40 protein-coding genes (1 of these 40 running past the window's edge) are annotated in these 57671 nt (G+C 69.9%); 16 read left to right on the forward strand and 24 right to left on the reverse strand.

Annotation, left to right across the window (positions count from 1 at the left end):
* The coding region (locus VFZ09_RS43695; protein WP_329733762.1) for a transposase at window positions 1-246 on the forward strand (246 nt) is incomplete at its 5' end.
* Window positions 247-320: 74 nt separating this feature from the next.
* On the forward strand, window positions 321-1430 hold the full coding sequence (locus VFZ09_RS43700; RefSeq protein WP_329733763.1) for a threonine synthase: 1110 nt from the start codon (window positions 321-323) through the stop codon (window positions 1428-1430).
* Window positions 1431-1580: 150 nt separating this feature from the next.
* Here VFZ09_RS43700 and VFZ09_RS43705 read toward each other — a convergent pair whose 3' ends face one another.
* The 6 genes from VFZ09_RS43705 to VFZ09_RS43730 form a co-directional block, all read right to left on the reverse strand.
* Window positions 1581-1946 carry a hypothetical protein gene (locus VFZ09_RS43705; RefSeq protein ID WP_329733764.1) on the reverse strand — a complete coding sequence of 122 codons (366 nt, stop codon included), beginning with the start codon at window positions 1944-1946 and terminating at the stop codon, window positions 1581-1583.
* Between the two features lie 318 nt (window positions 1947-2264).
* Window positions 2265-4712, reverse strand: a complete 2448-nt coding sequence (locus VFZ09_RS43710) for an FAD-dependent oxidoreductase (RefSeq protein WP_329733765.1) — start codon at window positions 4710-4712, stop codon at window positions 2265-2267.
* Between the two features lie 61 nt (window positions 4713-4773).
* Window positions 4774-5412: a D-alanyl-D-alanine dipeptidase gene (ddpX, locus tag VFZ09_RS43715; RefSeq protein ID WP_329733766.1), complete on the reverse strand. Its 639-nt coding sequence runs from the start codon at window positions 5410-5412 to the stop codon at window positions 4774-4776.
* A 1-nt stretch (window position 5413) separates the two neighbouring features.
* Complete coding sequence (gene queC / locus VFZ09_RS43720) at window positions 5414-6118, reverse strand: 7-cyano-7-deazaguanine synthase QueC (RefSeq protein WP_329733767.1); 705 nt, start codon at window positions 6116-6118, stop codon at window positions 5414-5416.
* Window positions 6105-6722: a hypothetical protein gene (locus VFZ09_RS43725; protein ID WP_329733768.1), complete on the reverse strand. Its 618-nt coding sequence runs from the start codon at window positions 6720-6722 to the stop codon at window positions 6105-6107. Before VFZ09_RS43725 ends, queC begins: the two co-directional genes overlap by 14 nt.
* A 16-nt stretch (window positions 6723-6738) precedes the next feature.
* Entirely contained in the window at window positions 6739-16290 is a 9552-nt protein-coding gene (locus tag VFZ09_RS43730) for a flagellar hook-length control protein FliK (RefSeq protein WP_329733769.1), read from the reverse strand.
* Window positions 16291-16437: 147 nt separating this feature from the next.
* Here VFZ09_RS43730 and VFZ09_RS43735 point away from each other — a divergent pair, with 147 nt between their 5' ends.
* From VFZ09_RS43735 to VFZ09_RS43750, 4 genes are all read left to right on the forward strand, one after another.
* The gene (locus VFZ09_RS43735; protein WP_329733770.1) at window positions 16438-17259 is read left to right on the forward strand and encodes a hypothetical protein; all 822 of its coding nucleotides are present in this window, start codon (window positions 16438-16440) and stop codon (window positions 17257-17259) included.
* Window positions 17260-17287: 28 nt separating this feature from the next.
* The gene (locus VFZ09_RS43740; protein WP_329733771.1) at window positions 17288-17692 is read left to right on the forward strand and encodes a VOC family protein; all 405 of its coding nucleotides are present in this window, start codon (window positions 17288-17290) and stop codon (window positions 17690-17692) included.
* 115 nt (window positions 17693-17807) lie between these two features.
* The gene (locus VFZ09_RS43745; RefSeq protein WP_329733772.1) at window positions 17808-18395 is read left to right on the forward strand and encodes a hypothetical protein; all 588 of its coding nucleotides are present in this window, start codon (window positions 17808-17810) and stop codon (window positions 18393-18395) included.
* 137 nt (window positions 18396-18532) lie between these two features.
* A complete protein-coding gene (locus VFZ09_RS43750; protein WP_329733773.1) occupies window positions 18533-21175 on the forward strand; it encodes a protein kinase domain-containing protein in 2643 nt (880 codons plus the stop codon).
* A gap of 17 nt (window positions 21176-21192) precedes the next feature.
* On the opposite strand, the gene VFZ09_RS43755 is transcribed toward VFZ09_RS43750, so the two are convergent.
* Both VFZ09_RS43755 and VFZ09_RS43760 read right to left on the reverse strand, forming a co-directional pair.
* Window positions 21193-21993, reverse strand: a complete 801-nt coding sequence (locus VFZ09_RS43755; RefSeq protein ID WP_329733774.1) for a CHAP domain-containing protein — start codon at window positions 21991-21993, stop codon at window positions 21193-21195.
* Window positions 21994-22091: 98 nt separating this feature from the next.
* Window positions 22092-23690: a PAS domain-containing sensor histidine kinase gene (locus VFZ09_RS43760; protein WP_329733775.1), complete on the reverse strand. Its 1599-nt coding sequence runs from the start codon at window positions 23688-23690 to the stop codon at window positions 22092-22094.
* Window positions 23691-23868: 178 nt separating this feature from the next.
* Between VFZ09_RS43760 and VFZ09_RS43765 the strand changes: the two genes are divergently transcribed.
* A complete protein-coding gene (locus VFZ09_RS43765) occupies window positions 23869-25161 on the forward strand; it encodes a sensor histidine kinase (protein WP_329733776.1) in 1293 nt (430 codons plus the stop codon).
* 3 nt (window positions 25162-25164) lie between these two features.
* Here the strand turns inward: VFZ09_RS43765 and VFZ09_RS43770 are convergent, their stop codons facing one another.
* The 8 genes from VFZ09_RS43770 to VFZ09_RS43805 form a co-directional block, all read right to left on the reverse strand.
* On the reverse strand, window positions 25165-26370 hold the full coding sequence (locus tag VFZ09_RS43770; protein WP_329733777.1) for an SGNH/GDSL hydrolase family protein: 1206 nt from the start codon (window positions 26368-26370) through the stop codon (window positions 25165-25167).
* 144 nt (window positions 26371-26514) lie between these two features.
* Window positions 26515-27249 (reverse strand): immunity 52 family protein, encoded by a 735-nt coding sequence (locus tag VFZ09_RS43775; protein ID WP_329733778.1) that lies wholly within the window; start codon window positions 27247-27249, stop codon window positions 26515-26517.
* Between the two features lie 11 nt (window positions 27250-27260).
* Window positions 27261-29087, reverse strand: coding sequence for a Tox-REase-5 domain-containing protein (locus VFZ09_RS43780; RefSeq protein ID WP_329733779.1), 1827 nt, complete (start codon window positions 29085-29087; stop codon window positions 27261-27263).
* Window positions 29088-29194: 107 nt separating this feature from the next.
* A complete protein-coding gene (locus VFZ09_RS43785) occupies window positions 29195-29728 on the reverse strand; it encodes a hypothetical protein (RefSeq protein WP_329733780.1) in 534 nt (177 codons plus the stop codon).
* Window positions 29698-30417 (reverse strand): N,N-dimethylformamidase beta subunit family domain-containing protein, encoded by a 720-nt coding sequence (locus VFZ09_RS43790; protein WP_329733781.1) that lies wholly within the window; start codon window positions 30415-30417, stop codon window positions 29698-29700. The genes VFZ09_RS43785 and VFZ09_RS43790 overlap by 31 nt, the downstream gene beginning before the upstream one ends.
* Window positions 30327-30809, reverse strand: coding sequence for a hypothetical protein (locus VFZ09_RS43795; RefSeq protein WP_329733782.1), 483 nt, complete (start codon window positions 30807-30809; stop codon window positions 30327-30329). Before VFZ09_RS43795 ends, VFZ09_RS43790 begins: the two co-directional genes overlap by 91 nt.
* 181 nt (window positions 30810-30990) lie before the next feature.
* Window positions 30991-32469: a right-handed parallel beta-helix repeat-containing protein gene (locus VFZ09_RS43800; RefSeq protein WP_329733783.1), complete on the reverse strand. Its 1479-nt coding sequence runs from the start codon at window positions 32467-32469 to the stop codon at window positions 30991-30993.
* A 183-nt stretch (window positions 32470-32652) separates the two neighbouring features.
* The gene (locus tag VFZ09_RS43805; protein ID WP_329733784.1) at window positions 32653-33837 is read right to left on the reverse strand and encodes a glycosyltransferase family 4 protein; all 1185 of its coding nucleotides are present in this window, start codon (window positions 33835-33837) and stop codon (window positions 32653-32655) included.
* 345 nt (window positions 33838-34182) lie between these two features.
* Between VFZ09_RS43805 and VFZ09_RS43810 the strand changes: the two genes are divergently transcribed.
* Entirely contained in the window at window positions 34183-35505 is a 1323-nt protein-coding gene (locus VFZ09_RS43810) for an O-antigen ligase family protein (RefSeq protein ID WP_329733785.1), read from the forward strand.
* A gap of 47 nt (window positions 35506-35552) precedes the next feature.
* Window positions 35553-36968, forward strand: a complete 1416-nt coding sequence (locus tag VFZ09_RS43815) for a cytochrome P450 (RefSeq protein ID WP_329733786.1) — start codon at window positions 35553-35555, stop codon at window positions 36966-36968.
* 10 nt (window positions 36969-36978) lie between these two features.
* On the opposite strand, the gene VFZ09_RS43820 is transcribed toward VFZ09_RS43815, so the two are convergent.
* Entirely contained in the window at window positions 36979-42219 is a 5241-nt protein-coding gene (locus VFZ09_RS43820) for a hypothetical protein (protein ID WP_414640801.1), read from the reverse strand.
* Window positions 42220-42280: 61 nt separating this feature from the next.
* Entirely contained in the window at window positions 42281-43036 is a 756-nt protein-coding gene (locus VFZ09_RS51830) for a methionyl-tRNA formyltransferase (protein WP_414640802.1), read from the reverse strand.
* Window positions 43037-43179: 143 nt separating this feature from the next.
* On the opposite strand from VFZ09_RS51830, the gene VFZ09_RS43830 reads away from it, so the two are divergent.
* From VFZ09_RS43830 to VFZ09_RS43845, 4 genes are all read left to right on the forward strand, one after another.
* Window positions 43180-44052, forward strand: a complete 873-nt coding sequence (locus VFZ09_RS43830; protein ID WP_329733788.1) for a DUF2381 family protein — start codon at window positions 43180-43182, stop codon at window positions 44050-44052.
* Complete coding sequence (locus tag VFZ09_RS43835) at window positions 44049-45926, forward strand: serine/threonine protein kinase (protein ID WP_329733789.1); 1878 nt, start codon at window positions 44049-44051, stop codon at window positions 45924-45926. Before VFZ09_RS43830 ends, VFZ09_RS43835 begins: the two co-directional genes overlap by 4 nt.
* Before the next feature lie 131 nt (window positions 45927-46057).
* The gene (locus tag VFZ09_RS43840; RefSeq protein WP_329733790.1) at window positions 46058-48685 is read left to right on the forward strand and encodes an AAA family ATPase; all 2628 of its coding nucleotides are present in this window, start codon (window positions 46058-46060) and stop codon (window positions 48683-48685) included.
* Window positions 48682-49473, forward strand: a complete 792-nt coding sequence (locus tag VFZ09_RS43845) for a hypothetical protein (RefSeq protein WP_329733791.1) — start codon at window positions 48682-48684, stop codon at window positions 49471-49473. The genes VFZ09_RS43840 and VFZ09_RS43845 overlap by 4 nt, the downstream gene beginning before the upstream one ends.
* 64 nt (window positions 49474-49537) lie before the next feature.
* Here VFZ09_RS43845 and argB read toward each other — a convergent pair whose 3' ends face one another.
* A complete protein-coding gene (argB, locus tag VFZ09_RS43850) occupies window positions 49538-50386 on the reverse strand; it encodes an acetylglutamate kinase (RefSeq protein WP_329733792.1) in 849 nt (282 codons plus the stop codon).
* Window positions 50383-51447 (reverse strand): N-acetyl-gamma-glutamyl-phosphate reductase, encoded by a 1065-nt coding sequence (gene argC / locus VFZ09_RS43855; protein ID WP_329733793.1) that lies wholly within the window; start codon window positions 51445-51447, stop codon window positions 50383-50385. Before argC ends, argB begins: the two co-directional genes overlap by 4 nt.
* A gap of 210 nt (window positions 51448-51657) precedes the next feature.
* On the opposite strand from argC, the gene VFZ09_RS43860 reads away from it, so the two are divergent.
* A complete protein-coding gene (locus tag VFZ09_RS43860; protein WP_329733794.1) occupies window positions 51658-52152 on the forward strand; it encodes a GNAT family N-acetyltransferase in 495 nt (164 codons plus the stop codon).
* Window positions 52153-52158: 6 nt separating this feature from the next.
* Here the strand turns inward: VFZ09_RS43860 and VFZ09_RS43865 are convergent, their stop codons facing one another.
* Together VFZ09_RS43865 and VFZ09_RS43870 are read right to left on the reverse strand one after the other, a co-directional pair.
* Window positions 52159-52734, reverse strand: a complete 576-nt coding sequence (locus VFZ09_RS43865; RefSeq protein ID WP_329733795.1) for a hypothetical protein — start codon at window positions 52732-52734, stop codon at window positions 52159-52161.
* 107 nt (window positions 52735-52841) lie between these two features.
* Window positions 52842-53810, reverse strand: a complete 969-nt coding sequence (locus VFZ09_RS43870; RefSeq protein WP_329733796.1) for an aldo/keto reductase — start codon at window positions 53808-53810, stop codon at window positions 52842-52844.
* A gap of 171 nt (window positions 53811-53981) precedes the next feature.
* Between VFZ09_RS43870 and VFZ09_RS43875 the strand changes: the two genes are divergently transcribed.
* Both VFZ09_RS43875 and VFZ09_RS43880 read left to right on the forward strand, forming a co-directional pair.
* Window positions 53982-55283 (forward strand): porin, encoded by a 1302-nt coding sequence (locus tag VFZ09_RS43875; protein ID WP_329733797.1) that lies wholly within the window; start codon window positions 53982-53984, stop codon window positions 55281-55283.
* A gap of 98 nt (window positions 55284-55381) precedes the next feature.
* Complete coding sequence (locus tag VFZ09_RS43880; protein ID WP_329733798.1) at window positions 55382-55618, forward strand: hypothetical protein; 237 nt, start codon at window positions 55382-55384, stop codon at window positions 55616-55618.
* Between the two features lie 248 nt (window positions 55619-55866).
* Here VFZ09_RS43880 and VFZ09_RS43885 read toward each other — a convergent pair whose 3' ends face one another.
* Complete coding sequence (locus tag VFZ09_RS43885; RefSeq protein ID WP_329733799.1) at window positions 55867-57048, reverse strand: phospholipase D-like domain-containing protein; 1182 nt, start codon at window positions 57046-57048, stop codon at window positions 55867-55869.
* A gap of 165 nt (window positions 57049-57213) precedes the next feature.
* A protein-coding gene (locus VFZ09_RS43890) for a hypothetical protein (RefSeq protein ID WP_329733800.1) crosses the window boundary here: on the reverse strand, window positions 57214-57671 show its 3' portion. 172 nt of this gene lie beyond the right edge of the window; the window shows 458 of its 630 coding nt (coding positions 173-630); its start codon lies beyond the right edge, outside the window; its stop codon occupies window positions 57214-57216.

Raw genomic sequence — 57671 nt, forward strand, 5'->3', positions numbered from 1 at the left:
GTGCACGGGCACCAGGAGGGCAGCGCGTACAACAGGCACTATGGAGTGCGCATGTACCATCCGCTGGTGGCCAGCATCGCGGAGACGGGGGACTTGCTGGACGTGAGGCTGCGCGAGGGCAACGTGCACAGCGCCAGTGGAGCGGTGGAGTTCATCTCCCAGTTGCTCGAGCGGGTGGAGAAGGAGGTATGCGAGGTGGCGGCGGTGCGCATGGACGCGGGCTTCCCCGAGGAGAAGCTGCTTTAGATGCTGGAGGAGCGAGGCACGCCCTACGTGGCGCGGGTGCGCAACACGGCGCCACTCAAGCAGGAGGCGGCCTTGTGGCGCTTCATCCACTCGGGCGTCCCCCAGGGCCAGCCGGGTACCTTCTCGCCGGCCGCGTCTCCTCGCTGTGGCGCTACCGCGAGGTCCTCCCCGTCCGCGATGACAAGAACATCGTCACGCTCGGAGAGGGAATGACGCCGCTGTTTCCCCTGCCGCGGCTCGGCGCGGAGATTGGCCTGCCCGACCTGTGGTTGAAGGACGAGGGGCTGAATCCCACCGCCTCGTTCAAGGCCCGCGGCGCCGCCACGGGTGTGAGCCGCGCCCTCGAGCTGGGCATCAAGGCGCTCGCCATGCCCACCAATGGCAATGCTGGCGGCGCATGGGCCAGCTACGGCGCTCGCGCCGGCATGTCCGTGACGCTCGTCATGCCCACCGATGCTCCCGCCATGAGTGTGTTGGAGGCCACCGCCGTCGGCGCCAATGCGTACATGGTGCGGTGGCAGATTACCGATGCTGGCGCCATCGTCGGCCGCTCGGCCAAGGCCCATGGCTGGTTCGAGGCCGCCACCCTCAAGGAGCCGTACCGCATCGAGGGCAAGAAGACGATGGGGTACGAGATCGCCGAGCAGCTCGGCTGGACCCTGCCCGACGTCATCCTGTACCCCACCGGCGGCGGCGTGGGCATCATCGGCATCTACAAGGCCCTGCTGGAGATGCGCGAGATGGGCTGGCTCCCCGAGAACGTCCGCTTCCCCAAGCTCGTCGCCGTCCAGGCCGAGGGCTGCCAGCCCATCGTGAAGGACTTCCGCGAGGGCAAGGACGTCTCCGAGAAGTGGGAGAACGCGTCGACCGTGGCTCAGGGGATTCGCGTGCCCAAGGCCCTCGGCGACTTCCTCGTGCTCCAGGCCGTTCGCGAGACCGGGGGCACCTGCGTCGCCGTGCCGGATGCGGACACGATGTGGGGACTGGAGCGCATCAGCCGCATGGAGGGGGCGTTCATCTGCCCTGAAGGTGCGGCGCTCGTCGGGGCCGCTCGGATGCTGCTGCGCGATGGGTGGCTGAATGCCGGTCAGCGCGTGCTGCTGCTCAATACGGGCGCCGGCATCAAGTACCCGGATGTCATGAGCCCCAAGCTGCCCGTGCTCGAGCTGAACGCCACGCTATAAAACCTCGGGAACTTGTATTTCGTACGGCGCGGTGCGACCGAAGTAGCGCTGGGGGTTTCACAGTGAAGCCGATGGCGATTGCGAGAGCATGCAAAGCAGGCATCTCCTCGCCATCGGCTCCTGATGAAACGATGCAGAATTCCCGCTGAGCTACAGTCGCCGGGAGATCTGCAGCCGCAGCACACTTGTCGAATCACTAGCGGAAATGGGGATTTCCACTGCGGGCTTATCAAAATCCTCTGCCTTGAACGTATACGGCCCAGAGAAGATCTCGTCATCGAAGAAGGCATCCACATCAATGACATAGATATTCATCGGAGACTTCATCAACTCCTCGGCTGTCGCTTCACAAGCCCCAGTGGTCCATGTGGGCGTATAGCTCGACACTTCCGGTGTGCTCACAAAAACCGTAGACCCATTTTTTGGACAGCTCAACGTGACGACGACATCAGGCGCTGAGCCATCAACATCCCAATCGGCACCATCATTCGGGTCCGACGACGGAATCGACGCCATCAGGGGCTGAATAGAATACTTCGCAGGGCGGCAATCCCAGTCTTGCGACTGAGTCTCGTACTGACAGCTCTTGAGGCCCTGACACACAGCACACGTCGCCCCAAAGCTTCCGCAAGCAGCGTTGCTTTGCAACTCACGGCACACATCGCCTGAGCAACATCCCCCACAAGTCCGCGGGGTGCACTTGGGCTCCGGTGGAGTCACAACACCTGGTTGCGTGGGATCCGTCCCTTCACCGCAACCACCATCCGCCCCCATCAGGGGCAGCATGAGGAAGCAAATCACTACCAACTTCAAACCACCCATCTGGATTTTCATTTACATCTCCGTAGAGCCACCCACTTCAAGGCTTAGCGAGCGTTGGCCCTGTTCGCTCTTCACATGTGCCGAGCGAATTCTGTCGAACGGAATACTGACAAGAACCTGGCTGCGTCCATACGGACGAGGAAACAAGAACACAGGGGTTGACCTGCCCGTTCCAAGCGCACGGGACTCGACATCCCAAACATATCCAACAAGATGAAACCGACCATCAGAAAGCCTGTGTACTTCGACATTGTCGGATGATTGGACTCGAGCGGTCGGCGCTTGAAGCGAGAGAAATTGAGCGGCAGGGTCAACAAAGGCGAATACTCCGGGCGGCAACGCGGCCAGCGTTTGCGACTGTTCGCCCGATTGAAGAGAACGAACCCGATGAAGCTGCCGAAGCTTCGCAGAGGAGTTGCCCTCACTACTGGCCCCTCCAGGGGATTTGGAACTGGGAGGAGGAGTGTTCACGACGCCAGTGCGTCGCCTGTCCGATTCGTTGGTGTCCGATGCAGCGACCTGCTGCCGGTCCTTCAACAACAAGAACCCGACAGCCGCCCCTATCAGCAGCACAGCACCAGCAGACATTGACTTCCCACCACTCTTCGGAGCCGCTGGGCTGTCTTTTGAATCCTGCCCTGCCGGTCGCTGCTCGGTTGCGACCACCGGTTCCTGAGCCGGTTGCGAGGCACCGGGAGATGCAGACCGTTCTCGCGGCAAAGAGGCACCAACCGCATCTACCGCAGGGCTGCCCGTCATCAACGGCTCCGGTCCTGAGCGCTCGCGCTTGGTGCCCTCGGCCTTATTATTGGATGGCTCGCTTCGCGAATCTGACGAAACTGCGGCCCTGCGCGACACCGGTTCAGGCTTGGCTGGGGTGGCCGTTAGCGCATCCTGAAATCGGAGGGTCACGTGGGTTTTGCTTGAGCCTTTTAACAGCACATCCGAGTCCGGGCGCTCGCGCCTGGTATCCACGGCCTTATCGCGAGATGGCTCGCTCCGCGGCTCCAACGAAACCACAGCCCTCTGTGACACTGGTTCAGGTCTACCAGGCTGCTGAACGGCTACAGCACCTGCCGAGCCTCCATGCGACTCTCCCCCTGGGTTGGGAGAATGAACTGGTTGGCTTGAGCTGCTTGGACGCCTCTCGTTGGGTTCGTCTTCGGGCCCGAAGAACCCCCTCGGCCATAGAGGCCAGCGCGTCTGGTCGAGCACATTGCGCGCCCTCACGAGCTCACACTTACTCCAGATGCTCTGGAACTCCTCCTCGAGCGCACTGGGGTGAGGACCATGGCGGCAGATGATGTGATTGAATATCTCTGGCTTGCCCGTATCGAAACGAACCTCGTACTGCTCCCCTTGCTTCTGGGATTTGAAACGCCCCGGCCGATAGTGAACCCCGAAGCGGAAAAGAAGACGGGAAACCAGGAGCCGATTCAGGATACTGGACTGAAGCGTCAGTGGCCTTGTACCGAGCCCGTTGAGCACCGCAGTCGTGTCGCCACGGAGCCTGGATCCAATCTTCTCATCAAGCTCGTCGAGGTACGGGAGTTCTTTGTATTGCTTGACGATGTGAGCACTTGAGGCCGCCTCATCGTCCAACTGCCTGGCCTGCTCTTCGATCTCAAGCAGCCTGGTTTTCAACGGTCCCAATGAGGACGCGCTCAGGAACTCCTTGAGAACACGCTCATGGCGGAATTCGTCCAGGCGGATCCGAAGCAGGTCCACGAGCCCGCCGTCACCGCAACCAGAAATCAGATAGCGCTCGCTGCTACTTCCGCGAACAGGTTGATTCAGGCGGTCATTGTCCCAATAGGAACTCCACTGAATCCCGTCAACCTTCCTCTCCAGACCGAACCCCACGGTCAAGAGCACCACATCGAAGGAGTCCTCTTCGTGGGAAGAAGTGGTGGAGGAAGAGATGTTCCACGTAATGAGGCGCTGCCCCGCGCGGTTCCCTTCCATCTCGATATGGATGGATTCGACATTGAAGATGGCGGCGATTTTCGAGCGCTCAGGAAGCGCAGCCCAGGCGTTCTCGAGCTGCTTTACCACACCACTCGCGAGGCCTGCCTTCCACGAGAGCAATGGCAGTGCCGCATCCTCTCGTTCCGCTCCTTCCAGGGGCCAGTCATAGACATGCGGATGAATCAAACGGGTAGTATTTCCCCGGAGGATGTAGAGCAGCGCGTTCTTCTTCTCCAGGAGCGTCACGTCGCAACCGAGGCGAGCCGCTGCCGCGGCCGCTGTCATACCGGCAACGCCTCCTCCGATAACCGCGACCTTGCTTCCAGCCTTCAATCGCTTGTTCTGGTGGAGAGCGAAAACGATGTTGAGCGCCCGCACCTGCTGAGACAGCAGGGTCACTCGTTTTTCGAAGCAGCCGACGACGAAGAGGCCTCGTTCACCCGGCACTTCCATGTGCTGGATCACGTTCTCGGGAGAAATGCTGTGCGTCATCGATACCCTTCCCGACTCACCGACAGAGGCCACGGAATCCGCCGCAGCAACTCGCCTCAGGTCACTTCTGGCCTTCGCCGTTGGAGTTCACCGCGGAAGACTCCCCCGGCTTCGTGAACGGCACGTCCAGCACCGGCAGCTTCGTCGCTCCCGGCAGGTCGTAGTGCCACCACTCCATCGGGTTCTTCTTGAAGCCCGCTCCCTCCATCGCCTTCCGGAGGATCTCCCGGTGCTTCCGCGACGTCTCCGTCCCTCCCTGGTAGCCGTGGTGCGCCTTCGGCTCGAACGAGTCGAACTCCGTCGGCATCTCCACTTCCTGACCGTCCATCGTCGTCAGCGTCAGGTCCACCGCCGCCCCACGGTTGTGGTTGCCCCCCTTCTTCGGGTTCGCCACGTAGCCGGGCTTCGGGAGGATCTTCCACATCTGCCACTGCACCGCGATCGGCCGGTAGCAGTCGTACACCTTCAGCCGGTAGCCCTGCGCCCGCAGCGTCTCCGCCGCCTTCGCCAGCCGCTCGGCCGCATCCGTCCGCAACATGCACCGCGCCCCGTCCGGGTACACCTTCTGCTTCAGGAAGTTGTCCGGCGTGGCGTACTTCATGTCCACCACCAGGTCCTTCACCACCTCGGTGGCGTCCACCACCGGCGCGCTCCCCGCCGCCAGCCACAGCCCCATCGCCACGCTTGCCACTCCCGCCATCTCAGGCTCCCTTCACGTAGGGCGTCGGGTCCGCGACCCCCGCCTGCTCGAATCCCCTGCGCCTCAACACGCAGCTGTCGCACCGCCCACACGCCCTCCCCTCCGCATCCGGGTCGTAGCACGAGTGCGTCATCGAATAGTCCACCCCCAGCTTCACCCCCGCCCGGATGATGTCCGCCTTCGTCATCCCCGACAGCGGCGCCCTCACCTCGAAGCGCGTCCCCTCCACCCCCGCCTTCGTCGCCAGCGTCGCCATCTGCTCGAACGCCCGGATGAACTCGGGCCGGCAGTCTGGATACCCGCTGTAGTCCACCGCGTTCACGCCGATGTAGATGACGTTCGCCTCCACCACCTCCGCCAGCCCCAACGCCAGCGACAGGAACAGCGCGTTGCGCGCCGGCACGTAGGTGATGGGAATGCCGTGCGACAGCTCGCTCTCGGGCCGGTCCTTCGGCACGTCGATGTCCGCCGTCAGCGCCGAGCCGCCCACCTGCCGCAAGTCCACCGTCACCACCCGGAAGTCCTTCACCCCCATGGCCTGCGTCACCCGGCGCGCCCGATCCAGCTCCACCGAGTGCCGCTGCCCGTAGGACACCGCCAGGCACACCGGCTCGAAGCCGTCCGCCTTCGCCATCGCCAGCACCGTCGTCGAGTCCAGCCCGCCCGACAGCAGCACCACTGCCTTCTTCTTGCTATTGCCCGCCATTGAAGCGCCGCTTCCCTTCCAGGCCATACACCGCCGTGCATGACACCGTGCACTTGCACTGCGTGCTCTTACCGGGGAGGAAGGTCACCTTCAACTCACCACAGGCCCGCTCCGCGTCATAGCCGTTCGCCGTGGGGCCCGGCACCGAGCCGTCCGGCACTCCCGCATCCGGCATGTTGCCGCACCGGCTGCCAATCGCCCGGTCCTGGCTGTCGCTCAGCACCACCACCGACATCGTCTCGTCCAGCTGCGCGCCTTCACAGCCCTCGCCACAGCTCGCGAGCTGCGCCGCCGCCCGGTGGATCGTCGTGTAGCGCTGCGCCGGCGCATCGAACGTGGCCGTGCGCGAGAAGCCCTCGATGGTGAACCACACCCCACCATCCGTGCTGTCCCGCGAGAAGGTGCCCGAGAAGTCGAAGCCGCCGTCCACCAACCGGTTGAAGTCGCCTCCGTCCGCCTTGCAGTCCGTCCGCGCCCAGTTGGCCTGGGCATGGAAGTCGAACGTACCGATGGTCAGGTCTCCTGGGAACACCGTCTCGGACACGCACGCGGCAACCAGGGCGGCAACGGGGAGCGACACGAGCAGCAGTCGTCTTGCGAGCATATAGGGTCTCGGAAGGTTACACGGTCTCCAGGGCCGCGAGGGCCACCGCGCGGAATGCCGTGCTGGTCCGCAGCACCGTGCCCACGTCCACCTGGGACGGGTCGGAGCCACGCACCTCGGGCGACAGGTGCGCCAACACGCGCGACGCCGCCAGCGACGTGGGCACCGCGCGGAACGCCGCCACCGCCGCCTCGTCGAAGCCCTCCACCTCACCGGGCCGGCTCAGCGCCTCGCCCTTCTCGCCCAGGCACAGCGCCAGCGCGCACAGGTAGCCCAGCTCCACCGGGCCGAAGCACGCCAGCGTCCCCGCTCCCAGTACCAGCTCCTCCGGCGAGGCGAGGTACGCCTCCACGCCACCCGCCGGATTCAGGAAGACGCGCAGCGCCTTCGCTCCCAGCTCCTTCAGCGTGGGCCGCAGCGCCGCGTGCAGGCGGGGCATGCTCTCGGGCGTCACCGGCACCGCGTCCGGCGGCAGTGCGTGGCGGAAGCCCTCGGACGGGGCCACCGGGGAGATCGTCGCCGCCGAGGCACTCGCCGTGCTGGAGACGAGCGCCGCGCCGAAGCCGTCCACGCGCGCCACTTCCATCGCCACGTCGTCACAGGCCGCCAGCGCCTCGGCGTACAGCGTCCACCCGTCCGCGTCCACCGGCTGCTGCCGCAGCAGCTCGGGCCAGAGGTGGATGGCCAGCGCCGAGCCCTCGTACGTGGGCGACAGCCGCTCCGCCACCAGGCGCTTCGCCGGCATCGACAGCTGCCCGGCCTGGAAGAGCCGCTCGGCCAGGCGCACCGCGAACACCACCAGCTGCCCGTCCAGGTACTCGCGGAGGATGTCCTCCAGCTGCGCCGGCTCGTCCGTGAGGCGCTCGCGCAACTGCAGCGCCTCGCCCGTGAGGCCCTGCGCCTCGGCGATCCGCGCGCGCCGCTCCAGCCGCTCCGGCGTCTCCGGCAACAGCTTGAGCTGCTCGGACGCCTCGGACAGCCGGCCCAGCGCCTCGTACGCCTCCGCGAGCCGCTCGCGCCACAGCCCCATCGCCGCCGGGCCCGCGAGGATCGCCGCCAGCTGCTCCGCCACCACCACGAAGCGCGCGTGGTTCTTCGTCTCGTCGTAGATGGGGAGCAGGAACTCCAGCGCGCGCACCGTGCCCGGCGCGTCCTCGAGCGCCTTCTCGAAGGCCTCCAGCGCCCGCGGCTTGTCGCCCGCCCACATCAGCATGTCGCCATGCTCCACGTGGAGGCTGGCGCGCTGCTTGGGGTCCGTCTCCAGCAGGATGAGCAGGCCCAGCGTGTCCGCCGCGTCCGCCATGAGGCCCGCGTCGCGCTGCAGCCGGAAGCGCTCGCGCAGCAGCTTGCCCCGCCGCTCCGCCCAGTTGTCCGCCGCCTCCTCCAGCGCCGCGATGCGCTCCTCCAGCGGCAGCGCCCGGATGTGCGCGAGCACCGCCTCGGACAGCGCCTCGGGGTAGCTCCCCAGGCCCGACAGCAGGCCCTTCAGGCGCTCGGTGAAGCCCGGCGCCGTCGCGAGCCACTCCATGGCGCGCAGGCGGGCCTCGGCCGAGGCCCCGTCCGCGCGCAGCACCTCGCCCCGCAGCTCCGTGGCCAGCGCCACGTCCCACTGCGTGAGCAGCTCCGCCAGCCGCAGCAGCCCGTCCCAGTCGCCCTCGGCACGCAGGCCCGTGGCCAGGTCCGTGACGTGCGAGGCATCCGCGTCCGGCTTCGACACCAGCGCCCAGAGCGCCTCGCGGACACGGGCCGCGTCTCCGGCGCGCTCGGCCAGCGCCAGGGCCCCCGTGAGGTCCCCCGACTCCAGCGCGGGCCCGAAGCCCACCTCGACGGCGCGCGCGGGCGCTCCCAGCCGCTGGAAGCGCTCGGCCAGCTCCGCCGGGCTCAGCGTGTCCGGGGCCTCCGAGGCCACCCGCTCGATGACCTCGAGGGCCTCGGCGTTCTCACCCGCGGACTCCCACAGGTCCGCTGCCTCCAGCAACAGCGCCGGACGCTGCACGGAGTACGCCAGACGGGCCGCCTGCAACAGCGCCTGCGCCGCGCGTCCGGGCTCTTCCGCCACCCGGTGCAGGGCCGCCACCCACTTCAGCGACTCCACGTCGGGCTCGATGGAAACGGCTTCCCGCGCCGAGCGCAGTGCATCCGCGACGCGGCCCGCGGCCTCGAACTCGCGCGACGCGGCCAGCAACAGCTCCCGGCGCTCCGCGTTGGACAGGAGCTCCGCCCGGGCCAGACGCACCTCGGCCAGCCGGCCCGGCTCCGTGGTGAGCAGCGGCTCCAGTGCCTCCAGCGCCTCGGCGTAGCCCGCGCCGGACGTGCCCCGGGCCACCACCGCCTCCAGCATCTCGCGGGCCAGCGGCTCGCGGCCGGCCGCACCCGCCAGGGACGCCAGCTCCAGTCTCAGCAGGGCGGCCTCGTCCTCGTCCTCCGTGACGGGCACCAGCCGCTCCAGCGCCTCCAGCAGCGCGGCCGAATCGCCCCGCTTGCGCAGGCCCTCCACCCGGGCCTTCAGCGCGGCCACGTTGCTCGGGTCCGCCTCGGCGGCGCGCTCCCGGAGGGCCTCGGCGCGCTGTGGGTCGTCGAGCTGGCTCGCGGCGACGTCGGCGGCGGCCAGCAACAGCTCCGCGGCGCGCGAGCCTCCGGAGGCATGGGCCCCCGCCTCGTAGACGGCGAGCAGGTCCGCGGGACGGCGCAGGGCACGCAGGCCCACCACCGCCCGGTCGATGATGCTCGCATCCGCGGGACGCAGGCGCGCCAGGTGCAGCAGCGCGTCGATGGAGTCCTTCGGGTCCTCGAAGAGGTCCGCCGCACGGCGGTACAGCACCTCGGCGGTGGCCGCGTCCGCCTTGCGCGCGAGCTTCAGGGACGCACGGTACAGGCCCTTGGAGTCCCCCGTCTTGCCGTACACCTCGGCGAGGAGCGACAGGGCCTCCTGGCCCCGCGTCCCCTCGGGCTCGAGCGCCACCACGGCCTCGAAGGACTCCGCGGCATCCCGGTACGCGCCAGAGGCCAGCGAGGCATGGCCGAGCCGCAGGTGCGTGCGCACGCGCACCGGCACGGGCAGCGACTCACCTCCCGCGGCGAGCAGGCGCCGGTCATAGGGCTGGGCCGCGCCCGGGCCTCCCCCCTCGGCGGCCAGCTCCGCGCGCGTGGCGAGCGCGTCCACGTCGTTGCCCGCCTTGGCCAGGTAGTCGTCGAAGGCCTGGGCGGCGAGCAGCACCTCTCCTGCCTTCAGCAGGCTGTCCGCGCGCTCGCGCAGCAGCGGCAGGGCCTGCTCGGGCGGCACGGCGGCGGCACGCAGGGACAGCAGCTCCGCCAGCCGGCGCACATCCCCGGCCGCGCGGGCGCGCAGCACGTGGAAGGCCTCGGCGCTGGAGGGAGCCAGCTCGAAGGCCTGGTCCTCGCACAGCAGCGCGCGCTCCAGCGCACCGGCCTCGCGGAAGGCCTTGGCGGCGGCGAGGTAGCTCTCCGCGGCCTGCGCGGGCGGCTGCTTCTGGGCCCGGCGCAACAGCAGCGCGGCGAGCGCCTGCGTGTCGCCCGTCTCCGTCAGCCACGCCCGGTGGCGCGAGTACAGCGGCTCCTGGAAGGGGTCCGACTCCAGCAGCAGGGCGTCGAACTCGGCGGCATCCGCCTCGCGCCCCATCTCGTGGAGCAGGTCCGCCGCCTGGCGCGTGATGCCCAGGTCATCCGGCACCGCGGCGCGCGCGGCGAGCAGCGCGACGATGGCGGCCTCCGGACGTCCCGCGCGCTCCCGGTACAGGGTGGCGGCGCGAAGCAGCAGCAGCGCACGGCGGCCGGCGTCCTGCTCGAAGGAGGCGGACTCCTCGAACCACGCGGCCAGCTCGGCCACGCGGCCCTCGCGCTCCAGCAGCTCGAACAGGAGCGCCTCGGCCTCCTGGAGCGAGCGGTCCAGCTGGAGCGCCTCGCGCAGGAAGCCCTCGGCCTTCCCGGAGTCACCCAGGACGCCGAGGTACAGCTTCGCCAGCCGCAGCAGCCACGGGGCCTTCTCGCCCTTCTCGCGCGTGCCGGACAGCAGCGGCAGGGCGCGCTCCAGCCAGCGGGCCTCGGCGGCGGTGTCGTCCCGGCGCACGGCCAGCTCGATGCCCATGCGTGCCGTGTCGAGCTGCTCGGACAGCGTGAAGGCCCGCTCCAGCGCCATCTCGGCGGCGGGCAGGTCCAGCTTCGCGTCGCGCAGCATCTCCGCGCGGTGACGCTCGCAGTCGGCGGCCTCGTCCCTCCGGTCCGCCTTCTCCAGGAGGAAGCGCAGCGCTTCCAGCGAGCGCAGGGACTCGTCCACCCGGCCCGCCTCCTCGGCCAGGAGCGCGTGCTCCGAGCAGGCCGAGATGGCGCCGTCCAGGTCTCCCGCCTCCTGGCTGAGCGAGGCCACCCGCTGGAGCTGGGCCATCAGCTCGGGGACGCGGCCCGCGTTGCGGTAGAGCGTGGCGAGCGACTCGTGCAGCGGCAGCGGCTCCTCCGCCATCTCCGCCGCGCGCACCAGCAGCGACGCGGCGAGCGTGGAGTCGGCCAGCGAGTCCCGGGCGCGCTCGGACAGCGACACGAGGCGCTGCGCGGTCTTCTCCGAGGGAGGCAGGGCGCGCGCGTGGGCGACGAGCACGTCGAAGGAGGCGCGGGGCTCGTCCTTCTCCAGCAGCGCGGCGAGCCGGTGCACCGCCACTTCATTCAGCGGGCTCTCGGCGAGCAGGCGCTTGTACGCGGACACCGCGCGGCGCGAGTCCCCGAGCTTCTCGGCCAGGGCCCCCAGGCGCAGCCAGGCCTTCTCGGCGCGATCGGGGTCGGAGGAGAAGTCCGCGGCGGCGGCGAGCTGCTCCTGCAGGGGCAGCGCTTCCTTCACGTCACCTTGCAGGAAGAGGAGCTCGGCCAGCTCGGCGAGCTGCGCGTCGCGCGCGGGCACGAGGGCATGGGCGCGGCGGGCGAAGTCCAGGGCCCGGGCCATGTCCCCCGCGGCGCGCGCGTGCCCGGCGCCCTCGCGCAGGAGCGTGGCGGCCTCGGCCGGAGGCAGGTGGCTGGTGCCGACGTCGAGCAGCTTCGCGGCCTCGGCGGAGTCCCCCCGGCCGGCGACGAGGGCCACCAGGCGGCGGCGCACGTCGATGTTCTCGGGAGCCAGGCGCACCGCCTGCCGCAGCGCGGCCTCGGCGGCCTCGGGCTGCTCCAGGCGCTCCAGGTGGAGGGTGCCCAGCTCGGCGTAGAGGGCGGCGGCCTCGGGAGGCGGCGCGTGCGAGGCCTCGGCGGCGAGCAGGCCCGCGAGGCGCGTCCAGTCCTCCTGCTCCCGCAGCACGCGCTGGAGCGCGGCGGTGGCCCCGGCATGGCGCGGAGCGAGGGAGAGCGCCGCCTCCAGGCTGTCCGCGGCCTCGGAGAGCTTGCCCGCCTTCTCGAGCAGGTTCGCGCGAGCGAGCTGCGCCTCCACACGGCGAGGCAGGGGGCCCTGGCGCGCGGCCTCGGCGAGCGCCTCCGCCTCGGCATCCACCAGCCCATCGCGGCGCGCGAGCGTGGCGAGGGCGAAGAAGGCATCACTGCGCTCGGCCGGGGAGAGCGGCAGCGCCACGGCGGCGAGCAGGGCCTCGCGGGCCGGGGCACGCGCGTCCTTCTCCACCAGCACGGAGGCGATGGAGAGCAGCCGCGTGCGGGCGCGCTCGGCGAGCTCCGGCTCGGAGGCCACCACCTGGCGCCAGGCCTCCAGCTCGTCCACGTCGTCACCGGCCTCGCGGGCGAGCGCGGCGATGGCGAGCCACAGGGGCGCGGGCCGGTGGGAGAGCTTCGTGGCGGCGAGGAAGTCGTCGCGCGCGGACTGGGAGCGGCCGGCGTTGCGGTGGAGCGCGGCGCGGCGGGAGAGCAGCTCGGCGCGGGAGTCCCCCGAGGCGGAAGTAATGAGGGTACCCAGCAGGGCGAGGCGCTCGGCCTCCTCCTGGGCGGTGCCGGCGCCCGGCGGGGGCAGCAGCTCCAGCAGGCCCTGCGTGGCCCAGGTGTCGTGGGGCTCCTCGGCGAGGATGCTGCGCAGGGCGTCGGCGGCCTCGGCGGGGCGGCCCAGGGCGAGGCACAACTCGGCCAGCTCGCGGCGGGCGGAGCGGCGGGCGTCTCCCGAGAGGCGCGGCCACAGCGTGGCGAGCAGGTCCGCCAGCGCCTCGCGCGCCCCGGCCTTGCGGTGGAGGCCGGCCAGTTCCACGTGGGCCTCGAGGTCCTCGGGGGCCAGGGTGCAGTACTGCGCGAGCAGTCGGCGGGCGGAGTCCGGGCGGCCGGCGCGCACGGCGGCGGCGGAGGCGCGACGGGTGAGCTCCAGCAGCTCGTCCTCGCGGGGCGCGTCCGGGTCCACCGCGGGCAGGGCCAGCACCGCCTCGAAGTCCTCGAGGGCGGCGCGGGGGTCCGCCTGCATGCGCAGCTCGCCCCGGCGCATGCGCGCGGGAGCGAAGGAGGCCTCGCGCTCCAGGGCCTCGGCGAGGAAGGCCTCCTCGCGGCTGGTGCCCATGGCGAGCACGGAGGCGCGGTAGAGGAGCTTCGCGCCCGCGCGGGCATCCGTCACGAGCGCGGCCTTGCGCGCGAAGAGGCGGGCGGCCTCCAGCTTCTCGCCGCGCTCCAGCTCCAGCTCGGCGAGGGTGTCCAGGGCCTCGGCGGCCAGGGGGCCGGAGGGGCTCGCGTCGAGAGCGGCGGACAGGCGCTGGAGGGCGGGGCCCTTCTCCCCGCGCTCCAGGAGGACACGGGCGCTCCGCAGGAAGAGCGGAGCGGCCTCGGCGGCGCGCTCGGCGGCGACGAGGGCCTGGGCACGCGTGGCCCACAGCTCGGCCAGCTCGCGCGTCTCACCCGCCTCCGTGTAGAGGGCCTCCAGCCGGAAGGCGAGCGCGTCATCCAGGCGGCGCAGCGGGAAGGCCTGGGCGTAGGCGGCGATGGCGGCCTCGCGGTCTCCCATCAGCTCGCACGCGCGGCCCAGGCGCGCGCGGACGTCCGCGAGGCGCTCGGGGGCGGTGGTGCGCGGCAGCGTGGACAGCAACGACTCCAACGCGCGCCGGGCATGCTCGGGGCGCTCGCAGCGCAGCGAGAGCTCCGCCAGCTCCAGCAGCACGGCCTGCTCCGGAGACAGGCGCGCGGCCTTCTCCAGGGCCACCAGTGCTTCACCGAGCCGGCCCAGCCGGGCCTCCAGCACGTTGGCCAGCTCGCGCAGTGCCGCCGCGGCGAGCCGCTTGTCGCCCTGCGCCTCGGCCACGCGTGCCCGCTCTTCCAGGGCAGTGGCCAGGCCCGCCATGTCCGAGCGCTTGCGCTGGAGGGCGCACAGCTCGCCCAGGGTGGGCAGGTCATCCGGCTCCGCCTTCAGCACCTCCTGGAGGGCGATGGCGGCGAGGTCCAGGTCGAAGGCCAGATCGCGCGCGGCGACGGAGAGGCGGCGGTACTTCTGCGCGCGCTCCTTGGGCTCGGGGGTGAGGCGCGCGAGGGCGGAGAGGCAGCGGGTGAGCAGCCCGCCATCGCGGCGCGCCTCGGCGAGCGCCAGCATGGACTCGAGCGCGGGCTTGTGATCGGGGTCGGCCTCCAGCGCGGAGGTGAGGAGGCGCTCGGCCTTCTCGGGCTGCTGCAGACGGCCGCGGAACAGCTCTCCGGCCTCGGCCCAGAGGGCGGCGCGGCGGCCGGGCTCCTCGTGGACGGCGGCGGCCTTCTCCAGCGCCTCGGCGAGCTCCTGGGTGCGGCCGGTGGCGCGGAAGTACGGAATCAGCTCGTCGAGCGCGGCGGTGTCGCGCGGGTCCAACGCGAGCGCGGCCTCCAGGTGCTCGCGGGCGCGGGCGGGGTCGCCGAGCTTCGTGCGGTACAGGCGCGCCAGGGCGTGGTGGCTCTGGTGCGCGGCCTCGCGGATGGACTCGGAGCGCGGCGCGGGGCCGGCCAGCTCCAGGGCCTGCTGGTAGCCGGCGAGCGCCTCCTGCAACTTGCCCAGCTTCTCGGCCACGCGGGCGGTGGAGAAGAGGGGCTCGGGCTCGCCGGGCAGCAGCGACGTGGCCTCGCGGAAGCGCAGCAGCGCGTTGTCCGGCTGCTGGAGGCCCTCTTCCCAGATGCGGCCGGCGAGGAGGTTGGCGCGGCCCACGCGGTCCAGCTCGTGGCGGGCCATGGCCACCTCGCGCAGGCGGTCCAGGGCCTTGAGGGCGCGCAGGTGCTCGCCGCCGCGGTGGCACAGCTCCCCCAGCAGCAGCAGGGCATCCGGCTGGTCCGGCGCGAGGCGCAGCGCGGCCTCGCAGTGCAGACGGGCACCGGCGACGTCGTCCTCCGTCTGGGCGCACAGCCGCGCGAGGTGCACGTGGGCATCCGCGGCCTCGGCGGGGTCTCTCGCGAGCGCGGCGATGCGGCGGTAGGCGCGCACGGCCCCGGCGCGGTCCCGGCTCTGGTCCGAAGCGCGCGCGAGGGCCTTGAGGGAAGGCAGGTGGTCCGGCTTGAGGCCGAGCACCTCGTGCAGGGCCTTCACCGCCACCTGGGGCGCGTGGTCGCGGGCGGCGCGGGCGGCGGCCTCGGCGGAGAAGAAGGCGGCGGCCTCCTCGGAGGCGCGGCGCGCGAGGCTGCACAGGGCGAGGTAGCGCTCGGCGGCGCGGGCGTGCTCGTTGCGGCGCTCGCGCACCACGGCCTCGCCCCAGAGGGCGGCGGGGCTCTTCTCGCGGCGGCGCAGCAGCGTGGCGGCCACGTCCAGGGCCAGGTCGTGCGCCTGCGGGTCCGCCACGAGGAGCGACAGCAGCCGCTCGGCGGCGAAGGGGTGCGCGTCCTGCGCGTCACCGGCCTGCAGGTACGCGTCACGGGCCTCGGCGAGCTTGCCCTGGGCGAGCAGGGCCTCGGCGTCGGCGAAGGCGCGGGCTCCCTCGAGGGCCAGCAGCAGCTCCTCGTCGGGAGGGGCCGGAGGCGGCAGGCCCCCGGAGGAGAAGCGCAACCGCAGGCCCGCGCTGCTCACCTCGGCGGAGGACAAGCGCGCGGTGTCCAGCACGGGCATCTTGAAGCCCCGGCTGACGGCGGCCTTCTGGCAGAGCGCGGGCAGCACGCGCGTGGAGAAGCCGGTGGCGCCGCGCACCTCCACCTCGGGCAGCAGGCCCAGCTCGGTGACGGTGGCGGCGATCAGGCCGGGCACCTGCACCGACGGCGTGGACGCGAAGCCGTACAGGCGCACGTCATAGAGGTAGAGGGCGAGCCGCTCGCCATCCGCGTCGAAGGCCACCTTGAAGGTGAGCGGGGTGCGCTCCGGGGCCTGGAGGAAGGCCTGGCCCTCGAGGTAGCCGGGGCGGAAGTGCAGCTTGAGGCCCTCGAGGCCGGCCACGCGTCCGGCCAGCTCCGTCACCTTGCGCGCCACCAGCTCCGCGTCGACGTGCAGCTCCAGGAAGCCGAAGAGGAGCTTCTTGCGCTGGTAGCGCGAGGGGCCCGCGCTGACGTTGAAGGGGAAGGTGACGTCGGGAATCTGCAGCGCGAAGTCCGCGATGGACAGGCCGGGCGCCAGCTCCAGGGGCGGAAACCCCACGAAGGCGCGCCTGTCCAACAGGCGCAGCTCGGGGGCGGCGGCTTGCGCTTCGGACGCGGGCTTGGGGGAGTCGCTCTCGGTGGCCATCGGGGGGGCTGCTGTCGAGCACGGGAAGGTACCACGTGGTCCAACCCCCCGGAATTTTTGCTGTTCCCCCGGCCGGAGGGCAGGCGGCGGGCCCTCACGTCCGCTCGCGAGCTGTGCCAGAGTCCGGCCTCCTCTGGAGGTCGTTCCATGGAGTCGCTGTCCCCCGCCCCACCGCCCGAAGCCACCGAGGCGCGCTGCCCCGCCCATCCCCAGAAGCCCGTGCTCGGCGCCTGTGCCCGCTGCGGCACCTTCTTCTGCGAGTACGACCGGGAGACCGTCGACGGCAAGGACTACTGCGACACCTGCGCCGAGCACCCCGACGTGGACTACCTGGAGGCCTTCCGCCTCAAGTACTGGGGCAAGCGCGACGCGTGGGCGTGGCTGGTGGGCTTCGGCGCCCTCTTCAACTTCTTCGCCGGGGCCATCATCCTGGCCAATGAGGTGGTGAACAAGGACACGGGCAACGCCGGGTTGCTGCTCGGGTTGCTCGCCCTCGTGGGCGGCTGCGTGGGCGCGTGCTTCTGGATGGGAATGCCGTTCGCCCGTCTGGCGCTGTGCTTCGTGCCCATCGCCTCCCTGTTCGTCTCGGGCTTCACCGCGGGGGCGGAGGCCGTGGGCCGTGGCATCTGGCCCGTCATCATCACCCTCGTCATGTACAACAACACGCGCAACAAGCTCTTCTTCAAGGAGGAGGTGTCGCGCGAGGCGCTCCAGAAGGCGTGGCACCTCTACTCCAACAACACGGTGGCGCGCGCCGGCTTCATGCTCAGCTTCATCGGGCTGCTCTTCGCCCCGTTGGCGCTCATCTCCCTGCTGTGCTCCATCATCGGCCTGCGGAACGTGAACCCCGCGGCGACCCCGCCCGTCGGGCGCAAGGGGCAGGCCATCGCGGGCATCGTGCTCAGCGCGGTGAGCATCGTGGGGTGGGGCATCTTCTGGACGTTCAAGTTCGCCCACCTCGCGAAGTAACCCTCACCCCCCAGGAGTCTCCGCACCGATGAGCTCGACGATCGCGACGTTCCTGATGTTCGAAGGCAAGAAGGCCGAGGAGGCGATGACGTTCTACGTGTCGCTCTTCAAGGACGCGAGCATCACCCACATCCAGCGCTACGGCCCGGGCGAGCCCGGCACCGAGGGCTCGGTGATGCAGGCGTCCTTCACGCTCAACGGCCAGCGCTTCATGTGCATCGACAGCAGCATGAAGCACGGGTTCACCTTCACGCCCGCCACGTCCATCTTCGTCACCACGGATTCGGAGGCGGAGCTCGACACGCTGGCCGCGAAGCTGGGCGAGGGCGGGCAGGTGATGATGCCGCTGGGCGAGTACCCCTTCAGCCGGAAGTTCACCTGGCTCGCCGACCGGTACGGCGTGTCCTGGCAGCTCAGCCTCAAGACGGCCTGAGCGTCTTCCCCCCATTCCAGGTTTCACACAAAGTCCCTGGAAAAATATGATATGGGTGATGCCGAGCCTCCGGTCCTCGCCGAGGCCCCCCATCCGCTTTCCCTGGAGCACCCCCATGCCGCGTCATCTCTCTTCACTCTGTGTGCTGCTGTCCGGTCTGCTGCTGACGGCCTGCGGCGGTGTCGTCGACCTCCCCGAGGAGGGGGAGCCACTGGGCACCGCCGAGCTGGCCATGTGCTCCAGCTCGGCCGTCACCCAGCTGACCATCAGCGGCGTCAGCACGTACCAGGGCGAGATGGCGGGCAGCGGAACCTGGACGGTGTCCTACCCGGCCAACGCGGTGCGTCTGGAGTTCCGCATCAACAACGTCCTGCAATCCACCTCCGAGCTCCCCGGCACCTCGGGCACCTGGTACTTCAGCAGCTCGGGCCTCTCCTGTGGCTCGTACCTCTTCAACGTGAAGGCCGTGCCCATGGTCATCGACAGCGGCGGCGGACGCACCACCTGCTGGGCCAACACCTCCAAGTCCGTCTCGCGCTACGCCGACGACCCCTGTCCGACCTTCTGCGGTGACGGCGATTGCTCGTTCGACGAGGACGCCTTCAGCTGCGCCATCGATTGCTGCCAGGGCCGTTGCAACAATGGCGCGTGCTGCTCCGCGTCCAACTACTGCACGGACGGCAGCTACTGCCTCCTCTATTGAGCGGCTCCACTTCACGGCCAGAGGATGTGGTTGAATAACCCACATTCCGCCGGGCCCGGTGGGCGGGCAGCCGAGCCGCCTCGCGTCATGAGAGGCCCCTGCCCGCGGCACCCGTTTCCGGCGAAGATGCGGCGCCCGTGATCGATACCGGTACCCTTGTCCTCGATGGCCGCTTCCGTGTGCTCCAGCTCCTCGGTGCAGGCGGCATGGGCGAGGTGTATCTCGGTGAGCAGGTGTCGCTGGGGCGCCGCGTGGCCATCAAGGTCCTGCACGCGGACCTGATGGTGCACCCGAGCATGATCGAGCGCTTCAAGCGCGAGGCGCGCCTGCTGTCCGCGGTGGAGCACCCCGCCGTGGTGCACGTCATCGACTACGGCCAGGCGGAAGTGGGCGCGTGCCTGGTGATGGAGTACGTGGAGGGCGAGAACCTCTATGACGTGCTGCAGCTGGGGGCCATGGCGCCGTCGCGCGCGCTGCCCCTGATGTACCAGCTCGCCGAGGGCCTGGCGGCCATCCACGACAAGGGCATCATCCACCGCGACCTCAAGCCGGAGAACGTGCTGCTCACCAAGGGGCTGCGCGGGGAGCAGGCGCGGCTGCTGGACTTCGGCATCGCCCGGCTGGTGGAGCCGGACGCCTCCAGCAGCAACCTCAGCCAGGTGGGGCTGGTGGTGGGCACGCCGGAGTACCTCTCGCCGGAGCAGGCCGTGGGCGCGCCGGTGGATCCGCGCAGCGACCTCTACTCCTTCGGGGTGCTCGCCTACCGCATGTTGTCGGGCCAGCTGCCCTTCCCCGGGCCCGGGCCCACGCAGTACGTCGCCCAGCACGCCGCCGCCCCGCCCATGCCCCTCATCGAGGCGGCGCCCACGCTCGCCGGCCACCCCGCGCTCGTCGCGCTGGTGATGCAGCTGCTGCAGAAGACGCCCGCCCACCGCATGCCGAGCGCCCATGCGCTGGTGGATGCGCTCGGCGCGCTGGCGGCCGCCGGAGCCCAGGCCGCGGTGGGCATGCCCCTGGCCATGGCCGCGGGCACGGCCTCGCCGAGCATCTCCGCCTTCCTCGTCCCCGACGCCCCCGCCCAGGGCAGCGGAACGGCCGCCTTCGCCTCGCCCCAGGCCGCGCCGTCCCCCGTGCCCCCGGAGAAGCCCGCCGGGTCCCCGGCCTCGGGCACCGCCGCCTTCGGCGCGCCCGTTCCGGTGGCGACTCCCGCGAGCAGCGGCCGCTCCCCCTCCCAGGCACCCACCCGCGCCGCTCGGAGCATGCCGCTGCCCGAGGGGGCCTCCTCGCCCTCGCGCGCGCCCACCCGTCCCTCCCAGTCCGCCCTGGCGGCCGTGGTGTACGAGAAGCACGTGGTGCGCGCCGGCACCGTCGTCCCCGCCCCGAAGCCCGCGGGCACGGTGGCCCCCATGGGCAGTGGGACGCTCTCGGGCGGCAAGCCGCAGAACCTCACGGTGATGCTCACCGACCTGGAGGGCTACACCGAGCGCACCTCGCGGCAGACGCACGAGCAGAACGCGCGGATGCTGGAGACGCACGACGGGCTGCTGCTGCCCCTGGTGCGCCAGTACGGCGGGCGCCTGGTGCAGAAGCGGGGTGACTCGCTGCTCGTCACCTTCGCCTCGCCCACCCACGCGGTGCTGTGCGGCATGGCCATGCAGGACCGGCTGTGGCGGCACAACCAGACGTGCGGCCCGGACGAGCACCTGCCCGTGCGCATCTGCCTCCACACGGGCGAGGTGCTCGTCACGCGCGACGCGGTGCTCGGCGAGCCGGTGGAGGTGGTGAAGGCCGTGGAGCAGGTGGCCCAGCCCGGCGAGGTCATCTTCACCGAGTCGGTGAACCTGGCGCGCAACCGCGTGGAGGGAGACGCCGAGCCCTGTGGCAGCGTCCCCATGCCCGGCAATGGCGAGCCGCTGCGCATCCACCGTTGCCGCCGCGCCCCCGAGGGCCTGCCCTTCGGTGGCCAGGACGAGGTGTCCCTCTCTCCGCCCATCGAGGAGCAGCTGGGCCCGGTGATGAAGCCGGTGCGGGCGGCGCTGGAGCTGGCGCGCACGGGTGCCGAGCGCGCGGTGGCCTTCGTGAAGGCGTGGCCGCGCCAGACGGCGGTGGTGGGCCTGGGGCTGGTGATGGGCATGAGCCTGGGCGCGTACGAGGTGTCGCGCCGCAATGACCCGGTGTACCAGGCCCGGGAGCTGATGGAGGCGGGCCAGCTGAAGGACGCGCTCGAGCGCCTGTCGGACCTGCCGGCGGAGGCGAAGAAGGACGCGGGCGTGCTCCAGCTGCGCGCGCGGGTGCTGCACGGCCTGGAGCGGCACGAGGAGGAGCACACGGTGCTCGCCGGGCTGGACGCTCCGGCGCGCGAGGCCCTCGAGACGCAGGTGCTGGACGGGCTGGCCGAGGACTTCGGCGAGGACGAGTCCGACAGGGGCCTGCGCAAGCTGATGGGCATGCTCTCCGAGGAGCAGGTGAAGAAGCACTTCGAGGAGCTGGCGGACGAGGAGCCCACCACGCCGAGGCAGTGGGGCGCGCTGCGCTACCTGGAGGCGGAGCACTCCACCGCCGAGTTGGACCTGGTGAAGCTGTACATGCGCGCGCTCGAGTCGAAGAACTGCGGCGTGCGCGCGCGCTCGGCGCGGCGGCTGGCGGGCCTGGGAGACCCGAAGGCCGTGCCCGCCCTGGAGCAGCTGAGCAAGCTGCCCAGGGACAAGACCACCCCCGGCTCGAAGAACTGCGGTCAGGACGAGGCGAAGGACGCCCTCGCGACGCTGTCGAAGAAGTGAGCGTCCCCCGTCCCGGCCTACAGCGTGGGGGAGGCGAAGCCGACGAAGAGCTCGCCGGTGAGCCAGGCGCGCTGGCCCTTGGCCGCGGCGCGCAGGAAGTCATTGAGGACGGGCCCGCTCTGGCCCGCGCGGTGGGTGCGCGGGAAGAGCAGGTTCATGCGCGAGCGGGCGATGCCCTTGCTGCCCCGGTGGATGAAGGTGATGGTGCCGTCCAGCTCGACGGTCTCCACGACGGCGATGTGGGTCATCCCATCGTTGCGCTTGCCGTCGCGGTTTCTGTCGTACGTCTCCTGGAAGAAGACGAGGTCCCCGGGACGGGGACGGTGCTGGTGGAGGGCGCCCCGGTCCTTCGCGCGGCGGTAGATGGCGGTGACGGCGTTCTCGCCGTTGAGGAAGCCATGGTTGACCAGGTCGATGCCGGCCCCGAGGTAGGCGAGCCGCACCAGGCCGGAGCAGTCATCCGGGACGCTGCGGTCCACGCGGCCGAGCTGCTTCACCCCCACGAGCCGTACCGCCCGCTCGACGATGAGGGCCGCGGCGCGCGAGGGCGCCCCCGGGAACCCCAGGTGCGAGGCACGCAGGCTGGAGGCCCCGGACACACGCCGCGCGACCTCCACCGTGGTGCTCAGCGCCCGCGCCACCTCGTCCGCCGGCGCGGCCCCGGACTCCTCCACTTCGGCCCGGGGAACCTGCTCGGAGACCGCCGGAGCGGCCGGAGCCGGAGCCGATTCCGGAACCGGGGCGGCCGGACGGAGCGCGGACACGGAGCCGGCGCAGGCGACGAGGAGACACACCGGAACGAGGAGCACACAGCGCATACGCAGTTCCCTGGCTGACGAAGGGGGGGCGACATTATCCACCTCCGCCCCCGCCTGCACCCTCTCCGTCCAGGCATGTGTGTCTGATCGGCCGGCCCTCAGCCCGCCTGGAGCCGCGAAGGCAGCCGGAAGGTGAAGGCACTTCCCTTCCCCAGCTCGCTCTCCACGGAGAGATCGCCTCCGGCCTCCTGGAGGATGGTGCGCACCACCGGCAGGCCCAGGCCCGTCCCCCGGCCCGGGGGCTTGGTGGTGAACCACGGCTCGAAGATGGCGGAGAGCTTCTCCTGGGGGATGCCCACCCCGGTGTCCTCCACCCGGCAGCAGATGAAGCCCGACGCACGGTCCTCGAAGAGCCGCACCCGCACCTCCGCGGGCCGGTCACGCACCACCTCCACCGCGTCGGCCGCGTTGCTCACCAGGTTGAGCAGCACCTGCTCCACCCGCGTCCGGCTCGCGTCGATCCACAGGGGGGACTCGGGCACCGAGGCCGACACCTTCACGTGCTTGATGATGCCCGCCGTGCGCAACATGGCCAGCGCGCCCGCCACCAGCTCCCGCAGGTCCATCCGCTCCACCGTCGAGCGCCCCGGACGGCCCAGGTCCATCAGGTGCCGGCCATGCGTGGCCACGTGCTCGCACGCCCAGCCCAGCTCCTCGAGCTCCTCGGCGTCGGGCGGCACGCCCCGCTCGGCACAGTCGCGGAAGGAGCTCCTCAGGCTGTTGAGCACGGTGGAGATGTTGCGCAGCTCGTGCCCCACTCCAGCCGCCAGCGTGCCCAGCGTCGCCAGCCGCTCCACCTGCAGCAACTGGTTGCGCGTGCGCTCCAGCTCCGCCTCCAGCATCTCGTGGTAGCGCACGCGCTCGGTGACATCCAACGCGAGCCCGGTGATGCCCGTGAGCGTGCCGGCCCCGTCGAACATCGGCGTGTAGCGCGTCTCGTAGTGGATGCCCTCGAACGTGATGTAGCCGGTGAAGGACTCACCGGCCAGCGCCCGCCGGGCCTGCGCGAGGATGTCCGGATGGCCGGCGTAGATGTCGAAGATGGAGTGGCCCACCACCCACCCCGGCTCGAGGCCCAACGATGCCAGCGCGCCCCCATCCGCGAAGGTGAAGAGGCCCCGCGCATCCAACCCCCAGAGCGTCATCTGCGCGCCGCGCACGGCCGTGCGCAGCCGCATCTCGCTGAGCGCCAGGGCCCGCTGCATGAGCTCGCGCTCGGCCACCTGCGCCTTCAGCATGCGATTGGCCGCCTCGCCCGCGGTGAGCGCCACCCGGAGCCGCTCCTGCGTCTCGCGCATCTCGGTGACGTCCACGAGGATGCCGAGCACCCCGAAGACGAAGCCCCGCTCATCCCTCAGGGGCACCTTGCTCGTCTGCGTCCAGCGCTGCACACCATCACTGCCCAGCACGGGCTCCTCGCACTCGGGCAGCGGCTGTCCCGACTCCATCACCTGTTGATCACAGGCGCGGTAGAAGTCCGCGTCCTCCTTGGGCCAGGGCAGCTCGTAGTCGGAGAGCCCCACCACCGCGTCGGGGCCCTCGCGGCCGGCGATCCTCGCGAACGCGGCGTTGCACCCGAGGAAGCGCAGGTCCCGCCCCTTCCAGAAAATAGGATACGGCAGTGCGTCGAGGATGTGCCGGAACAGCTCGGCCTCCTGCCGCACGGGTGCCTGGACGATGGCTTCGAGCGCCCGCATGGGTCCTCCCCCCCTGTCCCATGAGAAGCAGGGTCTTCGCGAAGATACCGGCTCGCTGGAAAGCATCACGAGGACACGATCCAAGGTGTTCGCCGCTGGACGTCTGGGAGCGGAACCATCCACGAACCTTGGACGGGCCCGGCGGCCCGGCGGATGAATGCTTTTGGGAGGAAGACGTGTGAATCGCCTCGTCGTTGGCCTGCTCGCGGGTGCACTCGGAGGTGTGACGGGCGCCTGGCTCACCCGGCGGGCGCGGCGACGCAACGGGCCGGAGGGCCCGGCCCTCCTGCGCGCGGAGGTGGGGGCCGCGCTCGCCCACCCGGGCACGCTCCACGAGATGCCCGAGGAGCGGCTGCGCCAGAGCGAGGAGCGCTTCCGGCTGCTGCTCGACTCCACCGGCGAGGCCATCTACGGACTGGATCTGGAAGGCCGGTGCACCTTCGCCAACCGCACCTGCGCGCGGCTGCTGGGCTACCCGGACGCCTCGGCGCTCATCGGGCGGCACATGCACGACACCATCCATCACAGCCGCGCGGACGGCAGGCCCTACCCGCGCTCGGAGTGCCTCATCTACGAGGCCACCACGCGGGAAGGCATCCACGACGACCAGGAGTGGCTGTGGCGGGCGGACGGCACGGGCTTCCCGGCGGAGGTCTGGTCCTATCCCATCTGGCGGGGCGACGAGCGGCTGGGCGCGGTGGTCACCTTCGTGGACGTCACCCGGCGCCGCGAGGCGGAGGCGGAGCGGGCCCGGCTGCTGCGCGAGACGCAGGAGGCGGTGCGGGCCCGGGACGAGTTCCTCGCCATCGCCTCGCACGAGCTGCGCACGCCCCTCACGCCGCTGCGGCTGGGGTTGCAGAGCGCCCAGCGGATGCTCCAGGGCGGGCCGTGCGCCCCGGAGGAGTTGTTGTCCCGGCTGGCGGTGACGGATCGTCAGGTGGTGCGCCTCACGCGGCTGGTGGAGAGCATGCTGGACCTCTCCCGGCTGACGCGGGGCACGCTCCAGCTCGACACGGCCCCGTGTGACCTGGCGGTGCTGGTGCGCGAGGTGCTGGAGCGCTCGCGCGAGGTGCTCGCCCAGGCGGAGTGCCCGCTGGACGCGCAGGTGGAGGGGCCGCTCCCGGTGCTCGGCGACCGGCTGCGGCTGGAGCAGGTGCTGGAGAACCTGCTGTCCAACGCGATGAAGTATGGAGCGGGCAGTCCGGTGCACGTGCGCTGCCGGGCCGAGCGGGGCCGCGCGCTGCTGAGCGTGGAGGACGAGGGCATCGGCATCTCGCCGGAGGACCAGCGGCGCATCTTCGGGCGCTTCGAGCGCGCCGCCTCGGTACGGCACTATGGGGGCTTCGGGCTCGGGCTCTACATCCTGAGGGAGATCGTCGAGGCGCACGGCGGGAACGTGTCGGTGCGGAGCGAGCCCGGCCAGGGGGCCTGCTTCACCGTGACGCTGCCGCTGCTGGACACCCCGGGGTGAGGCTCACGGGGCCTGCTGGGGTTGCACGCCCCGGGCGCGCAGCACGCGCACCACCTCATCGGCCATGACGCGATGGCCGGCCACGCTCGGATGGATGCCGTCCACGGCCAGCCCGTCGAGGAAGTGGTGCACGTTGTCCGGGGCGCGCGTCACCGCCTCGAAGTCGATGACGTCCGGCTGCTGGTGCTCGCGAATCCAGGTGTTCATCACCAGGCGGCTCGACTTCACCTGCTCGTACTTGCCGTTGTGGGCGTGCTCCTTGGGCAGCAGGGTACCGGTCCAGGTGCGGCAGAAGGGCTTCAGCCGCTCCGTGAGCTGGACCATGTCCGCCAGCAGCTTGCTGTCCGGGACGCCACTCAGGTCATTGGTGCCCAGCAGGACGATGCAGTCGGTGATGCCCGACAGGACGAGCGCCTCCCCGTCCAGCAGCCGCGACCCATCGTAGAAGCCCTGGCCGGAGACCCCGGCGTTGACGATGGGCACGCCGAGTCGCGCGCCCGCCTGGAAGGCCCAGGTGTCACGGATGTCGTCGTGGCCGTCGATGTAGCCCTCGGTGATGCTGTCTCCCAGGGCGACGAAGGCGCGCGCGGGAGGGCCCTCGACCTCCACGGTGGCCAGCCCCACCGGGACGGACCAGGGCGCACCGCCCAGCGGACCTGGCGTGGTGGCCCAGGCGCCCGGGCGCACGGCGCTGCCGGGGAGCAGCTCGATGGCACTGGCCGCCAGCGTGCCCTCCACCTCGAAGGACACGGCCAGCTCGTCACCGAAGTGGATGGGAAGGGACACGGGGTCGGACACCCCGCGCGTCCGCGTCGCCACGGAGAGACCGGGCGCGCCGGAGAACGTCACGGGCACCGGCGCGGAGGCCAGTGCGCCCTCGTCGCCCGCGTGGGCAACGGTGACCCGCCGCAACACGAGGGGCCCGTCTCCCGAGCGGAAGGCGAGCCGCACCCGCTGCCCCTCCCGGTTCACCGGCACGCGCAGCCGGAACGTGGTGAGACGGCCCACGGAATGGGACCAGCGCAGGGCCAGGTGGAAGCCCGGTTGGAACATGGGGGGCAGGGGCCGGGGCTGGCCCGGGTCGTGCCCGCCGCGCACCGGAGCCACCTCGAGCCCTCCCGATGGCGGCGCCTCGGAGGAGACCGGTGCGGAGTCCTCCGGTGGGAAGAAGGTTTCCTCCTCGTAGCCAGAGGATCCACACCGGAGCATCAGCAGTGCTCCCAGACATACCCGCAGTGCCACGCGCCTCCGACTCCCCATCACACCTCCCCCTCGTGGGGGAGGTATTGCACCTGTCAGGCCAGCTTGAGGGGGCATGGCCAGGGTTTTCTTTCTTCCGAGCCGCGCGACCGTTCACGCCTTCCGCCTGGAAGCCGGCTGGACCATCAAACGGAACAGCCCCCGCTCCTCCAGCGCTCTCTGCGTTCGCCAGGCGAGCGCCACGTGCTCCGGATTGCTGGGGGTGAGCCGCTCCGGGGTGAGTGTCACCAGCGTTCCCTTGTCACCCACGGGCTCAACGCGTACGGGCGCGGGGAGGACAGGCACCTCGCCCCGATCCCGCGAGAAGTACGTCATCCAGCCCACGAAGCATCCCAGCTGGCTGCCACCGGAGAGCTCCTTCCACAGTCCGTCCGCCGTAGCGACCGCCCATTCTGGCTCCCAGGCCACCGCAATGGCACGCATGGCGCCGGCGACAACAGGCTCCGTGACCAGGCGCTCGTGCCCCAGGGCCTCCCTCGGAAGGGAGAGCCAGAGGTAGTTCGGCGCGAACTCCGCCTTCGACCCACAACCGAGCATGACCGAGCCGCCCCGGCCCTGCTCCACGTGCCCTGTCCAGGCGCCGAACGCAAATCCGTCATCCAGAATCTGGTACTTCTCGCGGCCGAAGAAACTGATGAAGGTTTCGCGGGTGGGCTCAAAGCCGAGTTGCAGCGCCTTTCGAGCGGAGTTGCTTTTCTCGTACCACCGCGCGAATTCCGGATGGCACTCCCCAAGGAGGCGGAAGAACGTCTCCGCCCGCCGTGCGCACTCATCGGCCGGCTCTGGACGGTGCCCCCAATACGCTTTGATTTCGTAGCGTTCGCTCATGCTCGGTGGCCTCACTTCACCGGTGGTGTGTAAACCACCTCTATGGACTGAAGGCCCCGCTCATCAAAATACTTCCGAAGCACGGCCGCCATCCGAGGCTCGGCGACGTGCCAGCGGATTGGCAGCCCGCCTGCCATCTGGAGCTGACGTCGCGCTTGATTGAGCAGGTCCCCCAAGCCCTCGTAAAAGTCGAGCTTGGGCTTGAGGTCCTGGTCGAACCACTGAGCGTACCCGCGCGCCTTGCCTTCGAGTAGCACGCCCTCCGTCGGCTCGAAGCCGTCGTACTCGACACACTTCCCATTGCGGCACACCTTGTAGCACCAGCCTTTGGGGGCGCCAGTCACCTGGGCCTGATAGGCCCGTGCCTGCTCCGACATGCTCGAGGTGTCCTCCACCCACTGCCCAGGCCCCCCAACTGGAGGCCACCCACCTCCGCCTCCCGCGCCCTGGGCGCCAGTGTTGGCCATGTGCAGCACGTAGGTGGCGCTCAGCGTCGGCGCGGCCGCGGTGGCAACACTCCCCACGGGCACCGCCACCAATCGCACCGCCAGGAGCCCATCGCCCGTGAGCGACAGCAGCGGCACCGTGAGGCTCTGCAGCTTGCCACCCCAGGCCGCAACCTTCGCCGTGCCCGCACCGGCCGTGCCTACCGTCAGCACCGCGCCCGTGGCAAGCCGCGACACGGTGCGCACCTTCTCGGCGTAGGGCTTGTGACGAAACTCCTCCCACAACTGCGGCGAGTTCTCGTAGAGCTGCCTCACCGCGCCCGGCAGCTGCGCCAGACCCTCCAGCGTCTCGCCCGTGTAGAAGACCAGCCGGTAGAGGCCTTCCACCATGTCCATCACAGCGAGCACCGCCCCCTCGCCCACCGCAAGCGCCGGGTTGTCGTCGGGCGTGTAGAGGCCCGCGGGGCGCGCTCCTTTTGGAACCTCGAGCCTCGGGTCCACCAGGAAGAGGCGCTCGCCCTCGATGGCGTAGAAAGGGCCCACCTCGAAGCGGCCGGCCCGGAGCGCGCCATCCTCGGCGAGCACGACCTGACCGGCCTTCTGGACCGCGATTCCCGTCGTGGCCCTCACCAGGTATCCGTCCGGCCGTAGCACCAGCAGCCGCGAGAAGCGGCGCATGCGCGCGTGAAGCTCGTCTCTCGTCACCACCTCGCCACCCGCGGCCACCTCCAAGAGCAGGTGTGCCGCCATACGGCGCAGCCCGAAGTTGCCCAGTGTCAAAGGCGTGGAGAGCAGATGCGGCACCAACTCCATCGCCTGCTGAGGCGACAGCGTCCGCCCGTCCTTCGGCAACGCCGTACTGGGGACACCGGCCTGCGCGAGGAAGCCCTGGAAGTAGTCGAGCGTCATGGGCACCTCGAAGGGCCGTCCGTCGCCCACTCCATCCAGCCATCCAACGCCCTTCCCCTCCAGGACCGCCTCGTCGTCCCCCTCGCTCATGCGCCGCGCACGTTGGCGGGCCCACTCCGCCGCCCCAGCGACAGGGCCCGTGCCCGCCTCCACCGGCACACCGGCCTCGCGCTCCTCGGCTTGCGCGTCAGTGCCCTCCAGGCCCGCGACAGCCTCCCCGGTCATCGTTGCGGACACCGCCTGGGCCTGTCCCGCCATCTCCTGTGGCCTGGGACTCTCACGCTGTACCCGCCACCGATGGCGAGCGCCGCCAGCCACCATCCCCCCCATGGGGTAGCCCGTCGCGCACGCCGCCTGCAGCCCGAGGAGCAACAGCACCACCACGCACGACGGCCGCCACGGCCGGCCCAGCGCGCTCCGCCTGCCGTCGAGCTGCGTACCGCCGCCATCTCCCGTCCCAGGATTTCGGTACTTCTTCGCCATGATGCGGCCCTTTCCCCCAGGGGAAACGGCCCTGGAGGATATGGCCTTGTGCTCCTCAATGAACCTTGGAAGTCAGGGCAGCGCCGAGCGGCACCGCGTCCCACCCGCTACGGGATGATGACGCGGATGGCGTGGTTGAACGAGTCGCTCACGTAGATGTTCCCGTTCACATCGGTGGCGAGCCCCGTGGGCGCGACGATGTCCGCCACGTCTCCGGAGCCGAGGTTCGTCCCGAGCTTCCCCGAGCCCGCCACGGTGACGACCCGCGAGGACGTGGCATCGGCGCCGGGCAGCACCTTGCGGATGCGGAAGTTGCCCGTGTCGGCGATGATCAACCTGCCATCCACGGCCACCGACATGCCCATCTGGCCGCGGAACCGGGCCGCGGGTCCGTCTCCATCCGCGAAGCCAAACACATACCCGTCCCGCCGGCCCGCGACGGTCTCCACCTTGTACGGCGCCGAGAGCGAGACGCGGCGCACGAGCTGGTTGCCGGCCTCGAACACATACAACGCCCCGTCCTGGCCCATCACGAGCGCGGTGGGGTTGTTGAAACTGGCCTTGGTGCCGTTCTCGTCCACCCGGCCGCCCGCGCCACTGCCGGCGATCGTCACGACCTCGGACCGGTCCGCGCGCAGCATGCGGATGCGATTGCCCACCTGGTCGGCGACATAGAGATTGCCGGCGGAGTCCACGGCGAGCGACATTTGCCGCCGAAGTAGACTAGGCTCGTCTTCCCATCGGGGCGCTGGAGCAGCGCGTCCAGCTGGTCGCGCTCCTGCTCCGGCCAGTACTCGTCCTGCGCCGCGCTGACGAAGGCGCCAATGCCCTCCACGAAGTCGGAGAAGCGCACGAAGTCCAGCTGCGTGCCGTAGGTGACGTCGTAGCCATGCTTCTCCATCAGCTGGATGAAGTTGATGTCGAGGAAGAACGTCTTCCCGGCCCCGTTGGAGTCCTTGTACGGACGGTTGAAGGACACCTCACGCGCGCGGCCGAACGGCGTCGTCCACGCGGCGTCGAAGTAGAGGCTCGTGCCACCCCAGGTGTTGTAGGCCTGATAGGTGGTGAAGTTGGGCGTGTAGAGGATGTCCGCCGCGCGCCGGTCCCGGATGACGAAGGGGACGAAGCGCATCGTCCCATCGGCCCGGGTGAGCTTCACCACGTACAGCCCCGAGCGCCACGCGGAATCGATGGTGATGGAGAAGGTATCGGTCCAGTCGCACTCGATGCGCGCCGTCGTCACGTGGCGCTCGCACGTGGCCTGCTCGCTCGTGCGCCAGGGGCCGCCGCTCCACACCTTGCGGGCCCCCGTTCCACCGTAATAGCCCATCCGTAATAGCCCATCCGGAACAGCTCGGCGGTGACGGTGGTCTCCGTGCGGGTGGATACCTTCACCCCCACGTGCTCGCCCGCCTCGGCGGACTCGGTGGAGGTATAGGCCTCGAGCTGCCCCTCGGGAGCCGCCGCGCCGCCACGCCAGCGGGGATCTCCCGGCAGCCGGTTCTCCTCGGGAATGGGATTGGGCGCCGGCTCTCGCTGGATGAGCACGGGGCCAGAAGGCTCGCAGTCGGAAGTGCACCCGCCGCCGTTGTCACCACCGCCGTTGTGGCCGGACTGGGGGTCCTCGATCGAATCCAGGGAGGTGTCATGGCATCCGCCCCAGAGCACCCCCGCCAACACCAGGGTGCCCACCCACAAGCCCCATCCACGCCCTGCGCGCATGACCCGCTCCCACCACGGCATCCAACGGTCCACTCCGGCCCACGGTGAACCCATGCAAGGGAAGTTCCGTGCACCGGGAAGACCCCTGCCGTCGCGGGAGGTGAAGGTGGCGCGTGAAAGACAGACACCCGCCCCCCCAGGATGGGGAAGCGGGCGCCTCACACAGGGAAAGAAGTGACCCCTATGGGGAAGAAGCAGTCGCGGTGCACCCGGACTCGATGGCGCCGATGTCCGGAGCGGCCCCGCAGAACGAGAGGCCCACGTTCTCGCCGCGGTCGATGGCGGCCGCCGCAGGCACCAGGGTGGTGCTGTCGAGCAGCGAACTGGACTCGAGGGAGTTGGCGTCGAAGCCCTTGGCCTTCCACTGCGACAGGGTCGAGCCGTTGAAGGTGGCCCCGGGCCGGTAGAGGTTGCTGCCCATCTTCAGCCCCGGCGCCTGGGTGCCCAGCTTCAGGGCGTAGGAGGCGTCGATGATGTTGTTCTTCACCACCAGGTTCTCGGTGGGCCCGCCGTCACCGGTGCCCACGATGAGCGCCGGGCCCTGCAGGCGGGTGAAGGTGTTGTTGTACACCTTCGTCCCCGTGGAGACCGCCAGTTGCAGGCCTCCACCCGTCATGCCGTCCAGGGTGATCATGTCCCGGATGCGATTGCGGCGGATGACGATGCCCGAGGGGTACGGGCCCACGCGGTTGCCGCCCACGCCGATGGCCAGGCCCGCGTCGTAGAAGTCATTGTCCTCGATGAGGACGTTCTTCGCCGACATGTGCACCACCATGGCGCCATTGCCGCCCAGGGCCGGGTGGCGCCGGGCGAGGTGCATCTTGTTGCGGCGGACGGTGACGTTGTAGCAGGTCTTGATGTCCAACGACTGCTCGATGTTGCCGTACAGGTCGTTGCCCTCGATGAGGACACCATCGGCCGGGGCGTCGGAGCTGGAGCCATCCTCGCTGTAGCACTGGATGGAGTCTCCCGAGTTGTCGTGGATGACATTGCCGCGCAGGGTGATGTTGCGCGCCGTGGGCTGGATGATGACCCCGTGCGCGTCCTGCCCGCTGAGGAAGATGTGGTGGATGTGATTGTTCTCGAGCGTGGCCCCGGTGGCGCTGTAGTGGAAGCTCACGCCGGCGCCGTACTGGCCGTGGTGGATCTCCGAGTGGGAGAGCTTCGTCCCCAGCACGTTGCCGGTGAAGGCCACACCCAGGGCCTTGCGGTTCTGGATGTCGATGTTGAAGCCACTGATGAGCCAGTACGGCTTCTCCACCACCAGGAGGGCCCCGTTCACCGAGCCCAGGATGATGCGCGGATTGCCCTCGCCCTGGAGCGTGATGGGCGCGTCGACGGTGCCACCGCGCACGGAGCCGGAGATGAGCACGCGCTCGGTATAGGTGCCGGAGCGCACGCGGATGAGCTCGCCCGGGCCGGCCAGGGTGATGGCACGGCTGATGGTCCGCAGCGGCGCCGTCTCCGAGCCGCTCGCCGTGTCACTGCCCGACGTGCTCACCACCCACACCTTCTTGTACGTGGGCGTGGTGACCGGCGACTCCGCAGTGGTGGAGCCACCCGGCTGCTGGGCCGGAGCGGGAGGCCCCGTGTCCTCGTCCGAGGCGGGAGTGCCCGGCACCTCCGTGGCGGTGCCCGGAATCTCGGGAGCGGGAGTCACCACCACCGGCGGCGTTTGAGGCCCGCTCTCCTGGGCTCCACCCCTCTGGCCAGGGGATCCACAGGCAGTCACCAGACAGGCCAACAGGGAGGAAGAAAATGCGGTCCGCTTGTTGAAGGTTCTCACCGTGAACACCCTCCTGTGTTTGGGGTGTTCTCGACAGGGGTGGGCCCTTCCCTATTCCTACCCGACGCCTGCCTGCTCTCCCGGCGCCTGCTCGCCCGGCGGCTGCACCAGGAGGCGTGAGGGCTCGGGAGTCCGAGAGACATACCCGGTGGCTTCCTCGCACCAGTCCACGTGGCGCCGCACGGTGTGGGAGAGCTCGAAGGACTCGCAGGCCCGGTGGCGCGCCGCCTCGCCGAGCTGCCGCCTCAATACCGGGTCGTCCAGCAGGCGCCCGAGCGCGGCGGCGAAACCGGCCTCGTCTCCGGGCTCCACCAGCAGCCCGGTCCGGCCGTGCTGGATGAGCTCGGGGATGCCGCCCACGCGCGAGGCCACCACGGCGCAGCCACACGCCATGGCTTCCGCGACGGTGAGCCCGAAGGCCTCCGCCAGCGCGGGCTGGATGCAGATGTCCGAGGTGCCGAGCAACTCGTGCACGTCGTTGCGCAGGCCCAGGAACTCCGTCTGGTGCTCCAGGCCGAGCTGCACCGCGAGCGCGCGCAGGGACTGCTGTGCCGGACCATCTCCGACGACGCGCAGGCGCACCCGGGGCGAGCGCAGCCGCCCGAGCGCCCCCAGCAGGTGGTGCACGCCCTTGTTCTCCACGAGGTTGGCCACGGTGATGAACTCCACCGGCCCCCCGGACTGCGCGCGCGGGTGCGGATGGAAGCGCCGGGTGTCCACGCCATTGAAGATGGTGCGCGAGCGGTGGGGATGGAGCCCGAAGCGCCGGCCCTCCTTGACGCGCACGTGCTCGGAGACACCCGCGAGGCTGTGCACGCGGACCATGGTGGCCTGGTTCACCACCCAACGCAGGCTCCGGCGCACCAGGTCCTCGTCCTCGTCGATGTGGTCCGAGTGGGCCGTGTACAGCACCTGGGTGGGCCACGTCGCGTAGGCCGCCATCGCGATGCGGCTGCGCGGGGCCAGGAAGTTGAGGTGGATGACGTCATGGCCGGCCAGCCGCCGGGCCATGGCGACCGGCCCCGAGCGCTCGAACTCCGCCAGGTCCTCCACCCGCGCGCCCGTGGCCTTCAGCTCCGTGACGATGGACGGGAGCATGGGCTCGCGCAGCCAGGCATCCACCTGGTGACCGCGCCGCGCGGCCTCCCGGCAGAACGCGAGTATCCAATCCTCCAACGAGCCCTGCTTGCGTGGAGCCAGGCTCATCAGCAGAGCGATGCGAAGCCCCTTCGTCCCGAACAACCCACTCCCCATTCCCTTGTGATGAGGTCAGAGCGGGCGCTTCGCAAGGCCTCCTGACAAAAGACGTGCACTGACAGCCGGACTCCACCGCACCGATGTCCGGTCCCGCACCACGAGACGTTGCGCGCCGAGACGTTGCGCGCCGTGGGTTGGATGAGCACCCCATACGAGTCCCAGGGGAGTGACGAGAGGCCGTCAACCGGCATGCCTTGCGTCGTGAATGAAAGGTGCCGGAGGAGGAATCGCCTTTCGGACGGGAAGAGCCGGAGGTGATGGTGTCCACCGCGCGGAGTGCACAACGTGGGCGCGCGGTGTCAGCGAGTTGGCGAGGGAGAAGGTCCGGGGATGGGAATGGGAAGCAAGGCGGTGCAGAGCCAGGATCGCTGGGCCTTCGGCTTCCTGCTCGCGTTCCTGGCCGCCATCTACATCAGCCCCGGTGAGTGGATACCGGGACTCGCCCGGTTCCGCCCGGCCCTGCTGCTGTCGGCGCTGGCCACCGGCCTGATGCTGCTGGGGCGCGTGGGCCGCCGCGAGAAGCTGTGGGTGGACGGACAGCGCGGGGTGCTGCTGCTCACCTTCTGTGGCCTGGTGTTCGCCTCGCTGGGCTGGTCCCTGTACCCGGACGCCACGCAGTTCGCCGCGCTGGAGCTCCTCAAGTGGGTGCTCCTCTACCTGACGCTGGTGAACCTGGTGACGACGGAGCGGCGGCTGCTATGGGCCTGCCTCGCGCTCATCGTGGGCTCGCTCTTCACCTCGCGGGGCGTCATCGCCTGGCACCAGGCGGGGGTGGACATGGTGGAGGGCTACCGCGCGCGCTGGGTGGGCGTGTACGCGGACCCCAACCGCATGGCCATGAGCGTGGGCATCATCGTGCCCCTGGCGGTGGCCTTCCTCGTGCGCAAGCAGAGCGCCTGGCTGGTGCGGCTGACGTGCGGCCTCGCGGCGGTGCTGGCCATCACCGCCATGGTGCTGAGCTACTCGCGCGGAGGCTTCCTCGGGCTGGTGGCCGCCGCGGCCACGTGGGTGCTGCTGGAGCGCAACCTCACCCGCACGCTGGTGGTGGTGGCGGCGGCGGGGGCCATGCTGGTGCTCTCGCCCCAGAGCTTCTGGAACCGCACGCGCACGGTGGGCACCTATGAGGCGGATGCCTCGGCCATGAGCCGCGTGGAGGCCTGGACGGTGGCCTCGCGGGTGAGCGTGGAGCACCCGCTGCTGGGCGTGGGCGCGGGCACCTTCCCCTATGCGTGGCGGCTGTACGGGCCTCCGGGCGCGACGCGGGTGTACGCCGCGCACAACGTCTTCCTGCAGGTCATCTCGGACCTGGGCTTCGTGGGGCTGGCGCTCTTCCTGGCCTTCATCGGGGCGGCGCTCGGGCCGCTCTGGACGTTCGCACGGGACCGGGAGCGCGGCTGGCTGGTGCGGGCGCTCGCGGCGGCGGTGGTGGGCCACCTGGTGTCCTGCCTCTTCGCGGGCTTCCTGGTGGCCGTGCACTTCTACGTGCTGTTCGGGCTCGCGGCCTGCGCGGACCGCCTGGCCCGCGCCGCGCAACGGGTGCCCGTGGAGGGGGCGTCCGGACTGGCCCCGATACCGCCGTCCGCCGACATGCCTTCGGGCTGGACGCCCGGTGCGGAAACAGCGTCCGGCAGGATCTCCGGCCATCACCGGTGACGTCTGGCATCCTCTCTCTGGTTGGTCCACCAGGAGGAGAGCGCCCGATGATCGCCACCCCACCCGGGACACACATGGCGGAGCTGCCCGGCCCGCGCACGACGCCCCTGCTCGGAGTCACCGGCAACTACATCCGCTTCGTCGCGGATCAGCTGACCTGGCTGGAGAAGCTGAGCAGCTACGGCCCGCTGGTGGCGCTGTCGCGGGGCAGCACCCAGCACCTCTTCCTCTTCCACCCCGACTACAACATGCAGGTGCTGAGCAACCCGGCGCTCTTCCGCTCGCTGGAGCTCTGGCGCACGGGGCCCGAGGGCTCGTCGCTGCGCAGGCTGTGGACGGGGCTCGTCTCCATCAACGGCGAGGTGCACCGGCAGCACCGCCGCATGATGATGCCCTCCTTCCACAAGAAGAAGGTGGAGAGCTACCGCGACGCCATGGTGGCGCGCATCGGCCAGATGCTGAGCCGCTGGAAGCCGGGCGAGGTGCGCGACGTCTTCCTGGAGATGCGGCAGATGACGCTGCTCATCGTCACCCAGGTGCTCTTCGGGTTGGAGGATGACCAGGAGACGCTGCGGATGGGAATGCTGATGGCGCAGTGGCTGGAGCGCTACGCCTCGCCGGCCGTCCACCTCATGCCCTGGGACAAACCCGGGCTGCCCTTCCGCCGCCTGCTGCGGATCTCCGAGCGGGGCGAGGCCGCCATCCGGGGACTCATCGACCGGAAGCGCGCCCAGGGGGCGGACGGGGATGACGTGCTCTCCATGCTGCTGCACGCGCGCGACGAGGAGGGGGGCTCCATGTCCGACGCGGAGCTGGTCGGCCAGACGAACATCCTCTTCGTCGCCGGCCACGAGACGACCACCAACGCCCTCACCTGGACGCTCTTCCTGTTGGACCAGCATCCGGAGGTACACGCGGCGCTGGTGGAGGAGCTGGAGGGAGAGCTGAAGGGCGCGCCCCCCACCCTCGAGCAGCTCGAGCGGCTGCCCCTGCTGGACCGGGTGCTGAAGGAGAGCCTGCGCCTCCTGCCGCCCGTGCCGGCGGCCTTCCGCGCCAGCACCGCGCCCTTCGAGATGGGCGGCCACCGCTTCGAGGCGGAGACACATCTGTACTACAGCCCGTACATCACCCACCGGCTGCCGGACCTCTACCCCGAGCCGAAGCGGTTCCTCCCGGATCGCTGGTTGAAGACCGAGCCCACGGTGTACGGCTACATCCCCTTCAGCAACGGGCCACGCCGGTGCATCGGCGCCACCCTGGCGCTGCTGGAGATGAAGCTGCTGCTCTCCATGCTGCTGCCGCGCTTCCGGCTCTCGCTTCCGCCGGGCACACGCGTGGACCCGTTGGTGCGGGCCACGATGCGCCCGAAGGGAGGCCTGCCCATGCGCATCCACACGCAGGACAAGCACTTCGAGCGCCCGGAGGTGCGAGGCCGCATTCGCGACCTCGTGGCCCTGTCGTAAGGACCGCGCCCTACCCCTCCCAGGTGTCCATCATCGTGCGCACCCGCTCGTAGCGCTCCAGCAACTCGGCGCGCCTGGCGGTGAAGAGCACCATGAAGCCCACCACGCCCACGCCGAGCAGCGAGAGGAAGGCGGCGCCCATGCGGTGGTCCCGGATGCCGAAGCGCGCCAGGTTGGCGAGCACGCACGTCACCAGGAAGGCGCTGCCCAGGTACACGTAAGAGCGGATGCGCAACGCCATGCCGGCCGCCACACCCACCAGGCACAGCAGGACGCACAGCAGCATGGCCCGGCCGTCCTGGAACATGAGCGGCTTCCACGCTCCGGCCACGTAGACGAGCGTGATGGCCAGGGCGCGCAGCTTCGCCCGCGTGTCCGGCTCCAGCACCTCGTGGAAGACGCGCAGCAGCACCAGCAGCGAGAGGCCCGCGGGGATGACGTAGTACTGCGGCTCGCCGGCGCCGGTGCCCAGCCACACGAGGAAGAGCGCGGCGTTGAAGGCGCCCACCGAGACGAGCGAGGACATGCCCCGCTGCGACGGGTGCGCGGCGAGCGCGGCGAAGTGGGCGGCGTAGCCCACCAGCAGGGCCGCCACGTACAGCGGCTGGCCCCACGGCGCGGTGAGCAGGCCGGCCACGGGGAAGAGGTAGGCGGCCCACAGCGCCGGCCGGCGGAAGGCGGGCAGCCCCGAGCCCTCGCGCAGGGCGAAGACGTAGAGGCCGGAGAAGAGCGCCCCGCCCACCAGCGCCACGAGGCTGTCCGCCGTGCCCAGGCCCGAGGCCAGCGCGTGCAGACGCACCGACAGGTAGCCGAGCACCACCGTCCACACAGCGAGGAAGGCGGACGTCTCGTCCTCCTCGCGCACGGCGCGGCGCACCAGCGCGAAGAAGAGCACCGCCAGGCACGCGCAGTCGACGAGCGCCGCCACCACGACTCCGGCCGCCCCGGGCACCAGCACCAGGCCGCCGAGCACCTCCACCAGGGCCAGCACCGCGAAGGAGTGCCCCACGCTCCGGCGGATGTGGTCGCTCGCGAGGAACAAGGCCGCCGTGGCCAGCAGCGCGGTGAGCGCCCCGAAGAACGGGAGGATGAACTCCGCGCCCCGGCCGGTGGAGAACAGCGCGCCCACGTGTGCGAGCAGCGCGTGCAGCCCCACCAGCGAGGCCACCCAGCCCACCACCGCGCGCTCGGGGCGCCGGTACACCACCGCCCAGGCCGTGGTGATGCCGGAGAGCAGGCACACCGCCGTGCCCGGGTGCTTCAGGTCCCGGAGGCCGAGGACGGACAGCAGCGACAGCACCCAACCCGCGTGGTGCAGCGCGGCGCCCACGGCCACGTCCCGCTCGTCCAGCCAGGTGCCCGCCATGCACAGCAGGAGCCCCGTGACGCTCACCACCGCGGGCGCCCAGAGGGGAGGCACCGCCGCGACGAGCACGCCCGCCAGCAGCCCGGTGGCCACGTTGGCCATCTCCCGCTCGCGCGACACCATCAGCACCAGCGAGGCGAGCCCGGCCAGCAGCGCCACCGGAAGCGGCAGCGCGCCCGGCCCCTGGGCCAGCAGGTGCACCCCCACGGGCACCGCCGTGGTGAGGGCACCGGCCATCCACAACGGCTCGCTCCACGTGTCGGGGAGCCCCGGAGACAGACGCTCGGCCATCCGCGTCAGCGCGCGCTGGACACCTCCCACCTGACACAGGGCGGACAGCAGGGCCGCGCCGAGCGCCACCGTGGCGAAGGCCAGCGCCGCCTCCGGACGCCACTCGAGGAAGGCGTGCTCCGCCGTCCTACCCAGCGAGGCCCCGGCGAGCACGAGCACCGAGGCCGTCAGCATCCAGCGCCGCGAGAGGAGGAAGGTCCCCACCAGCAGCACCCCGGCCAGCAGGGCGATGGCCGCCGGCGTGGCCGCGTCCAGCAGCAGGCGCCACCCGCAGAGGGCGAGCGCCCCCAGCACGGTGACGGGCCGCAGCGAGGTGTCCGGCGGCGAGCGGAAGAAGGCCCACAGCGCGCCGGGGGTGTGGTGCGTGAGGAAGCCGAGCGCCAGCAGCAGGACGATGAGGCCCAGGTGGAGCGGGAAGCAGAAGAGCAGCAGGCCCACGCCGAGGCCCACGCGCACCGAGGGCCTCGGCCCGGGCAGCAGCACGAGGGAGGCCGCGAGCGGCGCGAGCACCCAGGGCTCGGCATGGGTGTGGGGCACCAGCACCACGCCCACCAGCGTCAGCGCGCCCTGCATCCAGAGGGACAGCTCGCGCACCGGCTTCTCCTCGGACGTGCCGAGCAGGAGGTGACGGGCGGCCGGCAGGTGCTCCGCGGCGCGCACCACCGCGAGCGCGAGCAGCGGCAGCGCGGCGGCCCAGGGCATGGACAGGCCCGTTTCGAGGACGAGGAAGAGCGAGAGCAGCGGCGCGAGCCCCGCGAAGAAGGGCTGGCGGTTGGCGCGTGTCCACACCAGGGGCAGCAGCACCGTACCCGCGAGCACCGCCAGGGACGCGCCCCTGCGAGCATCCCAGCAGGCGAGGATCAGGAAGCCCAGGGCACAGAGCGTCGCCGCGAGCGAGAAGCGGCGCTCCCCGGCCAGCAGGCGGAAGGCCGCGCGGTGCGACTCGAGCAGGGCCAGGAGGCTCAGCAGCGTGGCCAGCACCAGCGAATGCCAGGCCTGGGTGGACAGGAAGACGAAGGCGGCGGCCCACAGGGAAGCGGTGACGACACTGACGGACGGGTGCAGCGCGCGCGCGGTGAGGAGGGCCACGAGCGCGGCGCCGAGTGTGAGCGGGTACGGCTGCGCCCCGCGGGCCGCCGCCACCACCACCACGGGGTAGAGGAGCGCGACGAGTCCCGCGGTGACGGTGCTGGCACTGCGCCCCCAGCGCGCGGTGGCCACCGAGGCCCCGAGGGACCAGGGGACGAAGAGGGCCACGGACAGGGCCGGCGTCATCCACGGCCAGACGGAGAGGGCGCCCACCTGGGGCAGCAACGCGAAGCCGGCGAGGATGACGGCGAAGGGACGGACCTCGGGCAGGGTGCGCGAGGCCACGGCGACGGCGGCGGCGGCCAGGAGCACGGTGACGCCGAACCAGGGCACCTGGATGGAGATACCCCAGAGGAACGCCATGAGGGCATAGGCGACGCCGGGCCAGCCGAGCAGCCGCGCACGGCCGCCGAGCCCCCCCAGGACGGCGAGCCCCAGCGCCGAGACGGCGAGGGCCGGGGGTACCCACGACGGGCCGGCGAAGCTGGCGAGCTTGGGCACCACGGCGGCGGCACCGAAGGCCGCGACGGCGAGCAGGACGGGGTTGGCGAGGTTCCACGCCACGAGGAGCGCGGCGGAGCCACAGAGCACCATGCCCGTCAACGCGGAGGCACGGGCGTCCACGCCGAGGCTGAACACGAAGCCGATGGCGGAGAGCCAAGCCACCGCGGTGCTGAAGGCGAGGCACGTGCGGCGGGTGCAGACGAGCGACAGCGCGGCGAACACGAGCGCCACGGCACCGCACACGAGCGAGCCTCCCGCGGCGCCGAAGAGGGCGTAGGCGGAGAGCGGGAGGAAGAAGGTGAGCGCGGCGCCGGTGATGGACAGGTAGAGGCGCTCGAGGAGCAGACCGGTGGCCACGCAGACGCAGCTGAGTCCGAGCACGGTCCAGAAGGCCGGGCGCAGATCCGAGCCCATGTGGCCGAGGAGGACGAAGAGCGAGCTGGCGACGGCGGTGGCGCGCAGGAGGACCTCGGAGCACTCCGCGTCACGGGCGGAGGAGGTGCGCTCGGCCCGGGAGCGCAACCACGCGGCGAGGACGACGCCCGCGAGGACGTACGGCACGGCCGAGAGCGCTCCGTAGTGGAACGGGAGCTTGCCGGCCACGGGGTAGCCGAGCGAGGCCTTGAGCGAGTCGATCAGGGCCTTCACGGCGCCGGGGACGAGCTGGCCGGCGGAGGCATACGAGAAGTAGGCGCCGGCATAGGCGAGGTACACCCAGCGGACGCGGGGCAGCTCGCCGCGGGAGAGGCCGAAGACGGTCCAGGTGAAGACGGCGGCGGTGAGGAAGAAGGCGGGAGGAGAGCCCGTGGCGGCGAGCGCGAGGCAGCCCACCTGGAGCGAGGCGATGCCCACCGAGAGCGAGTCCGCGGCCTCCTGGGGAGGCAGGCGGCGGAAGCCGAGGCAGGTGGCGAACAAGAAGGCGAGGAACGGAGCGTAGCTGCCGAAGGAGGGGGCCACACCCGCGGCGGCGAGGGCCAGGTGCAGGCGGATGGCGTAGAGCAGCAGCAGGTAGAAGGGCGCGGCGAGGACGAAGGCGAGGGCCTTGTTGCTCCGGGGCTCGGGGACGGGCCTGCGCGAGAGGGCGAAGAAGAAGGCGCAGGGCAGCACATCCAACCAGAACGCGAGAGTGCCCCGGGCGAAGAGGGGGGCGAGCCCCATCATCAACGTGGTGCAGAGCAGCGCGAGCTGGATGAGCGGCCGCGAGGGAGCATCGAAGGACTCAGCGGGCTTGCGGACGAGAGCGGCGGCACCGACGGACCAGCCGAGGAGCAACGGCAGGAGGAGCGCGAGCGGCACACCATCGAGGTGGAGACCGCCGAGAGGCCCGAGGGCGACACCGGCGAGGGGAGCGACGGCGGCGCCGATGAGGCCGAGAATGCGGCCGGCGCCGGAGAGGGCCTCACGGCGGGCGAGGAGGGAGCCGCAGATGGAGAAGGCGGCGGAGTAGCCCGCGGTCATGCCGAAGACGACGAGCGAGCGGGAGAAGGAGGTGAGACCGGCCCAGCTATCGAAGGCGAGGTAGAGAGAACCCGCGACGATGAGGAAGGCGCCGATGAACCAGCCGATGCTCTCGTAGAGGAAGGGACGCCAGACGGTGTCCCAGGACGAGGCCTCCTCGACGATGCGAGCGGTGACGGTGCGAACGGGAGGAGGGTCGAAGAGAGGCTCGGTGACAACGGGAGGAAGCCGCGCCTCCACTCCCTCGCCCCCGTGCCCCTCCTCTCCCTCGCCCTCCGGGAGAGGGTCGGGGTGAGGGTGCCGGGCCTCCCGGGTTGCGTCCGCGTCAACTCCCTCTCCCTCTGGGAGAGGGTTGGGGTGAGGGTCTACCCGAGCCTTGTCCCAGGCCACCTCGATAACGGAGGAGGAAGGAACCGGCTCCGGCGCGGGCAGGACATGCACGACCTCCGGAGCCGCCACCACCTCCGGGACCGCCACCACCTCCGGGGCCGCCGCCACCGCTGGAGCCCCCGCGCGCTCACCCACAGGCTGCGCGGAAGCCATCTCCACGCGGGAAGCAGCGGGAGCATCGGCGAGGACGGAGAGGAGGATCCGCACCTGACGCTCATAGCGCTGGGTGAGGTAGCTCCGAGCGCCCTTGGGGACATAGGTGGAGTCCCAGAGCTGCAACTCCGCGAGGAGGAACTGGACGTGGGCGAGCTCCTGCTCCAGGGCCTGGCGAGGGCGCGGAGACATGGAGTTGCCGCACGCGGCGCAGCGCAGACCGCCGAGGCGTTCCTGGCGGCAGGACGAGCAGTACATGGTGGGTGGACCCCTCTACAACGACCATGCCGGGCGGGAAGCCCAGGGAAATGAGGAACTTGAAGCGTGGGGTGCCACCTGCCTGACGCAGTGCGCCCGAGCCCATGTGCAGCCTACTGCACAAGGTGACGGGAGCGCACGGGGCCGTGCGACAGGCTCGGACCTGGAGGTGTACCGCACGCGCGGGCTGGGTCCAGTCGATCTCCCGGTATGCGTCCTCGAAGAGACCCGCGTAGCTGCCCTGGTCGGAGGACTGGGACTCTCCGGGCTCGCCCCACGCGACACGGCCGAGGACATCGGGAAGCAGCCCACCGGCCAGTGCCATGACCTTCTGGAGGATGGCCTCCACGGTGTCCTCATCGTAGAGGGGCCTGCGGCCCTGGGCGAGCACGGGCCCGGTGTCGAAGTCCGCCTCCATGCGGTGGAAGGTCAGACCCACTTCCGGCTCATGACCGCGCAGCGTCCAGCCGAGGGGGTTGGGACCGCGATGGCGAGGCAGCAACGAGGGGTGGACATTCACGGTGCCCAGAGGGGGCACGGAGAAGGCCTCGGGAGGGATGCTGCGTCAGGAGTTCGTGCCGCATCCCTCCAAGGCCAAACCTATTTCCCGGGTCACCCGCTGCGACATGACCGCAACCGTCGAGCAATCCTTGCCCGGGGCTGGCTGGGTCCTCTAGCGTGCCGCCTCCTTTTGGAGGCTTCGTGCATCCTCGTTCCTGGCTCATCCTGTTCTGGGCCCTCATCGTCTTCACGACAGCGACGAGGGCGCATGCATCCACGCGGGAGTTGCGGCGGGGTACCCTCCTCATCGAGGGAGGGCCGGAGGCACCTGCCCTGCTGTACGTGGCCGCGGGCACGGTGACGCGGGTGCGCTTCGTGGATTTCCTGGAACCACATGCGCGCCCAGGGGCCGAGCTCCAGGGGCGCGTCGAGGTAGCCCCGCTGGGAGAAGGCTCCCTGGTCATCTCTCCCGTGAAGGACCTGGCTCAGGGGGAGCGCCTCCTGCTGCCAGTGACGGGACGCACGAAGACCGGAGAGCCGCTCACCCTGACACTGGCACTCGTCAACCGCGAGGACACGGTGGACGCCGAAGCGTGGGTATCCAGGGCGCGGATGCAGCCCCTGCGGACGGATGCGGCGAACACGGATGAGTCGGGCGCGATCGCCAGAGGACTACTCGTGAGCCACGAGCCAGGAACGGTCCGTCCCAGGCTGGCCCTCGCTCTTCCGGACAGCGAGCAGGTCACCACGTACGCCAAGGGCATCCGGGCCTCGGCGGGCTCCATCCTCCAGATGGACGGGCGTCTCTTCGTGACGGTACTCATCCGAGCCTGGCGCGTCCCCACGCCCTGGAGGCTCATCCGGGCCCGGCTGGAGGCGGGGTGCCGCCGGGATTCAGGAAAAAGGCCCGGGGACGAGAGCCTGCCCACGCGTGTGACCTCGGGTGAGTCCGGGCAATATCAATTCCACACCTTCACCGTCCCCCTACCGGAGGGGACCGGCTGCCTCTCATTGACCCTGGAGGAAGACGGTCACCGGACGCTGCGGCTCAAGGAACTGAAGGTGTCACCATGACGAGTCCATTGCATCCGGACCTGCTCCAGCCAGGAGATGCCGTGAGGCACTACCGGGTGGTGCGCCGTCTGGGAGCTGGAGGCTTCTCCACCGTCCTGCTCGTGGAGCATGAGGGCCGTGAATACTCCATGAAGGTGGCTACGCGGCCAGCGAACAGGGAGGACGAGACGCGCACGGATGAGCGGGCCTTCCGGGAGGCCGTCGCGCTGGGACATTTCCGCCACCCCCACCTGCCCGAAGTGCGTGAGCTGGGACGCTGGCCGGACCTGGAATCGGGCTTCTTCTTCGTCGTCACCGATCATGTCCCCGGCTGTCCCTTCAACACCTGGCGTTGGAAGACGCAGGCCTCGCTGTACCGCTTCGTGGGCGAGCTGGCCGAGGTGGCCCGGGTCCTGGCGGAGTTACACGAGCGAGGCCTGGTGCACCGGGACCTCAAGGCCGACAACATCCTCATCAGGGACGGCGACGAGAGGCCCTTCCTCATCGACTTCGGCTCAGCGTACCTGCCGGGTGCATACACGCTGACAGAGGTGTTGCCCCCCAGCACGTTCCACAACCTGCCTCCCGAGTGCGCGGCCTTCCTGCTTGGTGGCGCGTGGGAGACCGGAGCACGCCTCCCCGCCACTCCAGCCATGGATCTCTACGCCTTCGGAGCCCTGCTCTACGAGGCCCTCACGGACTGCCACCCCTTCAATCCCCGGCTGCCCCGGGCGGAACTCGCACTCGCCATCGAGCTGCTCCCCCCCGCCCCGCCCCTCCGGCTCGACCCCCGGGTGCCTCCGGACCTGAACGAGCTGACGCTGCGGCTGCTGGCGAAGAAGCCGGAACAGCGTCCGCCGAGCGCCCGGGCTGTCCACGAGGAGCTGATGAGGATGTTGGAGGCGGAGGGGAACACGGAAGCATGGAGGATTCCGTATACCTTCGAGGTGGCGCGGCCCGAGGCGGCCCTGGGCGCGGGAGGAGAACCGGCTCAGCAGTCAGAGGAACCCACGGAACCCACACCTCGACCCGATGAGAGTCCCGCGCCCCTTCGCGAGGAGACAAAGGCGCAGGCACCTTCACCGGCCGGACAGACGACGGACGCGAGAAAGTCCCCGGGATGGTGGACGTATGGCGGGCTGGCGATTCTGGCGCTCTCTCTCGCATGGGTGCTGCTTGGAATAGGGGGAAAGGCCGTTCGCGCCGGGTGCGTATCCGCGGTGGAGATGGTGTGCTCCAGCGCGGTTACTCCCGAGAAAGGACTCCACCCCATGTCTCCCTCCAGTCGTGCAGATGACACCTCCGTCCAGCCCATGCCATCCCGGCCTCTCAGCGGCCTGTGCGCGCTGCTGTGCACCTGCGCCGCCTCGGCGCACCTCGCGGCCTGCGCGACCACGCCAGTACGCCCCGACATGGGCCTCATCCTCGAGCAGTGTCCTCCCGAAGCTCGCGCTACGGCCAGGCGCCTGGGTCTCCATCCCGTCATGGAGGTCGAGCTGGAGACCATCACCTGTGCGGGCTCGGAGGATTCGTTGCAGGAGTGCGCCAATGCCATCAACATCAGGACAGGGCCCGTGGTGGGACTGATGCCCCTGAACGATAAAGAGTCCTTGAAGGTGACCGGCGAGGCGAAGGTCTTCCCGGATCGGGTCTACATCTCCTTCGATCGGGTGTACCCCACGCCCGAGGGCCCGCCTGTCCCCTTCTGTGGCGTGGCCCTGAATGACAACAGGGACCGCTTCGGCGTGACGACGCACGCGGCCCTGCCACCGACCCTGGGGCTCGACATCGATCCAGCCAAGGTGGACCGGAGCCCCGACGCCGCCGTCCTCCGCTGGCCCATCGTGTATACCTACGTCCAGAGTCCCGAGGGCTCGTTCCAGCCTCGGCGCTGAAGCGGTGGCATGAAGCCGAGCCTACCCGACGCGCCCGCAGCGTGTCGGAGTGCCGGTGGTGAATGGTGTCGAGCGGGCACTCCGTGCCATACGCTCGCCGGAGCCAGGGGCAGGTGATAGAAGCCAGGGCCATGTCACGCCGCGACCTCTGGCGAGAACTCTACGAGCGATTCGACCCGGAGTCGCCCGCCACCATGAAATGGCGGGCACCCCGTCCGCACAGCCCGGCGAAGAAGATAGTTGAGACGTTGGACCGCCCCTTCGGCACACCACGCATCCTGCTGATGGGAACGGTGGGCACGGGGAAGACAACGGAGTTGCTACGCATCGCCGAGGAGCGGGAACAGCGCGAGCTGGTCGTCTTCCTCGACCTCGAGCGGCACTTCACCCATGTGGTGAAGGACCCGAACGCGCTGTATCGGATTCAGGCCTGGGAGGTGTGCTTCCTGGCGGGCCTGGCGCTGGTGTTCCGCCTCAAGGAGCGGTTGGGAATCGAGCTCGACCCCGGCATGGTGAAGCAACTCGGCGAGGACTGGCAGCGGCTGGCCGAGGCCACCAGGACTCCGAATCCCCAACTCGATCTCGGCAGCTTCGCGAAGGAGGCCCTGGATCTGGGCGCCACCCTCGCCACCACGGGGGCGTTGGGTCTGGAGACCTCGGGCGCGTTCAAGGGCGCCAGGTCCGCCGCGGCCGCCATACGCTCCTGGAACCTGCCCTTGGGACGCAGTGAGAAGCCGCTGCCCGACCAAGACCGGCAGGTGCAGGACCTGCTGGGCGCCGTCAACCTGCTGCTGGGAGAGGTGCAGCAGAAGTACCGCAAGGTCCTGCTCGTCATCGATGGCTTGGATCGGATCCGGGATCTCCCTCGTGCCAGGGAACTCTTCGTCGAGTCTCAGCTCATCTCTCACCTCGGCTGTCCCTTGATAGTGAGTGGCCCCCTGGCACTCCGACACGATGCGGCCATGGTAGGAGTGCGCGGCTTCAGAGTCGACACCTTGGTGAACGAGCCCGTGCTGGACCATGACGACCCGAGCCGCCCCGGGCCTGGAGTGAGCTTCTTCCACGAGCTGTATGCGCAGCGGGTGAAGGAACTCGGGAACGAAGCCTTCGGCTTGGTGAGCCCAAGCCTGCTCGGTGAACTGGCCTATCGTTCGGGTGGACGAGCGAGGGACTTCGTCCGTTTCATCCGCTCTCTCGCCGAACTGGCATGGGATCAAGATGCCTCCGCTGCAACGCCGGAACTGGTGAAGGAGGTACTGGATGAATGGCGCAGGAGATTCGAGACAGGCATATCTTCCGGGCACATCCAACTCCTCATGATGGTGATGAGGGACCCGGAGCACCGGCTACCGCTCAACGAGCTGGCGCATGAGCTGCTCGACTACCAGCAGCTGTTGCCCTACCCCAATGACTCGGAGTGGTATTACCCACACCCGCTGTTGACAATTCGGCTGTTGACCGGGCGGACTCCTGTATTCGATCCGACAGCCACCAAACCCGCGGCCAGGAAACTGGACGTCTACATCTCGCACATCGAAATCGAGGACATCCGCTCGCTCCAATCCCTACAGTGGGACATGCCATCGGCGCCAGGGTGGAACGTCCTCATCGGAGACAACGGGGCTGGAAAGAGTTCCGCGTTGAGGGCCATGGCGGCAGCACTGCTCGGTGATGGGCGCCGGTCCGAGAATGGTTCGACTACCGCGGAGGTGTCTTCAGATAGTGCCCTGGCGCTACGCATCGACTTCAGCACCTGGCTCCAACCCAAGAGGAGCAATGGAACCGTGGCACTCATTGCACTCGGTGCCGAAAAGGACGGCAAGCAGGTGCGCCAGGAGTATCGCCTCCAGATAGGAGCCCAGGGCCCACTCTGGACCCATTCCCCGCATTCCGGCGAGTTGTTCAGCGCTGGCTTTGGCCCATTCCGACGATTTTCGGGCGGTGACGCCGATTACGAGCGGCAGTTCTCGTCATTGCCACGGGTGACCCGGTACCTCTCGCTTTTCGACGAGCGCGTCTCTCTCACCGAGGCACTCCGCTGGTTGAAGGATCTCCAGTTCATGGCGCTGGTGAATAGCTTCAGAGCGGAGTTCCTCGAACGAGTCAGGACCTTCATCAATCAGGACGGATTCCTGCCTAACGGAGTCAAGCTCCGCGACATCACACCCGAGGCCGTACGCTTCGAGGATGCCACTGGCTCCACCACCTCCATCGAAGAGCTGAGTGACGGATACCGCTCCATCTTGAGCCTGACGCTGGAGCTCATCCGACAGCTTTCCACCCATTACGGCTCCGATCTGATCTTCGACAAGAACGCCTGGGCCGTGGACGCTCCCGGTGTCGTATTGATCGACGAAGCTGACGCCCATCTCCACCCGACGTGGCAGCGGGAAATCGGCCTGCGGCTCAAGAAGCTCTTCCCGCGGATCCAGTTCATCGTCACCACCCACAGTCCACTCGTGTGCCAGGCCGCCGACTCCGTCTTCCGCCTGCCGCGTCCCGGAACAGAGGAACAAGGCAGGATACTGGAGGGAATCGAGCTGGAGCGGTTGAAATACGGCAACGTTCTCGATGCATATGGGACGGGTGTATTCGGGCGAATCACCCGCTCCGAGGAAGGCAAACAACTGCTGGAGCGGCTGACGGAACTCAATCGCAAGGAACTGGAGCAGGGACTTTCCGAGAAGGAGGAACAGGAACAGGAGCGGCTCCGAGCCATCTTCCCCACGGGAAAGGCTGATCGGGAGTCGCTGGCATGATCCGCATGCAGTCCCGCGAACTGCCAGCAGAGACTCTCGCTGAGCTTGCAGATCTCCAACAAGAGATCGACAATCATCCCACGTATCTGGAACGGGTCAGGGCAGCCCTGGAGCTGTGGCCCTCCAGGCGTCGGAGAAAAGTCTTCGACCGCGTAGAAAAGGAACTGGGTGACATGTGCCCGGGCCTGAAACGTTGCATGTTCTGCGAAGACAACGGCGCCTACCAGATCGAACACTTCCGCCCCAAGGCGCTCTACCCGAAGCTGGTATACGCATGGGCGAACTATCTCTTCGCCTGTGGTCAATGCAACGGTCCGAAGAGTGACCGCTTCGCCATCTTCTCCGCTAACGGAAAGGTTCTCGAGCTCGTCCGAACCGACAGTGATCCAGAGAGCGAACCGTCTGTATTGCTCGATCCCCGACGTGACGAGCCCATGGATTACCTATGGCTGGATTTACGCGGCACCTTTCGATTCAAGCCGATCCACCCAGAAGGGACACCTGAATATGACCGAGCCGATCTAACGCTCGACTGGCTGGGACTGAACGAGCGCGATGAACTCGTGGAGGCACGCCGCAACGCCTATGACGATTACCTCGTTCGATTCGAGAAGTACGTCGCCAAGAAACGCGCGAATTGTGACGCAGAGACACTCAAGCGGCTACGCCGCTCGATTGAGCGTTCTACCCACATCACCGTCTGGCGAGAGATGCAGAGACAGCGCCAGACAGTTGACGAGCTCCGTGCACTTTTCGAGGAAGCTCCAGAGGCACTCGAGTGGCCGTAGGCCATGAAAACACCCCCGCGCCCCGGTGCATCCTCCGCACACGGGGCACGGGCGCGCCCCTCCACTATCCGCGCAGGAACGCGGTGCCCTGGCTGCCGGCCTTCTCGGCCTCGCGCAGCACGGCGTCGTTGGGCGAGATGCCCACGATGTGGATGGCCTCGATGCCCTCCTCCAGCATCTCCAGGCTCTCCTCCACCTTGGGAATCATGCCGCCCTGAATCACGCCCGAGGCAATCTTCGCGCGGGCCTCGGCGGGAGTCAGCGTGGGCAGCCGGGTGGACGGATCGTCCTTGTTGGCGAGCACGCCGGGCACGTTGGACACGAGGAACAGCTTCGCCGCCCCGAGCTTCGCGGCCACTCGGGTGGCCACCGTGTCCGCGTTGACGTTGAACACATTGCCCTGCGCATCACCCGACAGCGAGCCGAGCACCGGCACGAAGCCCGCGTCCGAGATGCGCTGGAAGGCCTCGGTGTTCACGCCCGTGACATCGCCCACGAGTCCCAGGTCCACCGGATCCGGGCCCGCGCCGCTCATCACCTTGGGAGGCCGGCGCTTCGCGTCGATGAGCCCGGCGGACATGCCCGTGGTGCACAGCGCGGGCACGCCCGCGATGCGGAAGGCCGAGGCCACGTCCACGGACACCTGGCCCGCGAGCGTCATCTTCATCACCTCGAGGGTGGCCTCGTCCGTGTAGCGCCGGCCCGCCACCATCTTCGGCTGCAGACCGAGCCGCTTCTGCATCTCCGTGGCCTGGGGCCCACCACCGTGGATGACGGCCACGCGGACGCCCGCGTCGAGGAAGGCGCGCACGGCGGCGCCCACGCTCGCGGCGAGCTTCGGCTTGTCCATGGCCAGCTCGCCGCCAATCTTCACGACGAACCAGCGCCCGCGGAAGCCGGAGAGCCCGCTCACGGCCACAGCCCCGGCTCGGCGAGCGTGAGGCGCTCGTCCCAGCCCATCATGAGGTTGAAGCTCTGGATGGCCTGGCCCGCGCCGCCCTTCACCAGGTTGTCGAGCGCCGAGAAGCACACCACGCGCCGGGTGTTGCCCGTCACGGGGCCGAGCGTGAAGCCCACCTCCACGTAGTTGCTGCCGGACACGCCCACCACCTCGGGCTGACGGCCACCGCCGACAATCCGGATGAAGGGCTCGTTGCCATACGCCGTCTTCCACGCGGCGGTGAGCTGCTCCTGCGTGACGGAGGCGGGCACCTCGGCGAACGAGGTGGAGAAGATGCCGCGCGGCAGCGGAGCCGACACGGGCACGAACTCCAGCGACATGTCCTCCTTGCCGCCCGCGATGCGCAGCGTCTGCAGAATCTCCGGGATGTGCTGGTGCTCGAGCGGCTTGTACGTACGCAGATTCGCCGCGCGCAGCGGATGGTGCGTCGTAATCTGCGGGTTGGCGCCGCTGCCCGAGGAGCCGGTGGCCGCCACGGTGTGGATGGGGCCGGTGAGCAGGCCGGCCTTGGCGAGCGGCAGCAGGCCGAGCGCGATGGTGGTGGCGAAGCAACCGGGGCTGGCGATGTAGCGCGCCTTGCGGATGGCCTCGCGGTTGAGCTCGGGCATGCCGTAGGTGAAGGAGCCGTCGGTGAGCATCTGCGGCGCCGGGTGGTCCACGCCGTAGTACTTCGCGTAGGCGGCCGCGTCGCGCAGGCGGAAGTCGCCCGACAGGTCCACGATGCGCACGCCCGTGTCGAGGATGTCCAGCACCACCTTGGCGGTGGTCTTGTGGGGCATGGCCAGGAAGGCCACGTCCGCGCCGGCCACGGCCTGGGCGGGGGGCATCTCCTGGAAGCTGAGGTCGGTGAGCCCGGCGAGGTTGAAGTGGACGTCGCCCACCTTCTTGCCGATGTTGTCCACCGCCGTGACGCGGACCACGTCCACGTTGGGGTTGAAAAGGAGCCGGCGGAGGATCTCGGCTCCGCCGTAACCGGTACCGCCGATGAGGACTGCCTTGACCTTGTTGGCCATGTGCACTGTCTCCGGGAGGGACTTCCCGGGCGGGTGTATAGGGGCGCCCCGGGTGGGAAATCCACCTCACCGAACCGCTGACGCGGCGGGCCATGCGCAGCTGTCATCTCCCCTACTCCGCCCCGCGGGCGCACACACCCGGGGTATGAGCCGCCAGAGTGCCTCTGGGCGCTGGCCTCGGGGCGGAGGCTGTGGAACGTTGGGACTCCCATGAGCACGGAACTGAAGCTGCGCCCCATCGAGCCGCGAGACGACGCGGCGGTGGCGGCGATCATCCGCCAGGTCATGCCCGAGTTCGGCGCGAGCGGCCCGGGTTTCGCCATCCACGACCCCGAGGTGAACGGCATGAGCGCGGCCTACGCGCGCCCGGGGAGCGCCTACTGGGTGGTGGAGGACGAGGCCGGCCGCGTGCTGGGCGGAGGCGGCATCGCGCCCCTGGACGGCGGCGAGCCCGGCGTCTGCGAGCTGCGGAAGATGTACTTCCTGCCCGAGGTGCGCGGACGTGGCGTGGGCGAGCGGCTGCTGCGCCAGTGCCTCGCGTTCGCGAAGGAGGCGGGCTACCGCACGTGCTACCTGGAGACGCTCGAGGGGATGAAGCAGGCGCAGAAGCTCTACCAGCGCCTGGGCTTCCAGCCGCTCCGCGCGCCCATGGGCGCCACGGGCCACTTCGGCTGCGATCGCTGGTACGCGCTCGAGCTGCGCTGAGCCGCCCTACCCCCGCGTCGCCGCGGCCCCCCGGATGCGGCGGCAGAGCGCCGAGGCCGCCAGGAAGCCTTGGCTGAAGCCCTTGCGGAAGACGTTCTCGTAGAACCGGCCCACGCCGGGCACGGCGGCGATCATGTCGCCCAGGCTCCACATCTCCTCGTGCGTGTGGACCACGGGCTTCAGCTCCTCCACCGTGGAGCCCACGAGGGAGAAGTCGTAGACGAGGATCGTCCGCAGCGGGTACGTGTACAGCCAGCTGAACTGCCTCAGGTTCATGATCCCATCGACGATGGCCCGGCCTCCCCGGAGGCCCTCCTCCAGCTGCACGTTGAGCTGGAAGATGTCGAAGTCGAAGGAGAACATGCAGTGGAAGCCGGCCGCGCCGCGCCGGTAGATCTCCCGGCCGGTCCCCTGCTGCCAGGGATCCTTGAAGGTGATGTCCTCCCCGATGAAGGGCATGACCTCGTCATCCAGCACCTGGGGAGGAACGCTCGTGTCGTAGAGCGTCTCGGTCATCCGCCGGAAGCGCGCCTCCAGCCGTCGAATGAGCTCCCGCTCCGCGTTCCCCTCCGGGTTTCCCATGGGGTCGCCTGCCCGCTCCCTGTCATTCACGCCATCAAGCACGCACACAGGGTAGGCATCGTGGCAACCCCGGGGAAGCCGGGCCCGGATTCCAGGCGCTCGCCCTCTCAGAGGAACTGCCGCGACAGCTCGTCGATGCGGCGCAGCTCGTCCGGCGAGAGGGTGAATTCCCCTGCCCCGACGTTCTCCTCGGCGTGGCGCCGCTTCGTCGCCCCCGGGATGACCACCACCGACTCCCCGTGGAAGTGGATCAACCAGTTGAGGGCCACCTGCGAGGGTGTCACGCCATGGGCCGTGGCGATCTTCCGCAGCTCCTCGATGAGCGGGCGGCTGCGCTCGAGCCCCTTGGCGCGGAAGTTCGGCAGGAACTTGCGCGGGCCCACGCGGTTCTTGATGAGCGTCGGGTCCTCGTGGAACTTGCCCGACAGCAGGCCCTGGGCGAGCGGCGAGTACGCGATGAGGGTGATGCCGAGCTCCTTCGCCGCGGCGAGCACTCCGTTCGACTCGATGCGCCGGTCCAGCAGGCTGTACTGCATCTGATTGGACACGAGCGGAACGCCCCGGCGCGCCAGCACCTCGTGGAACGCGCGCATCCGCTTCGCGGAGAAGTTGCTCACCCCCACGGTGCGGATCTTCCCCGCCTGCACCAGGTCCGCCATCGCGTTGGCCTGGGCCGCGACCGAGGCGAGCGTGTAGGGCTGGTGGATCTGATGCAGGTCGATGCCGAAGGGGCTCAGGTGCGTGAGCCGGTCGCCAATCGTGTTCACGATGCTGGAGGCACCGCGGAACGGATACGGAAACCACTTCGTGGCGACGACGACGTCACCGGGCTTCTTCCCCAGCCGCGTGAGGGCGTTGGCGAGCGCCCGTTCCGAGCGGCCATCCCCGTAGGCCTCGGCGGTGTCGAACCAGTTGATGCCTCCGCGCAGGGACGCGTCGACGATCTCCTCCACCGTCTGCGTGGGCAGGGCCTCCCAGAAACCACCCGCCAGGCCAGAGCCCTCGGAGAACTGCCAGCACCCCAATCCAATGGCGGAGATCTCGATGTCCGACCGCCCCAGTCTTCGCTGTATCACCGTTGTTTCCTCCTGGTGTCCGCACTCTTGCAACGCGAAGAAGGCACCCATGTGACGTCCCTGCAACAGCCGTTCTCCGAATTGCACTCTCCCGTCCAATTCGGTACCGAGCCCGTCACAACCGCCTGGGAGCGCTTCCGCTCCCGCAGGCACGGAAGCATTCAAGCCCCCATGTCTTCTTCCTACCGCCCCGTCTTCCAGGCCCTGCTGTCGGGCGCCACCCTGCTGCTGTCTCCCCTGTCGCTGGCCCAGCAGGAGCAGGCCTCCCCGCCTCCCGCCGCCGAGCCCGCGCCCGAGGCCACGCCCACGCCGGCTCCCGAAGCCGCTCTGCCTCCCGAGGCCAAGAAGGAGAAGGAGAAGGAGACGCCCTGGTACGAGCGGTTGAAGATCCGGGGCTACACGCAGTTCCGCTACAACCGGCTCCCGAGCTTCCAGCGCAACGACGACCTCATCAACGAGCAGGGCGACCGCTTCCTCGGGAAGAACCAGGGCTTCGGCATCCGGCGGGCGCGGCTCATCATCTTCGGTGACGTCCACGAGCGCGTCTCCGTCTACCTGCAGCCCGACTTCGCCTCGGTCATCGGCGAGCAGCTCCACGTGGCCATCCTGCGGGACTGGTACGCCGACATCTTCCTCGACGCGAAGAAGGAGTTCCGGCTGCGCGTGGGCCAGTCCAAGGTGCCGTACGGCTTCGAGAACCTCCAGTCGAGCTCGAACCGCGCCCCCTTCGACCGCAACGACGCCATCAACAGCGCGTTCCGGGACGAGCGCGAGCTGGGCCTGTTCTTCTACTGGGCGCCCGAGGAGATCCGCCAGCGCTTCGCCGACCTGGCCAACAGCAAGCTCAAGGGCTCGGGCGACTATGGCGTGGTGGGCTTCGGCGTCTTCAACGGCCAGGGCGCCAACCGCCCCGAGCGCAACGACAACCTGCACGCCGTGGCCCGCTTCACCTGGCCCTTCCTGTTCGGCAAGCAGTACGTCGAGGCCGGCGTGCAGGGCTACTACGGCCGCTTCAACGTCGCCACGGGCACCGGGTACTCCATCCGGGGTGGAAACGACATGGTGGATGCCCGCGCGGCCGCCACCCTCGTCATCTACCCGCAGCCCATCGGCTTCGTCGCCGAGTACAACGTGGGCCGCGGCCCGTCCCTCGGCGAGGGCGCCGAGAACACCGTCGTCTCCAGCCGCCCGCTGCACGGTGGCTACGCGCAGCTCATGTACCGGCTGGACAACGTGCTCGGCGTCTCGATCCTCCCCTACGTGCGAGGCACCCTCTTCCAGGGCGGCAAGAAGGCCGAGACGAACGCCCCCCGCTACGACGTGCGCGAGCTGGAGCTGGGCGTGGAGTGGCAGATCCTCAAGGCCCTGGAGGTCACGGGCGCCTACGTCCTCGCGGACCGCACCTCCTCGCGCGCGCCCTACGAGCAGGAGCAGGGGCACGTGACGCGCATCCAGGTCCAGGTGAACTACTGACGGGACGCTCGCCGGGCCGCTCGCCCGGCGGAGCGGCAGTACGCGGCGGCCAGCCCCACGGGGCATCCCCATGTTCACCGGGAACAGGAGGTGCCCGGATGGCACAGGACCAGGACAAGGGAAAGCTGCAGGCCAGCGAGGACCAGGAGAAGCGGAACCCGAAGGTGGACTCGGGTGACGTCTCGGGTCAGGGCCGCGAGCGCCGGGATGACGAGGAGTACCCCAAGCACCGCAACGCGGGCGAGTTCGGCACCCACGGCGGCCCCAACAAGCCGGGTAAGGAAGACACCCGGAAGATCCATGCCCCCGGCAGCTCGAAAGCGGGCTCCCCGTAGTCTCCGGGCCCCGGCGAGCCGCAGCGGACGGACGGCCCGCGCAGCCCCGGAGGCTCCTTCCCGAGCGGACAAGGAGCCTTTCGACCTCGGTGTGGTGCTCGCGCGGGTGCGCGAGTCCATCCGGGGTTTCGCGGACGCCGCCATGTTCGAGCTGGCGGAGCGCGGCCATGCGAGCCTCTTCGAGCAGCTCGTGGGCTGCCTCCTGTCCATCCGCACGCGCGCGCTGAGGCCGCCGGCCTCACGGAGCCTCAACGGTCCACGGCGAGCAGCTGCGTCACCCGCCGTGCGAAGCGCCGCCATGGGTTGGTGCGCCCACCGCTCGCGAGCGTCACCTCCTTCGAGTGCGCCAGGTCCCGCGCCCAGCACCGCGCCAGCTTCGCGGCGAGCCTCCGGTCGGCCACCACCAGCGAGCCCTCGCGCATGCGGTGCAGCGACAGCGCGTCCAGGTTGGTGGAGCCCACCACGGTCAGCCAGTCGTCCACGAGCACCGTCTTGGAGTGCATCATGGAGGGCTGGTACTCCCACATGCGCACGCCGCCCTTCAGCATCCGCTCGTAGGTGGCGCGCTGCGAGGCGCGGACGATGCGCCAGTCGTGCACGGGCCCGGCCGCGAGCACCCGCACGTCCACGCCCTGCTTCCGCTTCTCCAGCAGCTGCTCGAGGATGGCCTTGGGCGGGGTGAAGTACGCGTTGGCGATCCACAGCCGCTCGCGCGCCTCGGCGAACACCATGCGCAGCATGCGCTCGGCCTCGGAGATGCCGGAGGCGCCGATGCTCTCCACGAAGCCCGCGCAGGTATCGCCCTCGCCCTCGCCGGACGGCTCGGGGAAGCAGCGCTCCGGGAGCAGCGCGCCGCCACACTCCTGCCACGAGCGCGCGAAGGCGATCTGCATGTCGCGCACCGCGGGGCCCTCCACGCGCACGTTGGTGTCGCGCCACTCCTCGGGACTGTCTCCCTGGCCCTGCCAGGACTTCCAGATGCCGAAGCCCCCGGTGAAGCCCACCTTCCCGTCGATGAGGACGAGCTTGTGGTGCGTCCGCCCGAAGAGCCGGCCGAGCCACCGCCCCGAGAGCGGCCGGAAGTAGTGGACCTCGACGCCGCCCTCGCGCAGCCGCCACTCCACCATGGGATCGAAGTCGTGCTCGCCGCGGACCTCCTCGCTGCCCACGGGGTCCACGATGACGCGGCAGGCGACTCCGGCACGCGCGCGCTCACACAGCGCCTCCACGATGCGATTGGACGGCTCGCTGGGCCGCCAGATGAACACGAGGATGTGGACCGACTCGGTGGCCTGGCGGATGGCCTCGACGATTTCGTCGAAGATGGCGCCGTTCTCCACCAGCTCCACGCGGTGGCCCGGCTCGAGCCGCACGCGGGTGGACTGATAGAGCGCATGATTGAAAGCCCCCAGGCCGGGCGGCAGCGCCATGGGACCACGCATCTCATGCTGGCGGTTGCGGTGGTCAGGAGTCTCCCAGCCCTCTGCTTCCATCGGTGGCGATTCCATGACCGTGGGAAGGTAGGGACGACGCCGGGCCGGGGAAGCCCTCGCGAAGCGCCGTGCCCGCCTGCCTGCCTGCGCCCCTCGTGAGGACTACTGGACGGAGGACGGAGCGCGGAACACCTGGCCGTCCTGTCCCTCGAGCACCAGGCTCGCGTCGTCCTTGGGAGACACGCGCAGCGAGGCGCGGGGCTGGCCCTTGCGGTCCACGAGCAGCAGCCCGGGAGCACCGTGCTCGTCGGCCCCGAGAATGGCCCGCGGGCGCCCGTCCTCGTCCGCGAGCTCCAGGCGCGAGGAGCCATCGGGCATCAGGCCCACGGAGAAGAACTCGGAGCCACCGTTATTGCCGAGCACGAGGCGCGGGGCCTCGTCCGAGTACACGGTGAGCTCGGCGAGCATGGAGCCCTCGGCGGTGGCGAAGCGCAGCCGGGGCGAGCCGCTGGCGTCCACGCCGAGCAGGGCACGGGGATGGCCCTGGGTGTCGTGCAGCACCAGCCCGCCCTCACCGCCCTCCTGGGCCGAGAGCGTGGCGCGGGTGCGGCCCTGGCTGT

Source organism: Archangium sp. (genome assembly GCF_036277355.1).
Taxonomy (GTDB): domain Bacteria; phylum Myxococcota; class Myxococcia; order Myxococcales; family Myxococcaceae; genus Archangium.

Bases quoted from the DNA above. Each gene is read 5' to 3' on its own strand.
- VFZ09_RS43760 (WP_329733775.1), bottom strand. From the start codon at position 23,690: ATGCGGGCGCTCGAAGCCATCGTCCAGGCACCCGTGCGGCAGGAGGCC.
- VFZ09_RS43810 (WP_329733785.1), top strand. From the start codon at position 34,183: ATGGGAATGGGAAGCAAGGCGGTGCAGAGCCAGGATCGCTGGGCCTTC.
- VFZ09_RS43840 (WP_329733790.1), top strand. From the start codon at position 46,058: ATGTCACGCCGCGACCTCTGGCGAGAACTCTACGAGCGATTCGACCCG.
- VFZ09_RS43860 (WP_329733794.1), top strand. From the start codon at position 51,658: ATGAGCACGGAACTGAAGCTGCGCCCCATCGAGCCGCGAGACGACGCG.
- VFZ09_RS43880 (WP_329733798.1), top strand. From the start codon at position 55,382: ATGGCACAGGACCAGGACAAGGGAAAGCTGCAGGCCAGCGAGGACCAG.
- VFZ09_RS43710 (WP_329733765.1), bottom strand. From the start codon at position 4,712: ATGACGCACAGCATTTCTCCCGAGAACGTGATCCAGCACATGGAAGTG.
- VFZ09_RS43705 (WP_329733764.1), bottom strand. From the start codon at position 1,946: ATGGCGTCGATTCCGTCGTCGGACCCGAATGATGGTGCCGATTGGGAT.
- VFZ09_RS43820 (WP_414640801.1), bottom strand. From the start codon at position 42,219: ATGGCTTCCGCGCAGCCTGTGGGTGAGCGCGCGGGGGCTCCAGCGGTG.
- VFZ09_RS43735 (WP_329733770.1), top strand. From the start codon at position 16,438: ATGGAGTCGCTGTCCCCCGCCCCACCGCCCGAAGCCACCGAGGCGCGC.
- VFZ09_RS43790 (WP_329733781.1), bottom strand. From the start codon at position 30,417: ATGGGCTATTACGGTGGAACGGGGGCCCGCAAGGTGTGGAGCGGCGGC.
- VFZ09_RS43780 (WP_329733779.1), bottom strand. From the start codon at position 29,087: ATGGCGAAGAAGTACCGAAATCCTGGGACGGGAGATGGCGGCGGTACG.
- VFZ09_RS43755 (WP_329733774.1), bottom strand. From the start codon at position 21,993: ATGCGCTGTGTGCTCCTCGTTCCGGTGTGTCTCCTCGTCGCCTGCGCC.
- VFZ09_RS43740 (WP_329733771.1), top strand. From the start codon at position 17,288: ATGAGCTCGACGATCGCGACGTTCCTGATGTTCGAAGGCAAGAAGGCC.
- VFZ09_RS43885 (WP_329733799.1), bottom strand. From the start codon at position 57,048: ATGGCGCTGCCGCCCGGCCTGGGGGCTTTCAATCATGCGCTCTATCAG.
- VFZ09_RS43725 (WP_329733768.1), bottom strand. From the start codon at position 6,722: ATGCTCGCAAGACGACTGCTGCTCGTGTCGCTCCCCGTTGCCGCCCTG.
- queC (WP_329733767.1), bottom strand. From the start codon at position 6,118: ATGGCGGGCAATAGCAAGAAGAAGGCAGTGGTGCTGCTGTCGGGCGGG.
- VFZ09_RS43865 (WP_329733795.1), bottom strand. From the start codon at position 52,734: ATGGGAAACCCGGAGGGGAACGCGGAGCGGGAGCTCATTCGACGGCTG.
- VFZ09_RS43775 (WP_329733778.1), bottom strand. From the start codon at position 27,249: ATGAGCGAACGCTACGAAATCAAAGCGTATTGGGGGCACCGTCCAGAG.
- VFZ09_RS43845 (WP_329733791.1), top strand. From the start codon at position 48,682: ATGATCCGCATGCAGTCCCGCGAACTGCCAGCAGAGACTCTCGCTGAG.
- ddpX (WP_329733766.1), bottom strand. From the start codon at position 5,412: ATGGCGGGAGTGGCAAGCGTGGCGATGGGGCTGTGGCTGGCGGCGGGG.
- VFZ09_RS43875 (WP_329733797.1), top strand. From the start codon at position 53,982: ATGTCTTCTTCCTACCGCCCCGTCTTCCAGGCCCTGCTGTCGGGCGCC.
- VFZ09_RS43795 (WP_329733782.1), bottom strand. From the start codon at position 30,809: ATGCGCGCAGGGCGTGGATGGGGCTTGTGGGTGGGCACCCTGGTGTTG.
- VFZ09_RS43745 (WP_329733772.1), top strand. From the start codon at position 17,808: ATGCCGCGTCATCTCTCTTCACTCTGTGTGCTGCTGTCCGGTCTGCTG.
- VFZ09_RS43730 (WP_329733769.1), bottom strand. From the start codon at position 16,290: ATGGCCACCGAGAGCGACTCCCCCAAGCCCGCGTCCGAAGCGCAAGCC.
- VFZ09_RS43815 (WP_329733786.1), top strand. From the start codon at position 35,553: ATGATCGCCACCCCACCCGGGACACACATGGCGGAGCTGCCCGGCCCG.
- VFZ09_RS43835 (WP_329733789.1), top strand. From the start codon at position 44,049: ATGACGAGTCCATTGCATCCGGACCTGCTCCAGCCAGGAGATGCCGTG.
- VFZ09_RS43770 (WP_329733777.1), bottom strand. From the start codon at position 26,370: ATGCTCCGGTGTGGATCCTCTGGCTACGAGGAGGAAACCTTCTTCCCA.
- argC (WP_329733793.1), bottom strand. From the start codon at position 51,447: ATGGCCAACAAGGTCAAGGCAGTCCTCATCGGCGGTACCGGTTACGGC.
- VFZ09_RS43785 (WP_329733780.1), bottom strand. From the start codon at position 29,728: ATGCTGCGCGCGGACCGGTCCGAGGTCGTGACGATCGCCGGCAGTGGC.